This is a genomic window from Pseudomonas tehranensis, from assembly GCF_014268615.1.
GTDB classification, from domain to species: domain Bacteria; phylum Pseudomonadota; class Gammaproteobacteria; order Pseudomonadales; family Pseudomonadaceae; genus Aquipseudomonas; species Aquipseudomonas tehranensis.
Genome location: NZ_JABWQV010000012.1, coordinates 1 through 55,865 on the forward strand (window position 1 = coordinate 1; position 55,865 = coordinate 55,865).

A 55,865-nucleotide genomic window follows, 5' to 3' on the forward strand; every position below is an offset into this window, starting at 1 on the left:
GGGAGCGAGCCTGCTCGCGATAGCGGTGGTACATCCGCCGCCGATCTGACAAACAAACACCAAAAAGCCCAGGACGGCCCACACCGTCCCGGGCTTTTTCATGCTGGCGGGTTTAGAACGCGCCCATGTAGTCGCGTTTGCCCACTTCTACGCCATTGTGGCGCAGCAGCGCGTAGGTGGTGGTGACGTGGAAGAAGAACTGCGGCAGACCATAGGTCAGCAGGTAGTTCTGGCCGGTGAAGCGTTTTTCCTTCGGCGTGCCCGGACGGGTGACGATCTCGATGCCTTCCTTGCCATCGATCTGCTCGGGGCTGATACCGTCGATGAACGCCAATACCTTGGCGATCAAGGCTTGCAGTTCGGCAAAGGTGGTTTCGCTGTCGTCATATTTCGGCACTTCAAGCTCGGCCAGGCGCGCAGATACGCCTTTGGCAAAATCCACCGCGATCTGCACCTGGCGTACCAGCGGGAACATGTCCGGGTACAGGCGAGCTTGCAGGAACGCGTTCGGGTCGATGTTTTTCGCAGTGGCGTGGGCTTCAGCCTTGTTCAGGACATCACTCAGGGCGTTGAGCATCTGCTTGAAAACCGGGATGGAAGCGGCGTACAGGGAAATAGTCATGGCGATCTCATGCAGGTGGCAGGAAAGGACAAATCAAACGGGTGCGATTATAGCCACGCCTTATTGCACAGCTTGTCTTTTATTGCGCAAGGATTAGGCTAGGCGGCTTCCACAGCAGAGGGAACGCGCGATGAGTATCGAAGAACAAAGCCCGGCCGAAGAACCGCGGCTCAACAGCACGGAAATCCGCATTCTCGGCGCGCTGGTCGAAAAGCAGGCCACCAACCCTGAGACCTACCCGCTGACGCTCAACGCCCTGGTGCTGGCCTGCAACCAGAAGACCAGCCGTGAGCCGGTCATGAACCTCAACCCGGGCCAGGTCGGCCAGAGCCTGCGTGCACTGGAAGGTCGCGGCTTTACCAAACTGGTGATGGGCAGCCGCGCCGACCGCTGGGAGCATCGGGTCGACAAGGCCCTGGAGCTGGTGCCGGCCCAAGTGATTCTGATGGGGTTGCTGTTCTTGCGCGGCCCGCAGACAGTCAATGAACTGCTGACCCGTAGCGGTCGGATGCACGATTTCGAAGACACTGAACAGGTGGTGCATCAGCTTGAACGGCTGATTGCCCGTGGCTTGGCGCTGTTGGTGCCGCGCCAGCCCGGCCAGCGGGAAGACCGCTACATACACGCCATGGGCGACCCGGCGGATATCGAAGCGATCCTCGCCGCCCGCCAGCATCCCGTGGAGCGTGGTGCCGGCAGCGGCGTGTCACTGGAGCGCATCGAAGAGCTCGAAGCGCGGATCGCCGCACTGGAGGAGCGTCTGGCCAGGCTGGAATAGCCGTGTAGGAGCTGTCGAGTGCCGCGAGGCTGCGATCTTGTTCCAGACAATTGAGTCGAGAGCGAAAGATCAAACTCCAAAGATCGCTACGCAGCCCGGGCGAACGCCACGGCCTTCTTGAATTGTTCCGCGCTGGGCCGCACGCCGGTGTACAGGACAAACTGCTCCAGGGCCTGGATCGCAATCACTTCGAGCCCGGTGATGACCCGTTTGCCCTCAGCCTGGGCGCGCACGATCAGCGGTGTTTGCGACGGGATCGCCACCACATCGAACACCATCTCGGCGGCTGCGATGGTGTCGGGCTCGAACGCCAGTTGATCGGCTTCCGGGCCACCGGTCATGCCGATCGGCGTGACGTTGATCAGCATCTGCGGTCGTCGCTGCCCCAGTTCAGCCTGCCACTCGTACCCCAGGGAGCCGGCCAAGGCTCGCCCGGCGGTTTCGTTGCGGGCAACGATCAAACCGTTTTTATAGCCGCCGTCGCGCAAAGCGCTGGCCACCGCCTTGGCCATGCCGCCGCTGCCGCGCAAGGCAAAGGTCGAGTCCTTGGGCACAGCATGGGTTTTCAACAATTGGGCAATAGCAATGTAGTCGGTGTTGTAAGCCTTTAAATGACCATTGGTGTTGACGATGGTGTTGATGGACTGGATCGCCGCAGCAGAGGGATCCAGCTCATCGACCAGGGCAATGCAGGCCTCCTTGAATGGCATCGACACCCCGCACCCACGGATGCCCAAGGCCCGAATACCGCCGATGGCACCGGGCAGGTCCTGGCTGCTGAATGCCTTGTAGTAGAAATTCAGCCCCAGTTGCTCATACAAGTGATTGTGAAAGCGCAGGCCGAAATTCCCGGGGCGGCCCGATAGCGACATGCAAAGCTGGGTGTCTTTGTCGGGATTGATCTGCATGCGTGACTCCTTCTCGTAAATAAACCGCTACAGACCTTACACAATATTTACCCAACGGCGCGGCAAATTCTGGAAAAATCGCTGTCAGAGCAAGTATCCCCGCGGCCCTCATTCGGGTCTGTTGCAGACCACAGGCGCCGGGGCCAAAACGAGGAATCGTTATGAACCGTCAACTCCCCATCATCGCCCTGCTCGTGGGGGCACTCGCGGTCACCGGCCAGGCATCCGCCCATGGTCGAGGTGGTTGGGAGGGGCCCGCCGTGTTTGGTGCAATCGTTGGTTCGGCCATCGTCGGCTCAGCGATCATCAACCGTGATCGTCCGGTTTACGTGCAGCAACCGGTGTACGTCCAGCCACAGCCGGTTTATGTGCAGCAGCCACCACCGGTCTACTACCAGCCACAGCCGGTCTACATCGAGCGCCCTGTCTACTATCGCCCGGCGCCGGTGTATTACGGGCCACCACGGGGCTATTACTACGGCCCACCGCGCGGTCATTACGGGCGCTGGTAGTCAGTAAACGAAAGGCCTGTGATCGAGGATCACAGGCCTTTCTTTCAAGAGACATAAAGCCGAGCAAGCGCCGTCACCACGGGTTTTATCGGCTAGACGTGCTCGCTGCTTTTGAGTCGTACCGGGCCATGCTCTACCGGTGCATGGGCTGCCTCCGCCACCACCGGAATCTCGTTGCCATCGCAGTCGTGCAGCTTGCCGTCACTGAAGTAGTCGCCTTCGCGCAGCGCCGCCAGGTCCTGATAACGCAACACCCGCTCGGTACCGGCGGCGAATACGGACTGCTGATCCGAGTTGCCCCGGGTGAAGTGATTGAAGGCCAGGTTCAGCACGATGGCCATGATCGCCGAAGAGCTGATGCCCGAATGGAAGATCGTCGCAAACCAGCTCGGGAAATGATCGTAGAAATTCGGCGCGGCGATGGGAATCATGCCGAAACCGATAGAGGTGGCGACGATGATCAGGTTGACGTTGTTGCGGTAGTCGACTTTTGACAGCGTCCGGATGCCGCTGGCCGCCACGGTGCCGAACAGCACGATACCGGCACCGCCCAGCACCGAGGTCGGCACCGCCGCGATCACTCGGCCCATGAACGGCAGCAGGCCGAGTACCACCAGAAAGATCCCGCCAGTTGCCACCACGAAACGGCTCTTGATCCCCGTCACCGCCACCAGCCCGACATTCTGGGCAAAGGCGCTCTGGGTGAAGGAGCCAAAGATCGGCGCGATCATGCTCGACAGCATGTCGGCCCGCAGGCCATTGCCCAGACGCCTGGAGTCGACTTTGGTGTCGATGATCTCGCCGACCGCGAGGATATCGGCGGACGTTTCCACCAATGTCACCATGATCACGATGCACATTGACAGAATGGCCGCGACATGAAAAGTCGGCATGCCGAAGTGGAAGGGTGTGGGGAAGCCGAACATAGGGCCTTGGCTGACGGATGAGAAGTCCGCCATGCCCAGGAATACGGCAATGACTGTGCCAATGACCATTGCCAGCAGAATCGACAGCCGCGAGATCGTCGCGCTGCCCATTTTGCTCAGCAGCAGCACCAGAACCAGGGTGACGGCGGCCAAACCGATATTGGCCATACTGCCGAAATCGGCGGCGTGGCTATTGCCACCCATGGCCCAGCGCGCCGCGACCGGCATCAAGGTCAAGCCAATGGTGGTGATGACGATGCCGGTGACCAACGGTGGAAAGAACCGGGTGATTCGCGAGAATACCGGGGTAATCAGCAAGCCGATCAAGGACGCGGCGATCACCGCTCCGAGGATGGCCTGGAATCCCCCTTCTCCGCCGCTGCCGACGATCGCCACCATGGTCGCGACCCCGGAAAACGAAACGCCCTGCACGAGGGGTAACTGGCAGCCAAAAAATGGCAGGCCAAGGGTTTGCAACAATGTTGCCAGCCCTCCCGCAAACAATGACGCCGCGATCAACAGGCCGATGTCCGCCGGTGACAAGCCGGCGGCCTGACCGATGATCAATGGCACAGCGACGATGCCACCGTACATGGTCAACACATGTTGCAGGCCGTAAGCCATATTCGCGCCGACGCCAAGGTTTTCGTCCTCGGGCCGTGGGAGTGAAACATGGGGCGTTTTCATGGTTCGGGAGTTCCCTGTTTTTTGTTATGCGCACACTGTATTCAAAACTCAGGACATATGTCCATAGAGTTGTATACAACTTATTGCGCACACCCGTCCTCTCCCGCGCCGCTTTCCGCCCCCTGCTTCCTGGTTTCGTTACAGCAGCCCGACCACTGCGGGCCGTAAAAGCTCACGGGGCGGTACGCGCAGACCAAACTCGTTTTCCAGCAGGTCGATCAGTTCGTCGGCGTCGGTGATTGTCCGGCGCTCGCTCTGCTCGCCTATCCGGTGCAAGGCATAGCTGTTGCCGTTGAGGGTCTTGCGCAATCCATCGCCAGTGCGGGCCACCATCAACCGGCCCATGAACGGCGACTCGGGGTGGTTGCTGACATACCAATTGCCGACGGTGTAGTCGATGTCTTCCTGGCGCTGCAGATCGAACAGGTACATCGGCCGCCATTCGTCGGCCACGCAGGCACGGAGCAGATAACCGTCTGGGTGAGCCTCGATACGATAGGGTTCGTGGGGAGTGGCCTGGGTATCACGACTGTCCAGCAGCAGCGGCGCGGTCGGCACCATGCCGCCGAAGCCGACATCGGTGGTGTAACGCACCCCGTCAAGCGTCACCAGGCTGAGGCGGTGGGTGCGGGCCGGCCAGGCACCTTCAGGGGCATTCATCACCACCCGCCCGGTGATGCCTCGGGCTTCGAAGCCCAGTTCCAACAACAGCGCCAGGAACAACTGATTGAGCTCATAGCAGTAGCCGCCACGGCCTTGCTCGAAGACTTTTCGCTCCACTGATTCGAGGTCAATGGGCACGGGTTGGCCCAGCAGCGTCGAAAGGGTTTCAAAGGGGAACTCGGCGGTGTGGCGTCGTTGAAGCTGGCGCAAGGTTTCAAGCGTCGGGGCTGGCGGGGTGTCGAAGCCCAGGCGTTGCAGATAACGGCCCGAATCGTTCAGTCGGGTTTGGCTCATGAGGATGTCCTTTCCTGTCCAGTGCAGGGCTTACAAAAAGCACGCTGCTGGGATGCAGATATAAGGCATTCCCCTTTGCGAGACAATAACTGGCCAGGAGAACTCGCTCCCTCACCGACGTTTTCGCGAAGCGAGCCGGATCCAGGTGGGAGCATGGTCGCTGGGATGTGGTTGATTCCTGACCCATGCGTCCACGCCCGCCTCGCTCAGGTAAGGACTGGCCGCCGGGTTGAGCAGCAGGTGATCGATGCGCAGCCCGGAGTTCTTTTGCCAGTGCTGACGGAAATAATCCCAGAAGGTGTATACCCGCTCATCCGGGTACAGGTGGCGCAACGAATCGGTCCAACCCTGGTCGAGCAACCTTTGGTAGCACTCGCGGCTTTGCGGTTGCAGCAGTGCATCCTTGAGCCAGGAACGCGGGTTGTAGATGTCCAGGTCGGTGGGCACCACGTTGTAATCCCCCGCCAGCACCACCGGATGATCGCTGGTCTGCAGCCCTTGAGCATAGGCGATCAGCCGTTCGAACCAGGCCAGTTTGTAATCGAATTTGGGCCCTGGCTGCGGATTACCGTTAGGCAGATAAAGACAACCCACCAGCACGCCATGCACCGCTGCCTCCAGATAACGACTGTGGCTGTCATCGCCGCCGCCGGGCAAGCCACGCCGGCTCTCCAGCGGTTGCGCATCACGGGCCAGGATCGCAACGCCATTCCAGGACGCCTGGCCGTGCCAGAGCGATCCGTACCCCACCGACTCCAGCTGCGCTGCGGGGAAATCCTTGTCCGCTGCCTTGAGTTCCTGCAAGCAGACAATGTCGGGTTTCTCCCGCTCCAGCCACTCCAGCAGATTGGGCAGTCGGGCCCGGATGCCATTGATATTGAAGGTCGCTATGCGCAGTTTTTTCATCGGGCCAGAGCTCCAGTTCCAGAACACTAGCTGTGACCGATAAGCCACCGTGGTGGTTGCCACAAACGTTCACGAACCGGTTTTCGACAGCGGCCGGCCGCTCTCGAGCAAATGCGCAAACGCCTGCTTGTCGATCGGCCGACTGAGGAAATAGCCCTGCACTTCGTGGCATTGGTCCGAACCCAGCGAGCCCAGTTGCGCAAGGGTTTCCACACCTTCAGCCGTGACGGTCAAGCCCATGGCCTTGCCCAGGTTGATGATCGCCTGCACCACCGCGCGATCGTTGCTGCTGTTGCTCATGGACGCAATGAAGCGCTTGTCGATCTTGATGCCGTCGAAAGGATAGGTACGCAGATAGCCAAGTGAGGAATAGCCGGTACCAAAATCGTCCATGTTCAAGCGCACGCCCAGCTCCTTCAGTGCGTTCATGACCTGGAGGGCACCATCTACATCGTTGAGCATCACGTTTTCGGTGATCTCAAGCTCCAGGCGACTCGCCGGGAAACGGGTGTCGATCAGCACCTGACGCACATCTTGCACCACATCGCTGCGCTCAAATTGCGCCGGTGACAGGTTGACCGAAACCATCAGTTCCCCCGGCCAGGTCAACGCGGTTTCACAGGCCTCGCGCAACACCCAACGCGACAGCGGGACAATCAGCTCGGTCTGCTCAGCCAAGGGAATGAACGCATCGGGGCCCAGCAAGCCCTGGGTCGGATGCTGCCAGCGAACCAGCGCCTCGACGGCCACGATCTCCCGGCCATCGACTTTGTAGCGCGGCTGGAAATGCAGGACGAATTCGTTGTTCTTCACGGCCTGACGCAAGTCGCTTTCCAGTTGCCGTCGATGCTGGATTTGATCGTTCATCTGCGAAGCAAAATAGCACCAGGTTTTCTTACCCTCGGACTTGGCCTGGTACAAGGCGATATCGGCGCAACGGATCAACTCACCCGGTACATAACCCTGGCGGCGGCTGACGGCAATGCCGATGCTGGCGCCGATGTGCAACGCATGGGTCTCGTAATGGATCGGTTGCTGCAGGCTTTCGATCAGTCGCCCACAGAACCGGTCGATCTCGGTGGTGTTTTCCATCCCGCCGAGCACCACCACGAACTCATCGCCCCCCAACCGCGCCACGAGGTCCTGCTCGCGTGTACTGTCGCGCAGACGCTGGGCCACTTCCAGCAGCACCGCGTCGCCGGCCGGGTGACCGAGTGAATCGTTGATCGGTTTGAAATTGTCCAGATCCACCATCAGCAGCGTCAACGGTGCCGAATGCTCCTTGGCCACCAGCGCATCATCCAGGTGCCGGGCCAGCTTGTTGCGGTTTGGCAGGCCAGTCAGCGCATCGTGCAGCGACAGATGCTGTACCTGGGCATGGGCGGCCACTTCGTCAGTGATGTCGCTGGCAGTGCCGCGATAGCCCACCACCTGCGCCTTGTTGTAGATCGGCCGCGCCGACACTCGACAGAAGCGTAATTGCCCGGAATGATCGCGGTAGGAACAGCGCAGGTTGCTGGCGTTCTGTTCTTCGGTCAGCTTGCCCAGCCACAAGGCGATCGGGGTCGTATCGCAATACAACAGCTGTTCGATATCCTGACCCAGCCATTGCTGATCGGAGAACCCGGTGACCGTGTTGAAACGTCCCGACAGATAGGTGATGTGCTGCCGGTCGTCAATTTCCCAGATCCAGTCGGAAGCGGCCTCGGCCACCGCCCGAAAACGTTCTTCGCTGGCTTCAAGGGCCTGGGTCGACATTTCCAGGCTGTCGTAGCTGGCATCCACATGCCGCGCGGTGCGCATGGCGTATCGAAAAAAGTAAGCAGTCAACAGCGCCAGAATCAACAGCGCGCCGCCCAGTGGCGGTATCAGCGACCAGAGCAATTGCTGGCCCGGCCGCTCCAGCCGGGACACCAGGCTGTAACCGGTACTGTCCAGCGGCACGGCTGGCTGACCGGCTTGCAGCGCCGTGTCTTGCTTGAGCGTCAGGTCGGTCAGTCCGTAACTTTTACCCAGTTTGCGGAGCTTGACCGGCGTCAGTTGGTCGACGAACAGCAGGACCGATGTCCCCTTGGATTCGACCTGGGGGCGCTCGTCATTGGGCAGGATCACCGACGCGGTGACGATGGCGGGCCAGCCTTCGAACAGCGTGTAACGAACCGTGGACACGGTCAGATCGGGTTGCTTCTGAAGCTGCGCCACCAGATCGGCCAGGGGCAGATTCATGTAAGCCGCCGCATCCCTCTGGACATTCTGCCCGCGTACCACCGCGTACTTGGTGCGTTCCCGGTCAATGACAAACACGCCCTCGTATTCATCGTTGGTGAAGAGCGTCTTGCCCATATTCTGTTCGGTGTAGGCCCATTGCACATCGACCTCACCGTTGAGGTGCTCATAGGCCGTGGTCCAGTAGGTATAACTGGCAATGTAGTTCTTCGAGGCAGTGATACGGTTCTGGAGGGCCCGCTCCGTATAGAAATGGGTCTTGCGCGCATCCTGCGCGTCCAGTTCATGGGCGATATTGAACAGCGCGGCAACGGCCACCAGCACGCCCAGGACAAACAAGCCGGCGACGGCCAGCACCAGGCGACGGGTGATGGGGGTGTGACGCGTAGTATGTGCAGGGGTATCGGCAGCGGTATCCATTGACCTGCTCCTGTCCTATCGACGCTGGCTTCGACGTGTCAGAACAGGCAATCCCCGGTGTTCCGTCACGCCCTTGACCTTAGCACCCACTGCCTGAACGGTTGGCAAGCCTCCAAGATTTGAGACGAGGCCTGCACATCATTGCCATTTCGCTGGCCAAGTGCCTGAACAATTGACCGTGACAAGCCGCCGATGATTCCACGATTTCAACGATCCGAGCGCGCCAGCGTATCAAACCCGTCTTCCATCGATAGCGCCGCCACTCGGTTGCGTCCGCTGTGCTTGGCCTGATAAAGCGCCGCGTCGGCCCGCTGGAGGAACACCTCAATGCTGTCCAGACTGCTGGGCACGAACGCGTAGCAGCCCAGGCTCACCGTCAAGTAGCCGGTAGGAGAGCCGGCATGGGTGATGTGTTGGTCGATGACGCTGCGGCGGATCTGCTCGGCCAAGGCCAAGGCCCCTTGCAGGTTGGTATCGGGCAGCAGCACCGCGAACTCCTCGCCGCCATAGCGCACGGCAAGGTCAGCCTTGCGATGACAGCAACCCTTGAGCACCTTCGCCATTTCTGCCAGGCAATGATCCCCGGCCACGTGGCCATAGGTGTCGTTGTAACGCTTGAAGAAATCGATATCGAGCATGATCAGGCTCAAGGGGCTGCGCTGGCGGGCGCCCCGGCCAAACTCGATGTCCAGGGCCCGCTCGAACAGCCGACGGTTCGCAAGCCCGGTCAGGCTGTCATGGGTGGCAATCAGCTCCAACGCCTCCTGGGCCTTGCGCAGGTCCGCTTCGATCCGTTCGCTGTTGCGCAACTGGCGCACGAATACCCAGCCGAACAGGCAGATGCCCACCACCACCAACGCTACGATGAGACTGGATTTGAAGGCCCTGTCGTGCCACCCCGCCAGGATCGCCTGTTCGGACATCGCGGCGGTGACCACCAGTGGATAGGCCTGTAAATGCTGGTGGTCATAGAGCCTGAGGACGCCATCGGCAGCGGAACGGATGGTCGCGTTGCCGGCGCTGTCGCTGTACGGCTCATGCTGAAAGACGGGTTCCTCGGCCAGGGATCGACCGATTTTCGCCTCGTCGAAGGGCCGCCGGGCCAGCAAGGTCCCGTCGGACAAGGCCAGGACCATTTCGTCTTGGTCAGCGAGGCTGAAGCTTTCGAAGAATTGATCGAAGTACGACATCTTGATCCCGGCCAACAATACGCCCTGGAAGTTGCCGTCCTGATCATTCAAGCGCCGCGACACCGGGATGATCCAGTCACCATTTTGTCGACTGCGGATCGCCGGCCCGATATGAGCGGTCAGGGCGGTGTTCTGCTGATGGAAAGTAAAGTAGTCCCGATCTGCTACCCCTGGGCCCCTGTGCAGTTGTTCAAAGGAGGTAATGACCCAATGACCGTGCTTGTCGAACAGGAACAGGCCATGCAATTGCTCCAGTGCTTGCACGCGCCGGGCAAAGGTTTTCTGCAGACGTGGTTGCAGCGCCGGACCGAAACCGTCGCTTTCTATCCAGTCCGCGAGGGAGGTCAGGACCAGGTCCGTCTGCTGGAAGGTGTCCTGGGCCTGTTGGGCCATGGCCCGGGTGAGGTTGGCTGAGGCGGTGCGCGCCGACTCCAGGTCGTAGCGACGAGACTGTTCCAGTTGCAAAAAAAGCAGGCCACACAGGCACAGGCAGACCGCCGCGATAAACGCCACCGCTGCCTTGAGCAACGGCAGGCGCTTGAGGGCACCACCGGGGACATGGAACGGATCAAAATTGGGGATAGGCAAGCGAATTCCTGAGGGGGGCAAAGCATGAGCGAAACCCTCAAAGCCCCCAATAATCGTGAGCTTAGCCTACCGCCTGGGGGGGCGGCAATTTGCCGGTGTGGCGTAGCCGATGGGTGGCTCAATGGATCCAAAATCCTGCGCATCGCCCTGTCAAATTCGCCCATTCAGGCAGGGTCAATTCGAGTCCAGGAATTAGCCACACAGGCCACTAAACGAGGCGTTTGCTCAGGTAGGTCGCCGAGGCCGGGCACAATGACTTGAATTGGGCTGTTTGGCTGATCGACATTGGCGCCAGCGCACGGTCACGCGCCTGATATCCCTGGGCGACAAAAAACGCGGCGGCGCTGTCAGTGAGCAAGTGAAAGCGTTCCGCGCCCTGGTTTTTCGCAAAGTCTTCCAGAGCGACCAGCATCGCTGCACCTATGCCGCGCCCCCGCAGTCCCTCAGGGACCACCAAAGAGCGTAACAATCGGTCCGCGCCCTCCCCCTCGATCCCGCCAAACGCCGCCTGAGCGTCTGCTTGCCTGAAGCTGAAAAAACGTCGGCCCTGCTGGTTCAGGTCGTCCACTGGCAGACCCGCCAGGATCAGCGCCTGGCGCAACGGCTCCAACTCCTCATTACTCAGTTCGGTCATGTGCATGGCATTGCTCTGGCAGAGGTTCTGCATAGAAAACTACGCCGCCAGCACCCTCGTACGCAACTGCTCGCGGAGAACAAAATTGAACGGCCCGTGCTTTGCGCGAACTAACCAGGTTCATGCCCTGCCCAGGTTCTCACACCAAAGTCGGCAAGGGCCAAAACCTGAACAGCAATGGCACAGGTGACCGTTCACATGGACTCAAGCTCTCTCCAATTCCTTACCGACACCCAATTACTCGGCATCTCCATCGCCAACTGGCTCCTGGCCCTGGGTGTGATGGTGGTGAGTTTTATCATCGTCAGGGCCGGTATCGGCTTGCTGTTGAGAAAAGTGCAGGCCCGGGCACAGAAACCCGATGCGTATGTCAGCCACATCGCCGTCGAGGTACTGTCCAGCACCAGCAATACGCTGTTGTTACTGGCCTCCATCCTCATTGGTGTCGGCGTCCTGGACCTGCCGGAGCGTTGGCTTGACCGGGTCAGCAGCCTCTGGTTCGTGGTCGCAGCCTTGCAGGTGGGACTGTGGGCCAATCGGGCAATCGCCCTGGCGTTGCTGCACTACTTCGCCCGCCACAGCCACTCCGACATCCATCAGAAAAGCGCGTTGGCCACCCTGAGCCTGTGGGGCGCGAAGGTGTTTCTCTGGGCCGTGGTGCTCCTGACGATGCTCTCCAATCTGGGCGTGAACATCACCGCCTTTATCGCCAGCCTCGGGGTCGGTGGTATCGCCGTGGCGCTGGCGGTGCAGAACATCCTCGGTGATCTGTTCGCCTCGCTGTCCATCGCCGTGGACAAACCGTTCGAGGTCGGCGACTTCATTGTCGTGGGTTCCCTGGCCGGCACTGTGGAACATGTCGGCTTGAAAACCACGCGGATCCGTAGCCTGGGTGGCGAGCAAATCGTGATGGCCAATGCCGGAATGATCAGCACCACCATTCAGAACTACAAACGGCTTCAGGAGCGACGCATCGTCTTTGAATTCGCCCTGCCCCATGACTGCTCGACAGAACAGCTAAGGCAAGTGCCGGTCATCGTCGAAAACATCATCAAGGCTCAGGAAAAGACCCGCTTCGACCGCTCGCACTTTCGTGGTTTCGGCGAGAGCGCACTGGAATTCGAAACGGTGTACATCGTGCTGGACCCCAGCTACAACGTTTACATGGATGTCCAACAAGCGATCAACCTGGGCATGATGGAAGAATTCGCCAGAATCGGTGTGCGGTTTGCGATCCCGGCCCGTACCGTTCATGTCGCCTCGCTGCCCGATACGCAGGGGCAAACGTCCAAGGAAAATGCTCACAAGACCTCGCTGGAAGCCGCGCCTGAGTATCGATCGCAGCATTAATATCCAATCTCACAGTCAGCACTTGCCCTGTGGGAGCGAAGCTTGCTCGCGATGAGGGCGGACACGCAAATGGACGCCCACTCGTATCAAATAAACCTGACAGACCGCCGATTGGCTTGCCGATTGAGCAGCGCATTGGAGCCGGCCTCAATCGCCGACGACCGGTTCTCCACTGGGGGTTTCCCCACGAGCAGGCTCAACGCGTTGTCGATCTCGTCGGCCGCCCCTTGTGCGTATTGTGCGTTTGCCCAGCCCCAGTGGTGTTCAAACATCAACCCGCCCACCGCCTGAGCGCACAGTTCATCACTGCTTACACCCATCTTTCCCGCCGCAGCGATCACGGCCATAAGGGCTTGTTCCAACTGACAAATTCGCTCGGTAGACACACTGACCCACTCGATAGGTAACGAGCGCCTAGCCTACCAATATATCAATGTGCCACCAACCGCAGGCGCTCAACGGTCATTCCTCACATCGTCACAAGATTTCCAGGCTTGGAGGAGCATCAGCTTCCGCTGCCGTAATACTGCGCCATGTAATCCACAAACACTCGAACCTTGGCCGGCAAATTCCGCGCATGCGGGTAAAGCGCATAGTAGTGCCGCTCCCCAAGCGTGTACTGCGGCAGAATCCGCACCAGTCTTCCCGTCAGCAGGTCATCCTGCACCGTCGCCAGGGTAAACGCGGCAATGCCTCCGCCCGCCAGAGCGCAGGCGTGCAAGGCGGTGATGGTGTCCGTATGAAAGCTGCTGGCGCAATCCACCGTGCTCGACGCCCCTGCTTCCCCCACCAGCACCCACTGCGTGGCCGAGGCATACGTCAGCAGCCGATGGTCGTTGAGTTCAGCAACGTCGCGAGGCAGCCCGCGCTTGAAGACATAGGCCGGTGCCGCCACCAGTACCAGCGGCGAAACGCTGAGCAAGCGCGCGACAAGACTGCTGTCGGCCAGCGGCCCGCAAATCCGTAACGCTACATCGAACCCATCGGCCACCAGATCGACAAGCGGATCCGAGCAGGACAGATCGACCTGGATGTCCGGATAACGCGCCTCAAATGCCGGCAACCAACGGGCCAGCTCCAGCGTACCGATCACCAGCGGGGCACTGATGCGAAGCAACCCCGAGGGCCGTTCCTGTTCCAGGGTCACCGCCTGGGACGCGGCATCCACGCGATCCAGAATATCCACGCAAGCAGCGTAATAGCGTTCGCCTGCTGCGGTAAGGCTCATGCGCCGGGTATTGCGATGGATCAGACGCACGCCCAGCGCGGACTCCAATTGCTGCAAGTTGCGCGACACCGACGAGTGAGTGGTGTCCAGCCGCTCGGCCGCGGCTGAAAACCCCTGAGCCTCCACGATGCAGCGAAACACGCGCAGGGCGAGCATCTGATTCATATTTTCAGCGTACCGGCAGCTTGATGATTTGGGCGGTGGTCATCACATCACCGAAAGTATCCTCGACCTCGGCCAATGCGGCCTTGTGCAAGGCGTCCTTGTCGATCGCTTCGCCACTGACTCGGGTGATCGCACGGGTAGCCGATGCATCGGAGGCGACCAACACATTGTAGCCAAGCGGCGCCGCATCACGGGCAGCACCGGCCACGCAGGCGTGGGTCATGAGACCGGAGATGATCAGGTTTTCGATGCCCGCGCTCTTCAAACGCTTGTCCAGGTCGGTACTGCCGAAGACGCTGACCGTGGTCTTTTGCAAAACAACATCCTGAGCCCTGGGCTGCATGTCCGGGTGGAATTTCACCGTTTCGCCACCCTCGGCAAACACCGCCGAACCGGCCGGCGCAATGTGCTGGATATGGAACACCGGCATGTGGTGGTCATCGGCGAAGTCAATCAGTTCGCGGGTGTTGGCCAAGGCAGCGGCACCGTCAGGGATGGGCATTTTGCCGGTGAAATATTCGTTCTGAAAATCGATGACCAGTAACGCGGTTTTACCGGCCGGGAGTTGGCTGACCGGTGCCGCGCCGGCCATGGCGCGAATGGTGGGATGGGTATCAGCCAGTGCGCCGGCGCTGGCGACAATACCGGAGAACGCACAGGCGGCGAGCAAACGACGGGTGAAACGTTGCATAAGGGATTCCTTCATGGGTGGTTGAGTGAAGAAATCCTAGGGGGAGCGTTCAGGCGGGAACACAGTGCGGCTGGAACAGGACTTGTTTGTTTTTCGCACAAATCCACCGCTTCAGAGGGTGGGTCAGAAGGAAACGGCCGGTTCCCCCAATATCTGGCACTGCCGATGACACACAACCCGATTGCGTCCGCCGGTCTTGGCCTGGTAAAGCGCCTGGTCGGCGTCGTTGAGCCAGAAAGTCGCGTCGCCATAGGCCGGGTTGAAGGCCGCCAGGCCAATGCTCAGCGTGACTTTTAGCGCAGGGACCTGCTCGCACCCGAGCAGGGCGAATCGCTCACGCAGGCTCTCCATGGCGAGCACGGCATTGTGCAACGTCAGGTCCGGCAGAATCACGCCGAACTCGTCCCCTCCGTAACGCCCGACAACGTCGGCGGCCCGCAGGTTTTGCCTGAGCATCTTGCCAAGCTGACGCAACACCATGTCGCCGGCGCCATGGCCATAGGTGTCATTGATGGCTTTGAAGTGGTCGATGTCCAGCAGCGCAATCACGCCGTGACCTGTCCCATCGTGTGGCTGTCGCAGGCAGCGCTGGAATTCTTCATTGAGCCGGTCCTTCCAGGCCCCGTGATTAAGCAGACCGGTCAGGCTGTCGGTACGACTCAGGGCCAACAACTCGCGCTTTTGCCGGCCCAGGGCGTCTGTCTGGCGAAAACAGATCCAACCCAACGCCAGCGGATAGATGCACAACAACGGCAAACTGGCGTAGAGCTGCGCCGAGCTGGTCATGGGCACGCTGGTCAACGGGAAGATTGCGGCGCCCAAGGCGATGCCCGCCATTTGCACTGCCGCCCCGGCGAACATAAAACGCAAGCCCCCGATGGAGACGTTGTTCATCGCCATCATCGCCAGCGTAACGGCCGTGGGCAGTGGATTGAATTGCATCGCCGCGACCCAGAAACCGCCAAGAAAGGCGTCGATCAGCAAGTTGCGGCGTTCGGCCTGGAACGGCAGGGCCGCGCGACGGGCCCATTGATAGGCCACATGCGGCCATATCAGGCCGCTGAAAAGCATGGCTCCCCAGACCCAGGGTGCCGGGTCGAGGGGATAGACCGCGACACTCACCAGCAACAACCCCAGCGCCAGGCCCAGGATTCGTGAGGTGTAAAGCCTCCTGGCCAATGACAGTCCCTTTCGTCCCGTTTGGTGCATAGAGACCTCTGTACCGAGGGCTTCCCGGGTATGGGGAGGGGTTGATTGAAGTCTATCAGGGCGGCATCAAATAGCCACTACCAATAGAGGGATATTTATTCGCCTTCAAAACGCAGGGTTTTGTTCGGATTTTGGCTATACATGACAAAGGGAATCGGCAACCACCACCAGAAAGGAGGCCCATGCGCAGCTATCAGGTGTTGATCATCGGCAGCGGGTTCGGGGGCCAGTGCGCGGCAATCAATCTCCTCAAAGAGGGCATAAAGGATTTCCTGCTTTTGGAGCGACGGGATTTCTTCGGCGGCACCTGGTGCCAGAACACCTATCCCGGCGCGGCGGTAGACGTGCCGTCCCCGTTGTATTCGCTCTCATTTGCCGCTTACGACTGGAGCCGGATGTTTGCCGGCCAGGAGGAGCTGTACCGTTACACCCGGCACGTAGTCGAGCGCTTCGCCCTGCAGGACAAGGTGCAATTGGGCGCGAATGTGCAGCGGGTGGCATGGGACGACAATGCCCGACATTGGGTCGTCGATACTGCCAGCCAAGGGACCTTTCATGCGCAATTCTTGATCAATGCCACAGGCCCCCTCAGCCAACCGGTGATCCCACCGTTCGAAGGCAGGGATCGCTTCCAGGGCAAGACGTTTCACACCAATGATTGGGATCACGCCTACGACTATCGCCATAAACGCGTCGCCATCGTGGGCAGTGGCGCCAGCGCCGCCCAAGTCATCCCGACCATTGCGCCGCAGGTTGCCCATCTACACGTGTTCCAGCGCACGCCCCATTGGGTACTGCCACGTCGCGACCGCGCGTTCAACCGCCTCGAACGCTGGTTGCTGAGCCTGGCGCCGATGCGCACCCTGTTGCGCTGGTCGATCTACTGGCGATTCGAAACCCGGGTGATTGCTTTCAAATATTCACGACCGGTGGTGCGCATGGTCCAGCGCCAGGCCCTGAAAATGCTTGAGCGCCAGGTGCCGGATCCGGTCCTGCGTCGTCGCCTGACCCCTGACTACCTGATCGGCTGCAAGCGCGTCATCCTGTCCAATACGTTGTATCCGGCCCTGTGCCGAGCCAACGTCAGCGTGCATGGCCAGGAGCAAGGTATCGCCGCCCTCGATGAAACCGGTATCGTCACCCGGGACGGCCAGCACATCCCGCTGGACCTGATCGTCTGGTCGACAGGCTTTGACGCTACCGATGGGGTGATTTCCTATCCCGTCACCGGCCGCAACGGCACCCGACTGCACGACGTCTGGGCCCAGTACCCGCGAGCCTACCTGGGTACCAGCCTGCCAGACTTCCCCAACCTGTTCATCGTGACCGGGCCCAACACCGGCATTGGTCACACCTCGGCACTGTTCATCATCGAATCACAGATGAACTACATCCTGGGCTGCATCCGCACCTTGAACCGGCAAAACCTGCGCTGCATCGAAGTGCAGCCCGCGGCCGAACAGCGCTACACCGAAATGATTCACCGGGAAATGCAACGCACCGTATGGAAATCCGGTGGCTGTCACAGCTGGTATCAAAGCAAAAACGGCCACGTCGTCGCGATGTTCCCCGGTTTCAGCTTCACTTATCACTATCTGACTCGTCGGCTGCGGTTGGCCGATCACATTCTGTCCTGACCCTGGAGGGCAAAGCATGTTGGTGTTGTGGGTAGTCCTCGCCGTGTTCATCGCCTGGAGCTGGCTGACGTATCCAGGCATCGGCCATGTGCTGTACGACATGGGCATGGCCCTGGAGGCGCGTTTGTACCGACTGCACAAGATCACGGTGCCCATCAGCGAGATGACCGTGTCGACCTGGCAAGGCGGGCCCTACGAAGCGTCCGGGAGCATATTGATGCTGCACGGCTACAGCGCCGACAAAAACCTCTGGCTACGTTTTGCCCGGCATTTTGTCAGCGACTACCGGGTGGTGATTCCTGACCTGGCCGGTCATGGCGAAACCGGCTTCAAGGCCGGCGGCGGTTATGACATTCCGACCCAGGCCCGGCGGGTGATCGAACTGCTGGATGCCTGCGGCCTGGACAAGGTCCATGTGATCGGCAACTCCATGGGCGGTCATCTCGCCGCCTGGCTGGCGGCGACTTCCCCGGAACGGATACTCACCCTGGCACTGATCGATCCGGCCGGCGTCACCGCGCCCGAACCCAGCGACATGGAGCGGCACCTGGCAGCCGGCCACAACCCGTTCCTGGTGCGCTCGCGGGACGACTTCGCTCCTTTCTACGCGATGACGATGGCATCGCCGCCGTGGGTCCCGAGTGTGGTGCTGGCGGCGCTGGCCGAGCGTTATGAGCAACGCCGGGATGAACTGGAAGAGATCTTCGTGGATTTTCGCGCCAGCCCGCCGATGGAGCCGCGCCTGCCCGACATCCGCGCGCCTTCGCTGCTGCTCTGGGGTCGCAAGGACCGGCTGATCGACGTCAGCAGCGTGCCCGTGTGGAGCAAGGGCATCGCCGACTTGCGTGTGGAAATCTGGGATGGGGTCGGCCACATGCCCATGGTCGAACGCCCCGGGAGAACCGCCGCGCTGTATCGCGATTTTCTCAAGGGCCTGGGCCAATGACCTTGATGCCGCTGAGCCACGGTGAAGTGGGCGGATCAGTCCCTGACAGAATGAAGTCCTGAAGATTCTTCGTTTGTCGACGCTGGTGAAGGCTGCGATCTTTCCTCCCACTTTCCCACAGCTTGCGCCAGGAATTCTCACAATGAGCTTCGTCAGTCCCGACCTGATCCGCCAACGCTTCTCCAAGGCGATGTCCGACATGTACCGCGACGAGGTGCCGCTGTACGGGGCACTGATGAACCTGGTGGAACAGACCAATGCTCAGGTGCTGGTCAACGACCCGCACTTGGCCGAACACCTGCGCAGTACCGGCGAACTCCAGCGCCTGGACCTGGAGCGCCACGGCGCGATCCGTGTCGGCACCGCCGCAGAACTGGCAACCCTGGGGCGTCTGTTCGCGGTCATGGGCATGCACCCGGTGGGCTACTACGACCTCACACCCGCCGGGGTGCCTGTGCATTCTACGGCCTTTCGAGCCGTGCATGAAAGCGCCTTGCAGGTCAGCCCATTCCGGGTGTTTACCTCGTTGCTGCGTCTGGAGCTGATCGAAAACACCGAGCTGCGGGCCTTTGCCGAATCGGTACTGAACAAGCGCCAGATCTTCACCGCCACAGCGCTCCAGCTCATCGACCTCGCCGAACGCCAAGGTGGTCTGACCCAACCACAGGCTGATGACTTCGTCCTGCAGGCCCTGGAAACCTTTCGTTGGCACCACAGCGCCACCGTCACGGCCGAGCAATATCGGCAACTGAGCGCCCAGCATCGGCTGATCGCCGACGTGGTGGCTTTCAAGGGCCCGCACATCAATCACCTGACGCCACGCACCCTGGACATCGACATCGTTCAGGCCCAGATGCCCGTGCACGGCATCACCCCCAAGGCAGTCGTCGAAGGCCCGCCCCGTCGGCATTGCCCGATCCTGCTGCGCCAGACCAGCTTCAAAGCGCTCGACGAACCTGTAGCGTTCACCGACCAGCCCCAATCCCAAGGCAGCCACAGCGCCCGCTTCGGCGAAATCGAGCAACGGGGCGCCGCCCTGACCCCGAAAGGTCGTGCACTCTACGATCAGTTGCTGAACGCCGCTCGGGATGCGCTGGGGGAATTTCCCAACGAAGCCAACGCCGAACGCTATAACGCACTGATGACCGAACATTTTGCCCAGTTTCCTGACAACCACGATGAGCTGCGTCGGCAGGCACTGGCGTACTTTCGCTATTTCGTGACGCCAAAGGGCCTCGCTGCCAAAGGCACGATCAAGCAATCGGCCTCGCTGGAACACTTGCTGGAAGCGCAATACCTGCGCGCCGAACCCTTGGTGTACGAGGACTTCCTGCCAGTGAGCGCCGCCGGCATCTTCCAGTCGAACCTCGGCGATGCAGCCCAAATTCACTACGCCGGACAGTCCAATCGCCAGGCATTCGAGCAAGCGCTGGGACAACCGACCATCGATGAGCTGCGGCTGTATGCCGAAACGCAACAGCGCTCCATGGATGAGTGCATGTCCGCCTTGGGAATGTAGGAAAAAACCGAAAGCCGAATGCGTAAGAAATTGCGCGTCCGGCTTGCCAACTACGCAACTCCTCGCGCGCATACCTCTGTACCCGGAGCGCTCATGGACCGGTTATTGATCCCAACTTATTGATATAAATAATTTTTATAGAAGATGGCATGGCTCTTGATAACCGTCAGGCCACCTGGGGACGATTCCTTTCCCAGGTCCCTTTAGTTATCCCGCAAGGAGAGCATCCATTGGCTACCCCCGCTTACATGTCCATCGAAGGCACCAAACAAGGTCTGATCACTGCCGGCGCGTTTACGGCCGACTCGGTGGGCAATACCTACCAGGAAGGTCATGAAGATCAAGTCATGGTGCAAGGCTTCGAGCACCAGGTCATCATCCCCCGCGATCCTCAGTCGGGTCAGCCAACCGGCCAGCGCGTGCATAAACCCCTGGTCATCACCAAGGTGTTCGACAAGGCCTCGCCGCTGCTGCTGGCGGCCCTGACCTGTGGAGAACGCCTGACCAAAGTCGAGATCCAGTGGTACCGCACCTCGGCAGCCGGCACCCAGGAGCATTACTACACCACCACCCTGGAGGACGCGATCATCGTCGATATCAAGGACTACATGCTCAACTGCCAGGACCCGGCGAACGCGCACTTCACCCATCTGGAAGATGTGCACTTCACCTACCGCAAGATCACCTGGACCCACGAAGTCAGCGGCACGTCGGGCTCCGATGACTGGCGTTCACCAGTCGCCGGTTAATCGTCGATAGATATCGATTCAGGATGGTGTTCGCCCAGTGCGACGGCCTCGGCATTCCATGCACTGGTAAAGAGCCTGACACTGGGCGAACGGGCATAATAATAGTGGAACTTGCAAAATATGTGCGCGCGCTTGTTTAAATAATTATTTATCTTTAGTCGTAATTATTAATGCCCAATCAATCGCCGTGACGAGCCAGCCCGTTCTCCTTAGGCCGCCCAGCAACCGCTGTTTTTTGGGTCGTTTGGCAGCCGGCGCGAGCGGGCTCTCTTTCCACGAACTTCGCTAAACTCCAGTGCGCCTACAGAGCTATACAAACAGCTATACAAAATCCAACAGCAGTATAAAAAACATATCCGCTACGCCAAACAAGACCTGGCAAGTAAAGCAGCATTAACAAGTGCGTCTTCAAGACCGCGCGATCTATCAATCCTCAGCCCTGTCGCGCGGTCTTTTGTGCATCCGTCTCCCCCGCTTCAGTATCGCCTTCCTGCTGTTTGCGTTTAGTCGGATCGTTGGGGCGCAGGGCGTCGTTGTCACGCTCCACCTCACCCGGCATCGCCGGCTCGTCTGGATTGTGCGACGTTTGATCACTGGGTTTCATGGCGAACTCCTTGATTTTTCGGGCCTGCGCGTCAGGCGTCAGGATCAGCGACTTCTTCAGCGACATTGGCGTCGGGTGAACGATGGTGCAGTTGCTCGGCCTTGGCCTTGAGTTCCTGCCACTGTGCCAGGTCGATAGCGCCCTGGCCGAACAGGTCATCGGCCACCCGCATCAGCTCGGTGAAATGGACGTCGGGCGACTGCTGCCAGTAGGTCTTGTCGTCGAACAAGCGCTGCCAGTCGGCCAACGAGGGAAGTGTGAGGTCATCGCTCATGACGGACTCCTCAGAGACATTCATAAGGTATGAGGGTCGACGTTCCCGGGGAGTTCCAGCGATTCTCAGTAGCCGGTCATTTCCAGGTAACCGTTGCCGCTGTGGCTGCCGCTCAGGTGCACCGGTCCTTCCCAATAGGGAATGCGCAGGTTCATCCAGGCGTTGGGGTTCAAGGCATCGGTGGTGATGTCGAGTCGCTTGCCGGGGATCCTGATCGTCCAGCGCACCGGCATCGAGCGCCCGGCAACCTCGGCGGTGTCCAGTGGTTCAAGGCTGATCTGATCGGCGTGCAAGGTCTGCGCCTGGCCTTGGGCATCGATCCAGGTGCCCGTGAGGTATGGCGCCCCATCCTTGTGGCGCATGCGGTAGAGCATCACATGCTCGCCGCTGTCCAGGTGCAGGGAAAACCAGTCCCATCCCGTCTGGTTGGCAGTCAGTGGCTGGCTGCTCCATTCGCGGTCGAGCCAGGCCGGGCCGCTGACCGTATAACGCTGGCCATCGATTTCCACATGGCCGCTGGCCTGGAAGAACGGTTGGCTGTAGTAGTACGACGCCTGGCCCTGTTCGGATTTCTGACTGAACCCCTTATCGCCCTGCAGCACCAGCGGACGCGTCGACGTGAGGCGCAACTCATAACTGAAGTGTGGGCCACTGGCCTTGAGCTGCATGTCCGCCAATGGATCGGCCCCCAACGCTTGGGTAGCGAACCGCCAGTCATCGATCCAGGCGTCGAAAGGACTCGTCTGCACCCCCGCCTGGCCCACGCCGCCGCGGGCATAGCGCTCGGCGGCATGGTGGACGGCGCTGGAAGTGACCGCAGCATGACCGAGCCAGATCGTCTGGTTGCGCCAGCCGCTGGCCTGGGGCGCGGCGTTCAGGGCGCTGCGAAACAGCGTCCATTGCACACCGTAATCGCGGCCCTCGGCATCCTTGAGATTGGCAGTGACGTACCACCACTCGATGCGAAACCCCTCATGAACGCCATGATCGGCGGGAAAGCTGAAGGCCCGCCCCGGCACCACGGGCGTGAATGCGTCGGCCTGTTCACCCAGGCCGGCGAAGCCTTTTGGCGGCGGTTGCCGGTTGTCACAACCGCAGAGCAGCAGCGCCATCAGCATCAAGCCCAGTTTAATCTTCATGGGCAAAGGTCCTGAGCAAATCCGCCGGTTGCGTGCGGTACAACGCATACAGCGGCCAAGCCGACGCCAGCAGGGTGGCAAGCATCGCCAGACCCAGCAACTGCGCCAATTGCCACGGGAACACCCGCAACGGCAGGCGCCAGCCGAAGGCCTGCACATTGATCACCGCGTCCAGGCACCAGGCCAGGGCGATGCCCAGTGGCAAGGCCAGCACCAGGGTCAATAGCGCCAACAGCCAGGTCTGGCCCAGATTGAGCAACATCAACTGCCGGCGCGTTACCCCCAGCGCCCACAGCGGCGCCAACTGACCGAGGCGGCTTTGGCTCTGGGTCAGCAGGCTGATGAACAGCGCCACCCCCGCCACCGCCAGCGTCAGGCTATTGAGGGCAGCGGTGGCGGCGAAGGTGCGCTCGAATACTTGCGTCGACCAGCCCTTGAGCCGGGCCTGATCGACAATTCGGCTGTCATCCAGGCTGAACCGGGCCTGTAAGGCCGTCAGTAACGCCGGGATCGCGGAGGGTTCGATGCGCAGGTTGAAGCGGTTCGGCGTCAGTTGCGGCCAATGTCGCAGCAAGTGGTCGGCATTGACCAGCACATGGCCCTTGGGGTTGCCGTAGTCGGCATAGATGCCGACGAGGCGCGGCGTCCAGGGGCCCTGGGGCGTCGCAATAGTCAATTGATCGCCAATGTTCACGTTGAGACGCCGGGCCAGTTGTTCGCTGAGCATCAACGTGTCACCCGCGGCCAGTTGCTCCCAAGGCTTGTCGGAAACCGACTCCAGCAACGGCCAATGCTGGCGATAGGCGCTGTGATCGATGATGCCGTAGATGTCCGTCGGCCAGCCCTGCAAAGGGATAGAGACCTGCCAGTTGGGCAATATCGTGGTGATCGCCGACTGCTCCTTGAGCCAGGTTTGCAGCTCACCCGCCTGGGCCGGGGTTTGCGGACTGATGTACAGCTCGGCGGTCAACCGTTGCTCGAGCCAGTCACTGAAAGTCTGGCGAAAACCGGCGGTCATGCTGCCGGCACCGATATTCGCCGCCAGTGCCAGTAGCAACGCCATCAGTGCCAGGCTCAGCGTCGGCAATTGCTGACGGCAGTCGGCGAGAAACCATTGCCCAAGTACCGAACGACTGCGGCGCAACAGCAACTTCAGCGCGCCACTGAGCAACACCGGTAAAGCCAGGGCAGCGCCCAGCAACAACGCCGTCATCAAGACAAAACCGCTGCCCAGGCTGTCACCCCAGATCAACGCCGATACCGCGAGCAACCCCGCCAATGTCGCCACCCACCCCTGGCGCCGCAGCCAGCGGGCATGGGCCTGATGCCAGGCCTGGGGATTGGCCAGCGCCAACAGCGGCAGGCGCGCCGCCCGCAGCAAACTGTCGGCTCCGGCCAATAACGCACCGAGCAGGCTCAGGCCCACGCCGCTGAGCCACCACCACGGGCTGAGGTTCAGGTGGCCGGCCACTTCGGCGCCGTACAGGCCGCGCAGGCTCGCCGCGACATCGGGCAACAAGAGGCTGGCCAGCCAGTAGCCGCTGAGCACCCCGGCGATTCCGCCGAGCAAGGCCAGCGCGCCCAACTCAAGGGCCAGGCTGGCGACCAGCACCCGCGCACTGACGCCACAGGCCCGCAGGGTTCGCAGCAAACTACGGCGTTGTTCCAGCGCCAGGCCAATGGCGGCGTGAACGATGAACAACCCCACCACGAAGGACAGCACCCCCAAGGCGTCGAGGTTCAGGTGAAAGCTTTCGGTCAGGCGTGACAGATTGTTTTCTTCATCGGCGTGCTTGAACTGCAGCCGGCCGTGGAACGCCGTCGGCAAAGGCGCGGTGAACGTGGCAGGCAATAGCAAACGCGACAGCTGGTCCGGCCGTCCAAGTACCCGCTGGGCGAAGCCGATGTCCATCAGCAGCACGCCAGGCGCCATGTCCGCCTGGATAAGCAACGGTGGCAGGGATTGTCCATCGACCGTCCGGGGCCGATCACCCTCACTCAGTCCCAAGGCCTGCAAGGTCTGCGCATCGATCCAGGTGCGGCCAGGGTCAGTGAAAAACGCCACCACGTCGGCCATCTCCCGGACCTGCCCCGCCACTGCCGCTCCGGGGGGCAAAGACACCGGATCGATGCCCATTAACTGCAGGCGCTGATCCTCGTGCCCCTGCAGCGTCACCCGAGCCTGCAACACGGGGGACACCGGCCATCCCAGGCGACGCAGATCGACAAACCATTGTTGAGTGAAGGTGCCGCCGCCGGGCGCACTGAGGCTGGCCTGGGGTTCACCACCAATCAGCTGGCTGGCTCGAGCGTAACTGTCCCGAGCCTGACTGTTGAGCGCCTGCACGCCGGTGAGCAGGCTGGTGGCGAGCCAGAGACCGGTCAGGACGCTGAAAAACTGCACAGGGTGCTGACGCCAATGGCTGAGCAAGGCCTTGAGCGTCTGGCGAAGGATCATCACCCTTGGGCCACCTGCGCCAGACGTCCGCCCTGCAATACCACCCGACGGCTCAGACGGGCTGCCACCCGGGGGCTGTGGGTCACCATCAGCAGGCTCGTCGGGCTGCCGTCCAGCAACTCCAGCAACAGTTGCAACACCTCGTCGCTGGTGGTTTCGTCGAGGCTACCGGTGGGCTCGTCAGCCAGCAACAAGGGCGGCCGCGAGGCCAGTGCCCGCCCCAATGCCACCCGTTGCTGCTGGCCGCCGGACAGCTGTTCGGGATAGCGATGCAGCAGTTGCGAAAGGCCGAGCCGTTGCACCAGATGGGTCTGCCAGGCAGGGTCATAGCGACCGCACAGGCGAGCCTGGAACGCCAGGTTATCCTCCACCGGCAAACTGCTGATGAGGTTGAACTGCTGGAACACCAGGCCAATTTCGGTACGTCGCCAGCTCGCCAGTTGGCTTTCGCTCATGCCGTCAAGCCTGCGCTCGCCAAAGCGAATGCTGCCACGGTCGACCTTGTCCAGACCGGCAACCAGATGCAGCAAAGTGCTTTTCCCGCTGCCGGACTCACCCATCAGGGCCAGGCTTTCGCCAGGGGCCAACGTCAGGTCGATACCTTGCAGCACCGGCAATGGCCCTTGCGGCGTGGCATAGCTCTTATATACGTCGCGAACTTCAAGCATGAAAAGGCTCATGGTAAACGTGAGGCTCAGGATAGCGGAGTTGGGTGACGGGGACAGATCAAGGATGCGCTCAGGCGACGGGCAAACACCGCGGGTCGTCTGCCCCGCCTAGTTTTGCCCGGCGCCTTGCGTGGGCGCGAGCCTGCTTGCGATGACTGACTCACATTCAACATTTCTATCAGCCGATACACCGCTATCGCAAGCGGGCTCTCACAGCGATTGCGCCTGCCCCTGTGCTCTATCAAATGGCGGAAGGCAGCCGGAGTCGAACCTGCCCGGGAACGGATGCCGTCCCCAACCGGGTTTGAAGCCCGGCCGCGCCACCGGGCGCGATTGCCTTCCTTGAACTCAGTCTTCTTTTTGGGCCAGTGCATTGTCGAGCCGGATGTGGCGCCGGTCGCCAAAGCGTCGGGTCAGGCCGATTCGGTCGAAGTACTCCAGAATCTGAATACTGCGCTTGCGCCCCAGGCCCACGGCATCGCGAAACGCGGTGACCTGAATCACCGGATCATCGCTGGCCAGTTGCACCAGCATAGCCGCCAATCGGCGCACCAGGATCTCGGTATAAAACAAGTCACGGACCACTTGATGCATCAACCCCAAACGCGCCATCTTGCGCAGCAGCAGGCGTACGGTGGCCTCTTCATGGCTTGTCGCTTTAGCCAGATCACGCACCCACGGTGGATCGAAACCCGCCTGTTCGAACAACGGCTGTAATTGTTGCCACAGGGTTTCATCGTCTTCGCTCAATCGCACTTGGTGATCGGGCAAGTGCAGCCAAGGGCCGCTGGCGACGATCGAACCGCTGGCCAGTAATTCGTTGAGCAGGCTGATAAAGGTCGGCCGGTCCAGCGCGGTGCCGGCGAAGCGACGCAGGCGATCCCTGTCTGGCCCCATTTGATCCGGTTCGAGTTGATGAAAGCGTGCCAGGTGTTCCAGCAGTGGCGCTTTCAAGGCCTCCCAGCGGGCGGCGCTGAACAGCAACGGCCCTTGCCGCGTATCGATCAAGCGCACGTCATCGGGCAACACCCAGCTATCGCGCGGACGATTGAACTGGCGTTCCAGACGCTGCGGATCGAGCCCGGTGTCGCTGTTGGCCAGCAGCGCCGGCAGTGCGTCTTCAAGGCTGGTCGTGGTGGCCAGCGTCTTTAGCTGCGCCAATCTTTCGGGGCTACGGTGGTGTCGGGCCGGGGCGAACGGGTCAAGCACCCGGCCACCGCCGAGAGTGCGTTGAGCGCTTTGGTCGCGCAGGATCAAACGATCGCCCTTCACCGCCAGCACCGGCGCGTTCACCCGCAATTGCGCGAACATCTGCTCACCCGGTGCCAGGCTGACGCCCTCCAGCAAGACCACTCGCCCGGTCACGTCCTGAGTGCCGAGATGCACGTGCACTGGCTGAAAGTGCTCGAAGCTTCGCGCCTCGCTGACCAACAAGGTCATCTCGATATCCAGACGCTGGGGCGGCGCATGCAGCCATTCGGCCAACAACCATTGGCCCCGGTGAACCTGCTCCAGGGCCAAACGGTCGGCACTCAGGTTCAGCGCGACTCGCTGCCCGGCCGTTGCGCAGTCAGCCGCCTGATTCTGCGCATGCAGGCCTCGCACCCGCACCGGTTTGCCCAGCGGACTCAACATCAGCGTATCGCCCACGGCCACTTGGCCAGACAACGCGGTGCCGGTCACCACGATCCCGGCACCGGCCACACTGAAAGCCCGATCAATCGCCAGGCGAAAACCGCCGCTGGCGCTGCGTTGAAGCACCTCATGTTGCGCATCCAGCAAGGCGTTACGCAGTGCCTCGACGCCTTCGCCGGTCACACTCGACAGCGCGACTGTCGGCGCGCCGGCATAAGGTCCGGGTGCGAGCAATGCGTCGATCTGTTCTTGGACGGCTTGCACACGAACAGGGTCGACGCGGTCGCATTTGGTGATTGCAATCAGTGCCCGAGGGATACCCAGCAACTCGACAATCGCCAAATGTTCGCGGGTCTGAGGCATGACACCGTCATCGGCCGCCACCACCAACAACACCAAATCAATACCCTGAGCACCGGCGAGCATGTTGTGGGTAAAGCGCTCATGGCCGGGGACGTCGATAAAACCGGTCAGCGCCGCGCCCGGTTCCAGCGCCGCGTAGATGTAGCCGAGGTCGATGGTCATGCCGCGTTCGCGTTCTTCCCGGCGACGGTCGCCAGCCTGGCCGGTCAGTGCCTGGAGCAAGGAGGTTTTACCGTGATCGATGTGCCCCGCTGTGCCGACAATCACCCGTCCCGGCCCTCCTCCTGCAGTTGATTGAGTTGGGCCAACCACGCGGCTTCGTCGTCGAGTTGGCGCAGGTCCAGCCAAAGCGCATCGCCGTCGATGCGCCCGAGCACGGGAATCGGCAGCCGACGAAACGCGGCTTCCAGCCCCATCAATCGCCGCCCGCGCAGACGTTTGGATACGTTGGGCCGCAGGCATAACGCAGCACTCGGTAAGCGCGCCACCGGTTGGCTGCCGCTGCCGATCATGCCCAGCGCTGGTACCGCGCTGATGCTCCAGCCGTCACCCAATACCTGTGCCAGTGGCGGTTGCAGGCGTTCGGCCTGGGCGAAGATGTCGGTTTGGGGGCGGGTCAGCAGGCGCAGACTTGGCAGGCGTTCGGCCAACCGCTCAGGATCGCGGTACAGCGCCAATACGGCTTCGAGGGCTGCCAGGGTTAGCTTGTCGACCCGCAGTGCGCGCTTGAGCGGATTCTTCTTGATCTTCGCGATCAGGTCTTTGCGGCCGACTATCAACCCGGCCTGGGGACCGCCGAGCAGTTTGTCGCCGCTGAAGGTAACGATATCCGCGCCATCGATCAGGGCCTGGCGCACCGTCGGTTCGGCGGGCAGGCCCCAGCGAGTCAGGTCCAGCAGACTGCCGCTGCCCAAGTCTTCGAGCAGCGGCAGTCCGTGGCGGTGAGCCAACTCCGCCAGTTCAGCCGTCGGCACCCGGGCAGTGAAACCTTCGATTGAGTAATTGCTCGCATGTACGCGCATCACCAGGCCACTGCGCGGACCGATGGCCGCCTCGTAATCGCGGGCATGGGTGCGGTTGGTGGTACCCACTTCGTGCAGCCGCACTCCGGCGCGGGCCATGATGTCGGGAATGCGGAAGGCGCCGCCGATTTCGATCAGTTCACCACGGGAAATGATGCCCTCCTTGCGCGCGCCCAAGCTATTGAGGGCGAGCAACACGGCGGCGGCGTTGTTGTTGACCACGGTCACCGCTTCGGCGCCGGTCAGTTCGCGGATCAACCCTTCAATCAACTCATCGCGGTCGCCGCGCTTGCCGCTGTGCAGATCAAATTCCAGATTGAGCGGATAGCGGGCGGCGAGCTGAACGGCTTCGATAGCCGACTCCGGCAGCAACGCGCGCCCAAGGTTGGTGTGCAGCACCGTGCCGGTGAGGTTGAACACCCGCCGGACCTGGCTGCGATGCTGGATCGCCAGACGCTCACCCACCCTGCCCGCCAATACGTCGGGAGCTATTTCAACGGCAGCGAGTTCAACCTTGAGCATCGGCTCGCGCAGGTCCTCGAGCAGTTCCCGCAGGCCGGCCAGCAGCGCGTCACGCCCATAACGCTCAGCCAACACCTGGCAGGCGGGATGGCGCAGCAAGCTGTCAATCGAAGGCAGCCGCAAAACTGGGCTGGCGGAGGTTGCAGACATCAGAGGCTCCCGGAAGCGAATGACCGTCGCGTCTGAGTGTAGCCGCTGGGCTCATCGGGATAGGCTTAGGAGGACAGGCTCAGTCGCCTCCCGGTGCCAGCATCAGATTCGGCGATGGGCGCTGGTAGCCCTCCTGCTCCAGGCGCATGTCCAGCATCAGGCTGGACAGGTCCGCCGAGAGCGCTTCGGCTTCGGCGTCGTTTTCCAGGTAGCTCAGTTTCAGGTAGCTGTTGCAGCCGGGGCAGACTTCCGCCCGCAACGGCGCCTGATTGGCAGTATGACGGTCATCCTCGAAGCTGACGTACTGAAGTCCCTTGCTCTGTTCGCAATACACGCACTTGACCCGCACCGCATGCCATTCGCAAGCGCACAACGAGCACACCAGATAACGCAAACCGTTGTATTTGCCGCGATGACGAATCACTCCGGCCATCGCCGGTGAACCGCAGGCCGGGCATTGACTAAGACTGTCGCCGCGCTTGAGTTCAAGGTTCGGTGAGCTCAGCAGCCAACGGCTCCAGGCCGCTTGCAGCGCTGCACCGAGGAACGGCACCAGCTCTGCCGGCAGCATTGAATACTGTCCGCTGACCAAGGCAATCGCCCACGCCTTGAGCATCCCCGGGTTGGCACTACGCAAAGTCGCCACGGCGTTTTCTACCGCCGTTTGTGGCGGTGGCTGATAGCGCTGCAACAACGCTTCGAGATACGGCAACCAAACGTTTTCGCGCACCAGACTGTCGGCGGCGAACGGTGGCAAACCATGTTCCACGCACACCCGAAGACGTTCGGGATCGGGCATGGCGGCCACGGGCGGCTCGTCCATCAATTTCTGCTGAGCGTGACACAGCCCCGCGATCAAGCGCAGATAGTCCGCCATGGGATGCCCGTCGGCCAGGTGCTCCAGACGCAGCGCGCGCAAGGTGAACAGGTTATTCGGTGGCAGGTACAGAAACGGCGGTGAGCTCGCCGCCGCTTCTATCTGCCCAGGCTCAAGGATCGTGGCCACGGGGTCATCCTTTTTTGCTGATCGGTCGCTCAGGCGTCTCGTCTCGGGTCACTTCCCGGTACCAGAGTTCATGGTGTTTTTTCGCCCAGGCACGACTGACTCTGCCACGCACCATGGCATGGACCGAACCACGAATCCAGATACCCGCATAGATGTGAATGATGATGCTCAGCACCAGGATGAACCCTGCCAGCGCATGCAGCAGCATCGCCCAGCGAATACTGGTGATGCCGAAGTACGCGCTGAACCAGGCACGCCAGATCACCAACCCGCTGAACAGCAGCACCAGCATGCAGATCAGCAAGACCCAGAACAGCACTTTCTGCGCCGGGTTGTATTTGCCGATTGGCGGTACGCCCTCCTCCTCGTTACGCATGACCGTCCCGACGCGCGTGAGCCACAACCGGTCGTTGGCGCTGAAGTAATTCGCCCGCCAAAAACTGAACACCAGGCCGAGGAACAGCACAAACATCGCCACGCCCATATACGGATGCAGAATGCGCGTCCACGAACCGCCGCCAAACAGGTTGCTGAGCCAGAACAATCCCGGATGGAACAAGGCCAGCCCCGACAGCGCGGCCATGAGAAACAGAATCGCCACCAGCCAGTGATTGGTGCGCTGGTTGGAGGTGTAGCGCAGGATCGTTTTGTCGTTCATGGCCTGTCCTCCCCGCCGGGTTTCGTCGGATCAAAGGTGTGCACCGATGGATCGAATTCATGCACCGCCGGGTCGAGGGTGACTGGATGTTCGTCTTCCTCGACCCGTTGTGGCCCGACACGCACGTAATGGAAGAACCCAGCCAGCACCGCCGCGCCCATGGCCAGCAACGCCAGGGGTTTGCTCAGGCCTTTCCACAGGTCCACCAACGGACTGATCACCGGGTGATCCGGCAACCCGGCATACAACCTGGGTGTGTCGGCATGGTGCAGCACATACATGACGTGAGTGCCGCCGACGCCTTCGGGGTCATACAAACCGGCGTTTTCGAAACCGCGGCTCTTGAGGTCGACGATACGTTCGGCGGCGTGTTCTTTCATGTCTTCCTTGCTGCCGAAAACGATGGCGCCGGTCGGGCAGGTTTTCACGCAGGCCGGCTCCAGCCCCACCGCCACCCGGTCCGAACACAGCGTGCATTTATAAGCCTTGTGGTCCTTTTGCGAGATGCGCGGAATGTTGAACGGGCAACCGGTGATGCAATACCCGCAGCCAATGCAATGGTCCTGATCAAAGTCGACGATGCCGTTGACGTGCTTGATGATCGCGCCGGGGCTCGGGCACGCCGCCAGGCAGCCGGGCTCGGCGCAGTGCATGCAGCCGTCCTTGCGGATCAGCCATTGGAGGTTACCGGCGTCGGTTTCATGCTCGGTGAAGCGCATCAAGGTCCAGGTGTCTGCGCTGAGGTCTTGAGGGTTGTCGTAAGTGCCGAGGTTGTGACCGACATCGTCGCGCAGCTCGTTCCATTCCGAGCAGGCGACCTGGCAGGCCTTGCAGCCGATGCACTTGGTGGTGTCGATCAGCTTGGCCACTTCCTCTTGCGTGCGCACCGAGGGCGGCATGGTGGTGGTGGCCGAACGGGCGATGATGTCTTGGCTGGCCATTTAGACTTTCTCCACGTTGACCAGGAACGACTTGGATTCCGGGGTCTGTGTGTTGCCATCGCCGAGGAATGGCACCAGGGTGTTGGTCAGGTAACCGTGACGGGTGGCGCCGGTGAAACCCCAGTGCAACGGGATACCGATCTGGTGCACCACTTGATTGTTGACCTGCAGCGGACGAATCCGCTTGGTCACCACCGCCACCGCTTCGATGTGCCCGCGCTTGGAACTGACCCGCACCCGGTCACCGGCAGCAATGCCTTTCTCCTTGGCCAGGACTTCGCCGATTTCGACAAACTGTTCGGGCTGGGTAATAGCGTTGATCGGGCAATGCTTGGACCAGAAATGGAAATGTTCGGTCAGCCGGTAGCTGGTCGCCGCATAAGGAAAGTCCTTGGCCTGCCCGAGAGTTTCCCAGACTGAATCGAAGATCCGCCCGGCCGGGTTGCTGGTGGCCTGCTTGTTGTTGGGGTGCATTGGGTTGATGCCAATGGGCGTCTCGAACGGTTCATAGTGTTCCGGGAATGGCCCTTCGTTCATCTTGTCGAGGGCGAAGAAACGCGCCACGCCTTCGGGGTTCATGATGAACGGGTTGATGCCCGCTTCCGGTGCGGCGTCGGCCTTGTAATCGGGCACGTCGGTGCCGGTCCAGACCTTGCCGTTCCACCACACCAGCCGTTTTTTCGGGTCCCATGGTTTGCCTTGAGGGTCGCAAGAGGCGCGGTTATAGAGAATCCGCCGGTTCATCGGCCAGGCCCAGGCCCACCCCGGGTTCTGCTTCATGCCGAAAGGATCGCTGTTGTCACGCCGGGCCATCAGGTTGCCCTGCTCGGTCCAGCTGCCGCAGAAAATCCAGCACCCGGACGCCGTGCTGCCATCGTCCTTGAGTTGGCCGAAACCGGACAGTTGCTGACCCGTCTTGATCACCGCGCCTGAAGCGTCGGTGACATCGGATACGGCGTAGCCGTTGAACTCCCGGGCCAGCTCTTCCGGCGCCGGGTCATCCGGCACTTTGTAGGGCCAGTCGAGCTTGAGGATCGGCTCGGCCCCGGCACCACCATTAGCCTGGTAACGCTTGCGCAGGCGCAAGAACAGCTCGGCCATGATCTTCACGTCCGTGCGCGCCTGCCCCGGGCCATCGGCACCCTTCCAGTGCCATTGCAGCCAACGACCGCTGTTGACCAGCGAACCGTTTTCTTCGGCGAAACAGGTGGTGGGCAGACGGATGACTTCGGTCTGGATCTCGGCCGTTTGCACATCGTTGTAAGGTCCGGCGTTGCGCCAGAACTCCGAGGTTTCGGTGGCCAGTGGGTCCATCACCACCAGCCACTTGAGTTTGGCCAGCGCCTTCATTACCCGGTTCTTGTCCGGCAAGGCTGCGATCGGGTTGAAGCCCTGACACATGTAGCCATTGACTTCGCCCTTGCCCATCATGTCGAACATTTTCAGGATGTCGTAGCCGGGAATGTCCAGTTTGGGCAGCCAGTCATAGCCCCAGTTATTCTCGGCAGTGGCATTGGCGCCGTACCAGGCTTTCATCAGGCTGACGTGAAACTTGCCGTAGTTCTGCCAATAAGACATCTGCCCGGGACGCAGCGGCTTGAGTGCGCGCTTGGCGATGTAGGCGTTGTAATCCTGTTCGGCCTCGGCCGGCAGGGTCAGGTAACCGGGCAGCAGGTTGGACAGCAAGCCCAAGTCGGTCAGGCCCTGGATGTTGGAGTGCCCGCGCAGCGCATTGACGCCCCCGCCCGGCATGCCGACGTTGCCCAGCAGCAGTTGCACCATGGCCGCGCTGCGGATCATCTGCGAGCCGGTCGAATGCTGAGTCCAGCCCAGCGCGTAGAGAATCGTCATGGTTTTGCCCGGTTGCGAGCAGGTGGCGATCTCTTCCCAGATTTTCTGCATTGCATCCACGGGCATGCCGCAGACCTGACTGGTCAGCTCCAGGGTGTAGCGGCTGTAATGCTGCTTCATTAATTGATAGACGCAGCGTGGGTCTTGCAAGGTCGGGTCGACTTTGGCGAAACCGTCCTCGCCGATTTCGTAGCCCCAGCCGGACTTGTCGGTATAGATGCGCTTGCTCGCGTCGTAACCGCTGAACAGCCCATCCTCGAAGCCGTAGTTGGCCTTGACGATGAATGACAGGTCCGTATAGGCGCGTACGTATTCGTGCTGGATCTTGTCTTCGGTCAGCAGGTAATTGATCAGCCCGCCCATGAAGGCAATGTCGGTGCCGGTGCGGATCGGCGCGTAATAGTCGGCCACCGAGGCCGTACGGGTGAAACGCGGGTCGACCACAATCAGCCGCGCCTTGTTGTGGGCTTTGGCTTCGGTCACCCATTTGAAACCGCAAGGGTGCGCTTCGGCGGCGTTGCCACCCATCACCAGAACCAGATTCGCGTTGGCGATATCGGTCCAGTGGTTGGTCATGGCACCACGGCCATACGTCGGGGCAAGACTTGCCACCGTCGGGCCATGTCAGACACGTGCCTGGTTATCAAACCCCAGCATGCCGAGACTGCGAATCACCTTGTGGGTGATGTACCCCGCTTCGTTGGACGATGCCGACGCCGCAAGGAAACCGGTGGTCAGCCAGCGATTCACCGTTTGCCCCTGGGCGTTGTTCTCGATGAAATTGGCGTCGCGGTCGGCCTTCATCAGGTCGGCGATGCGATCCAGCGCTTCATCCCAGGAGATTCGCGTCCATTGCGTGGTGCCGGGCTTGCGCACCTGCGGGTACTGGAGACGAGTGGGGCTATGAATGAAATCGAGCAGCCCTGCGCCTTTGGGGCAGAGGGTGCCACGATTGACGGGATGGTCGGCATCGCCTTCGATGTGGATGATGCTCTGGGCGACATTCTTCGCATTGTCACCCAGGCTGTACATGATCAAACCGCAACCGACCGAGCAGTACGGGCAGGTGTTGCGGGTTTCATGGGTATGGGCGAGCTTGAAATGACGCACTTGTTCGGCGAAAGCTGGCGTCGGGGCCATGCCCAGCGCGCCGAGGCTTGAGCCCGCAAGGCCGAGACCAGCGACCTTGAAGAACTGACGACGGTTGAGGTCCATCGTGCACTCCTGATCAGGTGGAAACCCGGTGCATTGGCCGGATTTTTCTGGACGATCACGGTGACGGCAACGGAACTACCGTCACTTCAAACTGTAGACAATGCTGTTTTTTGTGGTGGAAAAACCGACCGTCGGGTAATGCTGCCAGCCAGCCAGACACATAATTAACGAAGATCTACTGTGGGAGCGAACCTGCTCGCGATGACGGCGGCACATTCAACAGCGGTGCCGACTGCCCCGCCGCCATCTCGGCTTGAACCGGACCCGGTGTGACAATCTGCTTGAGATCGATATGTTTCCATTCAGGCGTCGCCCCCAGCCGCGCATTGAAGCGGTAGTTGAAGGTAAAGGCGTCTTCGGTCGGCTGGCTCAGGGATTTTCCATAAGTCGCTTCAACACCGGCCGGGTCGTACCCCATCAACTGCAACAGCGTCGGGAAGATGTTGTAGTGGCTGGAGCGGTCCTTGTTCTGTGCCCACGCCCGCTGCCAATCCAGGGTCTGCAACCGCGCGCCTTCTATGACCACCAGCGGCACCAGCCCTTCCTCCGCCACCGGGTCACCGCCGCAGTGGGTATTGAGCCCGGGGTTGCCGCGCTCGTGAAGGTCCTGACCGTGGTCGGAGGTGTAGATGAGCACGGCGTTGCCTAAATCGGCCTGCTGGAAGATCCGCCTGAAGAACTCTCCGACATTCCACAGCAAAGTGTTCTGGTAAGCGTTGCGGTATAGCTCCCAGTCACGGGTCCGGCCATCAAAACCGTCACGCTGGCCGGTATCGGCGACTTCGAGAAAGCGCCCACGCGGCAGTGCGGGACGATAGCTCATGAACTCATCCGGGTATTTGTCGTGCACGGGAAAATGCGCACCGAGCTTGTTCACCACCACCAGTTCGGCCCGGTCATTGCCCAGTCGCTCGATCAGTTGCGCTGCAACCGCCATGTCTCGCTCGAATACCGGGGTGCGGTCGAACTGCACGAAGTCGTCGATATCGTTTTTTTCGGTGTCGGTCATCAGGTTCTGAAGGTGACCACCGGTACGCTGGGCGTCGATATAGACCGTGCGCAACCCGGCGTTTTTAGCGTATTGCCAGATCGACGGCAACGTGCTGTTGATGCGCACGTAATCGGCCCGGGTGCCGCCGTAACGCAAGGTGACGTTGGTGTCGGCGCTGCAGTTGGCAATGGAAGCGGCGTAACCGAAATTGAACACCTGCACCCCATCGGGTGGCGTCTTGAGGCCCGTGTGCACGCCGAACGGCGTATTAATATCCAGATAATTACCAGCGACGCTTTCATCGATGATCAGCACAATATCATGCTCAATCGGCGATGTTGGCCGCGTCAGGCGGATCGGCTCCCGAGGACCGACGGTGTTGTGCAGGGCTTCGTAAACGAACAGATTCAGATAGGCCAGCGGTGTGTACATCACCGGCAGCCCCCGCGCGCCCTCGCCCGCCCGGACGAACAGGACACCACTGAGCAACAACACGCCCAACACAGGCGCGGCGATGGGCAAATAACCGGGCAATGACACCGACCGCCGAGGCTTGAGACCCAGTCCCAACAGCAGCAACAGGCCACCGGTGGCGGCGCTGACAATCACTTCGCGGTACTGCGAAGCCGCCTCCCCGATAAAACCACCCGAATACACCAGCGACACAAACTGGCTGTACGTCAGGTAGCTGTCGGTCACCCGCGTGTAAACCTCGAAGAACACCGCCGAACCAAACATTACCAGTGCGAACAGATGACGCACGAAGGTCTGGCGAATGTACGCACTCATCCACAGCGCCACCACCAGTACCACGAACATCGCGCCGAACAGCAACGTGGCGAAACCCAAACCCAAGGCATTCAGACGGTCAAGGTAATAGTCATATCCCCTGATCAGGTAGAGCACCAGCAACAGTTCCTTGAGGTATCGGAGCATGTGTTTCTCGGCGATAGGGCGGCGTTGGAGAGAGGGTCGTTTTCTGCACGTTAGCAGCGGCTTTGCAAAGCGCAAGAAAAGGGATGAACGGCCAAGGCGTCAAAAAAAAGTTAGCCCAAAAATGACACGCTTTAAGCCAGTCAAACGTAAAAATCTATGGATAAATACCGTTCATCGCCTAGTTAAACGCCGTTAAAGCCCTTTAAAAACGGCACTTTTCTAAACCAGTCAATGACTTGATATCAAAAGGCCAAGCTCCGTCGAGTTTGCCAACACTGACAACTGTCATTTTGCTGACACGCTTTTCTGAAGCTGCGCTATACCCCTCTAAACAGTTTCATCCGAGTTACATCAACCGTCTTGCGAGGCGCGCCAAAAATGGACGTGAGCGTATTTGGTACGGGGTACGTGGGATTGATTCAAGCGGCTGCGTTGGCTGACGTCGGCCACCGCGTTTTGTGCATCGACATTGACCCCAACAAGATTCGTCAGCTGCAGCAAGCGGTGCCACCGATCAGCGAGCCTGGGTTGTCCGAACTGCTCGAAGAGAACATCAAGAGTGGCCGGCTGCTGTTCAGTGATCAGGCCAGCGATGCGGTCAATCACGGCGAACTGATCTTCATCGCGGTAGGCACGCCAGCCGATGAAGACGGTTCGGCAGACCTGAGCCATGTACTGGCGGTCACCCGCCAGATCGCTGACTTCATGGACAGCGACCGCACCTTGATCATCAAGTCCACGGTGCCGGTCGGCACCGCCGACAAGGTCGCCGAATGTGCCCATCAGGCATTGGCTCGCCGGGGCCTGCAACAGCTGAACGTGCGAGTGGTGTCCAACCCCGAGTTTCTCAAGGAAGGCAGCGCCCTGGCCGACTGCATGCGCCCGGACCGGATCATCATCGGCACCGCCGACCCGCTAGCCCGCGATCAGATGAGCGAGCTGTATGCGCCCTTTTGCCGTAACCGCGAAAAACTGATGTTCATGGACAACCGCAGCGCCGAACTGACCAAGTACGCGGCCAACGCCATGCTCGCCACCCGCATCAGCTTCATGAACGAACTGGCCAATCTCACCGAAAGGCTGGGCGCCGACATCGAAGCGGTACGCAAGGGCATCGGTTCGGACCCTCGCATCGGTTATCACTTCATCTACCCCGGATGCGGCTTCGGCGGTTCATGCTTTCCCAAGGACCTGCGCGCCCTGCTGCATACCGCCGAACAGAGCGGCATGCCCCTGCGCCTGCTGCGCAGCGTCACCGACGTCAACGACAGCCAGCGGCACATTCTCTTCGAGAAACTGACGCAACAGTTCTCCGGTGGCCTGGCCGGCAAGTCGATTGCGATTTGGGGCCTGGCTTTCAAACCCAATACCGATGACATGCGCGAAGCCCCCAGCCGCTACCTGATGGAGGCGCTGTGGCGCGAAGGCGCTCGGGTCCATGCCTACGACCCGGAGGCTATGTCCGAATGCCGCCGCCTCTATGGCTACCGCAAAGACCTGAACCTGTGCGCCACCCGCGACGACACCCTGGAGGATGCAGACGCCCTGGTGATCTGCACCGAGTGGAAGAACTTCCGGGTCGTGGATTTCGCTCTGTTGGCCAACAAGTTGCGCGCCCGGGTCATCATCGATGGCCGCAACCTGTACAACCCCGAACACCTGGCCGCCGCCGGCCTCTTGTATCGCGGCATAGGGTTACGTCACACCGTGCCCAGCACTCTGCCCCAGGGGCCACGGGCGTGAACATTCTGGTGACCGGCGCAGCCGGTTTCATCGGCGCCCATTGCGTGCTGCGGCTGCTGCGCGACGGCCATCAGGTGTGGGGGCTGGACAACTTCAACGACTACTACGACCCGCAGCTCAAGCACGATCGCGTGGCATGGGTGAAGGACCAGGCTGGGGACTTTACGTTGGCACGGGTAGACCTGACCGACGCCTCGGCCATCGATGAGTTGTTCCAGTCACACCGCCCCGACGTGGTGATTCATCTCGCCGCCCAAGCCGGCGTGCGTTATTCCCTGGAGAATCCCCGGGCCTACGTCGACAGCAATCTCACCGGGTTCCTGAACATTCTGGAGAGCTGCCGTCGCCATCCGGTCAAGCACCTGATCTACGCCTCCTCAAGCTCGGTGTATGGCGCCAACCAGCGCACACCTTACTCAGTACAGGACGGCGTGGACCATCCGCTGTCGCTGTATGCGGCCAGCAAGAAAGCCAACGAGTTGATGGCCCACAGTTACAGCCATCTGTTTGGCATCCCATGCACCGGCCTGCGGTTTTTCACGGTGTACGGCCCCTGGGGCCGGCCGGACATGTCGCCGATCCAGTTCGCCCGCGCCATCGCCGAAGGCCGCGTGTTGCAGTTGTTCAACCATGGCGAGCACCAGCGCGATTTCACCTACATCGACGACATCGTCGAAAGCATCGCCCGGCTGATCGAACGCCCGCCCCATGCCACGCCACAGTGGGATCGCGATCAACCGGACCCGGCCACCAGCGCGGCGCCCTGGCGGATCTACAACATCGGAGGGCAGCACCCGGTGGCGCTGCGCACCTATGTAGCGCTGCTGGAAAAGCACTTGGGGCAAACCGCCCGGATCGAACTGCTGCCCCTGCAACCGGGGGATGTGTTGAACACCTGCGCCGATGCCAGCGACCTGGCACGGGCCACCGGTTTTCAGCCGCGCATCGAGCTGGACGAGGGCCTCGGCCGCTTCATCGACTGGTTCCTCGATTACTACGCCCTGCCTATCGCCGACACCGCTTGCAGCCAAACGCTTGCGACCAACCTTCAGCGGAGGAGTCTATGACCCGACATGAACAAAGCATCCCTATCACCGCCCGCGGGGGCGACAAGCGTGTCGATCCCGAGCACCGCCGACGCCTGGATGCGGCCATCCATCGTCAGGGCCGTGGCTGGCTGACCGGTCGCGACGGCGGTCGACCCTGGACGGTCTCACGCACCAATCGGGTGGTGGCCTGTCTCGGCGCGCTGTCAATCCTGGTGCTGCTCAGCCCGCTGCTGCTGGGCCTGGCACTGCTGATCAAGCTCTCAAGCCCCGGTCCCGTGCTGTTCGTGCAGAAACGCACCGGATACCGCGGCCGGGTCTTTGGCATGTACAAGTTTCGCACCATGGTGGCTGATGCCGAGGCGCTCAAGGAGTCACTGCGCCACCTCAACAAGCACGGCGCCGATGCCATCGACTTCAAGATCGACAACGACCCGCGCATCACCCCCGTCGGCCGGTTCCTGCGACGCAGCAGCCTCGACGAGTTACCCAACCTGATCAATGTGGTGACCGGCGACATGCGCCTGGTCGGCCCGCGGCCGACCTCGTTCAATGCCTACCGCTACAAGGACAACCATCTTGTCCGCCTGAGCATCTACCCCGGCCTGACCGGCCTGTGGCAGATCTCCGGGCGCAGCAACATCGACTTCGACCAGCGCGTGGAACTGGACCTCAGCTACATCGCCGAACAAAGCCTGTTGCTGGACTTGAAGATCCTGATGATCACCCCTTTCAAAGTTTTCAGCGGCCACGGAGCGAGTTAAATGGACGGTTCAACCAATATCCTGAGCATCGCAAGCCCGAGCGAGACCAACCTGACCTCAACCGTGCTTGACCCATCCATACGGATTCTGCTTCTGACGGCCGCTAACACCGGCACCGGAACCAGTACCAGTGCCATGGCCCTGGCCGCTCAACTGGCGCAGATGAGCAGCGGCCGCGTACTGCTGGTGGACGCCAGCCAGTCGCCGCGCAACCTCAGCCAGCAATTGTCGCTGCACAAGGAGCGCGGCTTCAGCGACCTGCTGTTCAACAGCCTCGCACCGCCCTTGTTGCAGGACTGCGTGGTGCAGACCTCCAGCCTGCCCTTCGACGTGCTGCCCAACGGTCGTCTGGGGCGCAATGCCGAGCGCCTGAACCCCGAGCAGCTTCGCCCGTTGTTCAAGCAACTGGCCGGGCAGTACCGCTTTGTGGTGATCGACGCTGACGCGGTGTACTCGGCCTCCGACACCCTGGTCATGAGCACCCAGGTGGACGGCGTGGTGCTGGTGGTACGCGGTGAAGACACCCGCTGGGAGGTGGCCCAGGCCGCTCGCCTGCGTCTGACCCAGGCCGGTGCCAAGGTGGTGGGCAGCGTGTTCAACCGCCGCAAGTACTACATGCCCAAGTGGCTCTACAACAACCTGTAAGCCTGCAAAAAGGATGACGAGATGAACGCCAGATTGCTTGTCCTGCTGCTGTTGCCGCTTGCCGGTTGCACCAGCCACACCGAAACCCGCTCCATGCCGGTGCAGATCCTCACGGCCGCACCGGCCAACGCCCAGGCCACCGACATGCCCCGGGTCGAACAGACCTTGCGTCCCCAGGATGTGCTGGATGTGATCTTTCACATCAGCACCAGCGGGTCGGATGCCTACCGGGTCCAGCCAGGTGACCAGGTGGCCTTGAACTTCACCGCCGCCAGCCAGCTCAACGGCGCACAACAGGTCATGCCCGACGGCACTATCGAACTGCCGGGGGCCAACACCTCGGTAAAAATCGCCGGCCTGACCACGGACGAAGCACGCCTTGAGGTACAGCGTGCCTATGACCGCAAAATGTTGTTCCAGCCCAACCGCAATCAATTGACGGTGCAGGTCACCAGCCCGTTGAGCAACGAGACAAAACTGCGCAACACCCTGACCCACCCGGGCACCGGCATGAGTCGGGAGATCACCGTGGGCACCGACGGCTACGCCAGTTTTCCGGAAATCGGCTCCGTGCCGCTGCAAGGCATGACCGTCAACCAGCTGGAAACCTTCCTCAATGAACGCTACGCCAAACTGCCAGGACGCATGTCCGTCAATGTGCTGCTCAAGTCCACCGCTGGTAACGAAATCTATGTTCTGGGCGAAGTCGCCCAACCCGGTTCCTATCCGATCCGTCGGCCAGTCTCGGTCCTTGAGGCGCTGACCATGGCCCGGGGCTCGAACATCAAGGCGCGGCTCGATTCGGTGGTGATCATGCGCCGCAACGGTAATCAGGTCGAAGCGCGCAGCTACGACGTGGAGAAGGCACTGGACGGTGACGCGTCGCAAATTGCCTACCTGCAACCGGACGACATGCTCTACGTGCCCAAGACCAAGCTGGCCAGCGCCGGCGAACTGGCCCGGCAACTGGCCGACGTGGTGCTGTTTCAGGGCGTGGGGTTCAGCTTCGGCTACCGCGTCGACAACAAAGGCAGCGACAACTGAAACTCAGGTGATTGATCATGAACCCCAAGGAAAACTATCTGCATGAGTTCTTCAGGATTTTCTTCGCCAACAAGCAATGGGTGAAGCGCATCTTCCTGATCTTCGCCGTGATCGCCCTGGCGCTGCCGTTGATGCTCAAACAGAGCTTCGACATCACCGCCCAGGTCATCGTCCAGTCGAAAAAACTCTCCCAGGGCGACGCCACCACGTCGCTGAACCAGGAAGACGCCACCTTCATTCCACCGTCCCTGGCGGACATGGAAACCGAGAGCAATATCCTGCGCTCGCCGGCCCTGATCCGGCAGACCATCAGCACCCTGCGCGACCAGGGCGAGTACAGCCCCAGCCCCGGCATCTTCAACAAATGGGTGAGCGAGCCGCTCAAGCACTATGTCACCACGCCGCTGCGCGAGTATGTCGTCAACCCGCTGCGCGACGGCCTGGGACTGGAAGTCGATCCAGTGCGAGATACCACGCTCGACATGCTGACCGACGAAGCCATCGCCAACCTGAAAATCGAAACCCTGCCAGGCTCCAACGTCATCTCCATCGTCTACAGCTTCGGCGACCCGGCCCAGGGCACTCGGTTCGTGGCGCAACTGCTGGAGAACTACCTCTCCAGTCGCCAGGACCTGCAATCGATCGAGCTGCCGCAAGCCTTCTATGAGCAAAAGAAAACCCAGTACCAAACTCGCCTAGACGGACTGGAAGGCACTCGCCTGGCGCTGCTTGAAGACGTCAGTTCCTCCGATCCCAAGGAGGAGATCACCTTCCGCCTGAACGCCATCAACACCGAAGAACAGGCCTTGAACCTGTACCGCGATCGTCTGCTGCAAAGCCAGCGCTGGCTCGATTACCTCAAGACCAGCCTGACAGCGGCGAACAGCTCGCGGTTCAACGACTACACCTTCCCCTTCACCTTCACCACCACCGTGGACAACATCGCTTTCGAAGACAGGGAGATCAAACAACTGGGTGAGCAACTGACCACCCAGGTCAGCCGCTACATGAATGACCTGGCGATCTTCCAGCCCGGCAGCGAACCGATGCTGTTGACCCGCGAACAGATCGCGCGCACTCGCCAGCAGTTTCTCAAAGTGGTGAGCAACCGGATCCAGGAGCGCACCAACGACCTGGCAGTCGTCAGCTCGGTGATCGACCAGAAAACCGCGCGCATCGCCGAGTTCAAGGAGCGCATCCATCAGTTGCAGCAAACCCAGAGCAAGCTGCGGCAGATGGACACCGAGATCAATGCCCTGCATGCGGCATTTTCCACCTACGCCCAACGGTTCGCCGAGAGCAGCACCGCTCGGGCGCTGGACAACGACCTGTCCAACGCTCGCGTCCTGAGCCCGCCGTTCGAACCGACCGCCGCGGCGTTTCCCAAGCCAATGCTGATTATTGCGTTCGGTCTGTTCAGCGGCTTGCTCCTGGCGATCGCCCTGGTCTATGTGCGTGAGTTCTTCGACCATCGCTTCAAGCACCCTGCCCAGATTACCCAGCAACTGGATGTACCGGTGCTGCTGGTGATCAACGAGCAGACCCCCGACCAGGTCAACCCGCACCGCAACTGGAGCCTGCCCAGCCTTGTCCATTGGGTGCGCAATTGAACGCGCCGGTGGGCCCGACTTGCCGCAGCAGCGCCCTGCCGATCATTCATTTGCTCGACAGCGGCGGCTTCTACGGGGCCGAACGGATGTTGCTCGATCATTGCCTGGCCACGCCGGGGCAGCACCAAGTGCTGTTCCTGGCGGCGCCGCCGACGTTGATCACGCGCTTTCGCCAAGCCGGAGTCGATTGCCGCCACTGCGCCAGTTGGGCCGAGCTGGTGCAGCACCTGCGCCAGCGACGGGAGGAGCAGCCGCTGATCAACACCCATAACTTCAAGGGTCTGCTGTTCGGCTGGGCCGCGGCCACGCTGCTGCGCTTGCCCCTGGTCATCACCCAGCACGGCTTCACCCCGCGCAGCACCAAGCAACGGTTCTACACCTGGCTGAGCCTGCAACTGTGCCGGACCGCCTCGGTCAAGCGCGTGGTCTGCGTGGCCGAAAGCATTGCCGTGCTGCACCGCCAGGCCAGCGTGCGCGCGGAAAAACTCGACGTGATCCCCAACGGCCTGCCGTCGGTCACAGCACCGCTGCCTCATCGTGACGACAGGCTGCGCTGGCGGGTCGGCTACGTCGGTCGCTTGAGCCACGAGAAAGGCCCGGACCTGTTCCTCGACGCCATGATCCCGCTGTGCCAGCGGCATGCATCGCTGCACGCGGTGATGCTCGGCGACGGCCCGGAACGTCAGGCCTTGCTCAAGCGCATTGCCGACGCAGGCCTGCCGACTCGCATCGAGCTGCCCGGTTATCAGACCGACATGAACCCCTGGTGGAGTCAGCTCGACGCGCTGGTGATCAGTTCGCGTACCGAAGGCACACCGATGATTCTGCTCGAAGCGATGCAGGCCGGAGTGCCGGTGGTGGCGTTCGGCGTGGGGGGCATTCCCGATGTGCTGCAGGACCGTCACAACGGCCTGCTCGCGACGCCGGCCGACAGCGCCGAACTGGCCCGGCAGATCGAAACACTGTTTGGCGAACCGCCCCTGGCGCGGATCCTGGCCGACAACGCGCGCCGCACCCAACGGGACCGCTATGACCTGCGCGCCCTGGCCGAACGCTGGTCGCAGCTCTATATCCGCACGGCACGGGAGGCTCGTCCATGATTGTCCCGCTCTCAATCGTCAGCCTGCTGGGCGTGGTTTGCCTGGTGTTGCTGGCCAGCCCCTATCCCTTCCTGGCGCCGGGAGCGGTGCTCGGCCTGGTGGGCGTCGCCGTGCTGTACCGCAAACCCGGCTGGGGCTTGTTGGGCATTGCCGCGCTGGTACCGTTCGAAGGTCTGTTCAAGGAGAATGCTTTTTCAGGCAGCAAATTCTTCGGCGTGGCGCTGATTCTGATCCTGATGCTGCAACTGGCCCTGCGTCAGATCCCTTCGTCACGCTTGCGCAGCAATATCTGGCGGCCACTGATCGCCTTCATGATGCTCTATGGCCTGAGCCTGTTGCTGTCGCAGAACCTGGGCCTGTCCATGACCCATTTGCGCGAACTGATGGTGGGGCTGATTCTGTTCGTGATCACCCTGCTGATCGGTCGCGAGCTGAACCTGGACCTGTTCTGCCGGCTGATGACCCTGAGCGTGAGCACCACCTGTGTGCTGGCCATGTTCTCGGCCAAATACCAGGACCAGGGCCGCGCATCTGGCCTGTTGGAAGACCCGAACACCTTTGCCCTGTTGATCGCCTTTACCGTGCCGCTGGCATTGTTGCTGGTATTACGCAGCCCGAACCTGTTGCACCGGTTATTCTGGGGTGGCTGTTTCATCCTGCTGCTGGGCGGCATGACCAAGACCGAATCGCGCTCAGGGCTGGTGGTGCTATTGCTGAGCCTGGTGATTGGCCTCTATCACTATCGTGCACAACTGCCGCGCATCCGCCCGCGACACCTGGGCTTCGCCATGTTCGGGCTGGCCATCCTGACTCCCTTGGGGATCGCGGTGATGCCGGCCGGCTACGTGGCGCGCATCCAGTCGCTGAGCATCCTCAGCGCTGGCGCCAGTGCCCACAAAGACGAATCCCTGGGCCGACGCGCCTCGTACATCGTGGTCGGCAGCCAAATGATCCGCGAGAACCCAGTGCTGGGCAGCGGTCCGGGCACCTTCCCGCTGCACTACGCGCCCACCGGCTACGCCAAGGCGTTCTCGGCCAATCGCAAGCTGGGGGATCTGTATCGCCGGGCCCATAACACCTATCTGGAAATCTTCAGCGAGATCGGCATCCCGGGCGGGCTGATGTTCGTCGGCATGCTCGGCCTGGGCCTGTACAACCTGCTGCGCGCCCGCCAGCTCTGGTTGCAGCGGCGGGACTGGACGCAGGCAGACTTGGTGACGCACCTGGGCATGAGCTTCCTGTCGCTGACGCTGTTTTTGATGTTCCTCAGCGCCCCCAACCATAAGTTGCTGTGGATCATGCTCGCCCTCACCAGCGTGTTGCGCTACGACGCCGAACAGGCAACACCGCAGGAGGCCCGGCCATGACCTGCATCAGCATTGTGATCCCGATGTTCAACGAGGCCCGACACATTGGCCGTACGTTGCAGGCGGCGCAGGAAGCCGCCCGCCAGGCGCAGATGGACTGCGAGCTGATCGTGGTGGACAACGGCTCCGACGATCATGGCCCGCGCATCGCCAACGAACTGGGCGCGCGCGTGCTGATCGTGCCTGGCGTGCACATCGGCGCCCTGCGCAACCGCGGTGCGGCCGTCGCTCACGGGGAATGGCTGGCGTTCATCGACGCCGACATCGAGATGCCGGCCAACTGGCTCACGCTGTTACTGGAACTCCAAGGCCAGGGCGATGTGCTGGGCCTGGACTTGGACACCCCCGCTCAGGCGCCTTGGTTCGCTCAAGCCTGGCAACGCCGAAGCCAACGCCCAGGCTCGCGTCCATTGCACCGGGTGCAGTGGCTGCCCAGCGCCAACCTGTTGTTGCGTCGCCAGTGGTTTGAGCAGGTCAGGGGGTTCGACGAAACCCTGCGCACGGGCGAAGACAAGGATTTTTCCCTACGCCTGCGCGACGCCGGGGCGCAATTGCTGCTGGTCAATGAAAGCGTGGCCCTGCATTGGGGCTACGAAGGCAGTTGGCGGGAGTGGATGAGCAAGGAACTGTGGCGCCAGGGCAGCCATTGGCAATTGTTGCGCAGCCATGGTCCGAGCCTGCGTCTGCTGCGCTTTCCCGCGCTGTCCATCGGTGCCTGGGGCCTGGACTTTCTGGCGTTGGTCGCCCTGTTCCAGGGCCAGCCACGCATTGCCCTGATGCTGCTGTTGCTGACCTCCCTGCCCGCTTTGTTCCTCAGTCTGCGTCAAAGCGGGCGTAACGTGCGCCTGACGCTGCAACTGTGGGCCTTGCACGGGGTGCGCTTGCACCTGACCGGCGCCGCGCTGCTTCTCAACCTTTGTCATTGGAACGTCAGGAGACCTGCCCGTGGCTGAATTTCTTTACTGGTCGTGCCTGTTGCTGCCGGTGTACGCCTACCTCGGTTATCCGCTGATGCTGAGCCTGCTGGCGCCGCTGTTTCCGCTCCGGCGCTACGGGCCGGCGTTGCCGATGAACGTCAGCATTGTCATCGCCGCCCATAACGAGGCACGGCACATCGAAGAGAAGCTGCGCACGTTGCTGGCCCAGGACTACCCGGCGCGCTCGCTGCAAATCATCCTGGCCAGCGACGGTTCCACCGACGACACGGTGGCCTGCGCTCGGCAGGTCATCGACCCGCGTATCACCGTGCTCGACCTGCCGCGCCAGGGCAAGGCCGCTGCCCTGAATACCGGCGTGGCCCACAGCACCGGAGAGATTCTGGTGTTCACCGACGCCGACAACCAATGGGCCGACGATACCCTCGGGCACCTGCTGGCCCCGCTGGACGATCCGGAAGTCGGCGCCTGTGCCGGGCACATGGAAATCCCCGTGCCGGGCAAGGGCCTGAGCCTGGGCGATAGCTTGTATCGGCATTACGAAGGCTGGCTGCGTCAGGTGGAGAGCCGCACAGGCTGCATGGTCTCGGCCGATGGCGCCTTGCTGGCCTTGCGGCGCGAGCTATTTGAACCCATACCGGCGCAGGTCAACGACGACTTCTTCCTGAGCACCTGTGCGCCGGCGGCGGGTAAATCCATCGTGTATGCGCCACTGGCCCGGGTCACCGACCAGGGTGTAGACGAAGCCGACAAACAGTTTCGCCGTCGCCAGCGGGTCACCGTGGGCGGCCTGCAAAGCCTGGCCCAGCGCCGGCAGTTGCTCAACCCCCTGCGTCACGGGCTCTACGCCATCGGCCTGATCAGCCACAAACTGATCCGTCGTCTGGCGCCAGTGTTGCTATTGCCGCTGCTGCTGAGCAACGCCTGGCTGTGGAATGAACATCTGTTCTATCGCCTGAGCCTGGTGGCGCAACTGCTCGGCTACGCCATCGCAATGATCGGCTTACTGGACGTAAGCCACCGCTTGCCCAGGCCCTTTCGCCTGGCCGCGTTCGTGCTGGTGACGCTGGCGGGCATGAGCATCGGGCTGTGGCAGTTTCTGCGAGGTCATCGTTATAGCCAATGGAACCCCGAGCAGAACCGCTAAGGAGACGGCCCATGTCCATCAAACAAGTCTTCAAGCGCACCGGCGGCTGGCTGTACCTGAACACCTCCCTGGGTCGTGGTCCGTTGCGTGGTGCCGGCGTGATTCTGATGCTGCACCGGGTCCTTAACAATGACCGCGCCGCCGAGCTGCCCCATCGCAACGAATTGTGCGTGGGGCCAGAAGCCTTCGAGCATTTGCTGATCTGGCTGCAACGCTATTTCGAATGCGTGCCCTTGATGAGCCTGCTGTTGGCGGACCCTGAAAGCGTCCCGAATCGCCCGCGAGTGGCGCTGACCTTCGACGACGGCTGGCGCGACAACGCGATGAATGCCTTTCCTTTGCTGCGCCAATACCAGGTGCCGGCGAGTATTTTCCTGTCCACCGATTTCATCGGCAGCCGCCAGCACTTCTGGTGGGAAAGCATTGGCGAAACCCTGTGGGGCAGCCATGGACAAGTGGCGCGACATTCATTGATCGAGCATTTGCAGCACGCCGGCCGACCGTTGCCGGTGATGCTCGACGACCTGGATGACCAGCGCCGCAGCCTGTCGCTGATGCACTATCTGCAGAGCCTCAAGAGCCTTGACCCGCAGGTTTTGAACGATCTCACCGACGCCTGCCCCACGGGCGCCCAACCCCAGGCCCTGGACTGGTTCCAGGTACGGATGCTGGAAGATTCCGGGCTCATCCGCTTCGGCCCCCATGGTGCCAGCCACGCGATTCTCACCGCGCTGGATGATCAGCGCCTGCACGAAGAGCTGAGCCGCAGTCGGGCGGCCCTGGAGAACGGATGCGCCCAGCCGCTGCCGGTGTATTGCTACCCCAATGGCGATCACGATGAGCGCGTGCGTCAACAGGTGGCGGCCCACGGCTTTCCATTTGCCCTGGGCACCGAAACCGGCTTGTATCGCACCGACGGCGACCCGTTGAACCTGCCGCGCTTCGGCGTCAGCCAACGCAACGCCCAGCACCCTGAATTGCTGGCTTGGCGCATTCGCCGGGGGACACGCCCATGAGCCGCGGCCACTACCTCAAGCATCTGGCCCTGAGCATGGGTACACGCCTGGCGATGATTGGCCTGCGCCTGCTGCGCAATGTGCTGCTGGCGCGGATCCTTGGGCCCAGTGAACGCGGGCTGTTCGCACTGCTGAGCACGCTGCCGGACCTGATCAGCGCCGTCACCAGTGGCGGCTTGAATTCGGCCGTGGGCTATCAAGCGGCTCAACAACGCTCGATGGGCCTGCTGCTCAGCCAGGTGCTGGTCTTCGGCTGCCTGTTGGCCGGGTTGTTGACGGTACTGGTCGTGGCGCTGGTGCGCGAATTCGGCGGCGAACTGGACATCACCACGCAGTTGGGGCTGTTGGCGTGGCTGCTGCTGTTGGCGGTGCCGTTGACCGTGCTCAAGAGCGGCCTGCTGACCCTGCACAATGCCTCCGGCGGCGTTGGCGCCTTCAATGCCCTGCGACTGATGGAGTCCCTGGCACCGCTGTTGCTGTTCCTGGCGCTGTTCTGGATGTGGAAAGACACTGCCCTGGAAGCGGCGCTGATCAGTTGGTTGGCAGGTCTGAGCCTGGTGGTGTTGGCCGGTTGGGTCTGGCTGCGGCGGGACCACCCGTTCACCTTGCAATGGGATCGCTCCCACCAGAAGGAGCTGTTGCGCTACGGCGCCCGCAGCCACCCCGATTTGATGTTCCAGCAAGTGGTACTGCGCTCGGATTACCTGTTCATCGGCGCCCTGCTGGGCAGCACTGCCCTGGGCCATTACGCCATGGCCAGCGCCGCCGCCGAACTGCTGCTGATCGTGCCGGAGGCGGTTACCACACCGCTGATGAAGCGCCTGCTGCAGCAGGACTCCGACATGAAACGCCTGACGCCTCTGGCCCTGCGCCTGACCGCCACGGTCATGCTCGGCGCCTGCCTGGGCATGGCACTGATTGGTGAATGGCTGATCGTCACGCTGTTCGGCGCGGCCTACCAACCGGCGTATCCCGCCTTGCTGGCGCTGCTGCCGGGGCTGTTCGGGCTGTGTTACGCGAGCATTTTGCGCCTGGACCTGCTGGGCAAGAACCGCCCTGGTACGGTTTCGCTGCTGATGGGGGTTGGGGCGTTATTAAACCTGGCGTTGAACCTGATCCTGATTCCGCGTTACGGCATCGTCGGGGCCGCCGCGGCTTCTTCGGTCGCCTATATGACCGTGACCATCGCGCTACTGGCGATGTACTGCCGCCTCAGTGGCGTGGCGTTGTGGCAGACGCTGATCATCCTGCCCAGTGACCTGCTGCCGATGCGGCAGATGCTGATGGGGAAATCCGCATGAACGCCGTCGTCAGGCAGACCGCCATCGCGCGCAGGCTCGCTCCCACAGGGCCCGGCGCCGGGCACAAAAACTGCGGTCGCTACACCTCCACTGTGGGAGCGAGCCTGCTCGCGATGGCGGTCTGCCCGGTGCCTATGCAAACCCGTCAGATCGGGTTTCTCCTGCCCGCAGACACCCTGTTTTGCCATGGATTGGAGCACACCCCTTTTCTCCCAACATACCACCCGTCAGGAGGCACCATGAAGTCCCTGCAAAAATTGCGTGATCGCATCCAGAAGAAAGGCCTGCGCGCCGTGTTCAAACAGCTGTGCAGGCGCTACGTGTATTTCCACTCCCGACTGGTGTGGCTGGAGCACGATGTGCGGATCCCGCTTCCCCCGCATAACCTCAAGCCCTATCCACCAATGCGCCTGGAGTTCATCACGGTCAGCAATGCCGACGCGTTTGCCCGGCACTTTGGCGACCGCGTCGAAACCATGCGCGAGCTCGCGGCCGAAGGCTACACAGGCTTGATGTACCTGGATAGTGAGGGCGACACCGTGGGTTTCGCCTGGGGTAGTACGCGAGACTATTTCGACCGCCATTTCTATCGCTGCAACTTCCCGATCCAGCCTGGCGAGTACTTTCAGTTCGGTGGCGAGATGATCCGTGCCTACTGGGGTTCCAGGATGTCGGCGGACATGCAGTTGGAAATCTGGAAGATCATGGCAGACAAAGGTTGCGACACCATGGTCGATGTCTGCGACTTGCAAAACATCCCGGCGATCAAGATGCATCTGCGCATGGGCTTCCAGGAACGCGGCAAGATCACCCATGTGTATCGCCTGTTCGGTCACTGGCGGTTTTTCCGTGACACGTTTTACCGCGGCTCGGTTCTGGGCGCTTTTCAGAAACCGGCCCAGTCGGTTGCATCGGCTGCGGCGGCCTGATGGCCATGGCGATACGGCTCCAATGGTGTCGTTCCTTGCCGCCTCAGCGGCGTGGCGCCGTGGCAGACACAGATCATCCTGCCCAGCGACTTGCTACCGATACGCCGCAGGCTGATGGGGACATCAGCATGAACGCGTTCGTCAGCCAAACCACCATCGCGAGCCAGCTCGCGATGGTGGCCACTCCCCAACCCGCCACCCGTCAGGAGGCACCATGAACGTTCTGCAAAAACTGCTTGATCGCATCCAGAAGAAAGGCCTGCGCACCGTCCTCAAAAAACTGTGCCGACGCTACGTGTTTTTCCATTCGCAACTGATATGGATGGAACGTGACCTGGTGAGCCCGATTCGCCCCTGCAAACTCAAGCCTTACTCACCGTTGCGCCGGGAAGTCATCACTACCAGCAATGCCGATGCTTTCGCCACCCACTTCGGCGACCGCGTCGAGACCATGCGTGAGCTGGCAGCCGAAGGCCACACCGGCTTGATGTACTTGGACGACAAGGGCGACACCGTGAGTTTTATCTGGGGCAGTCAACGCGACTATTTCGACCGCCACTTCTATGGTTGCTGGTTCCCGGTCAAACCGGGCGAGTTCTTCGAGTTCGGCGGTGAAATGATCCGCGCCTATTGGGGCAGTCAGTTGTCGGTGGACGTGCAACTGGATCTCTGGAAGACCATGGCCGACAAAGGCAGCGACAAAGTAGTCGATGTCTGCGATCTGGAGAATATTCCAGCCGTCAAACTGCACTTGCGCATGGACTATCAAGAGCGCGGCCAAATCACCCATGTGTATTGCCTGTTTGGCCGCTGGCGCTTTTTCCGCGACACATTCTATAGCGGCTCGCTACTGGAGGCGTTTCGCAAACCCGCGCGGCCGACCGCCACCACGGCGACGGCCTGATGTCCATGGCGATCAGGTTCCAATGGTGCCGTTCCCTGGGTGCGGACTTCCCCGCAACAGCTTATGAACAGCTGCGAACCCAGGTGGCCGACACTACACCGTTCAACACGTTGGCCTGGCTGCAAGCTGCGGAATTTGCGCTGCTGCCCGATCAGCAGCTCAATGTACTGCTTGGCTGGCAGGATCAGACACTGTGCCTGTGTCTACCGCTGATAGCGGGGCGCGAGCGCATCGGCGGGCTGCGGTTTCGGGTGTTGCGTCACTTGGGCTATCCATTGGCTGACCGCATCGCACCGCTGATACGCCTGGACGCCGAGGGGATGGCAGCAGCGCTGATGCAGATCCGCCAACATCTGCCCCATGCGCTGCTGCAGTTGAATGAAGTCACCGAGCCGGTGGGTGAAGGCAGCGTCCTCAGCGCCTGGATGGCCCTGAGCTCCACCGGGGAACGGCGGCTTAGTTGTCGGGTGCCGGTGCATTTGATCAGCGACAGCGACCGCCAGGAAATTTCCGGTGATCCGCGCTACAAGTTACGCCGGGCGCGCAAGCGGATCGCCGCCTGCGGCGCCCAGATCCGCCGGGTGACGCCGGACGCCATCAGCATGGGCCTGCTGCTGCACGACCTTGCCGAAGTGGAGGCAGCCAGTTGGAAGGGCGAAGAAGGTGTCGGTATTTTTGCCGACCCCGGGCGTCGGCAGTGGATGAATCACGCCTTCACGGCGCTCGCCGCTGAGGGCATGGTGCGGGTGGTGATGTTGGAGCTGGACGGCCGCTGCATCAGCTATCGCCTTGGCCTGCTGGACCAGGGACGGCTGTACGATTACAACCTGGCGTTCCTGCCGCAGCATGCCGATCTGGGCAGCGGCCGGGTTCTGCTTGAGGAGTGGATTCGCTGGGGGCTGGATGACAACTGGCGCTGGATCGATGCGTCGCGGGTCAGCCTGGAGAACTCCAGCCATCAACTGCATGAACGCATGACCGGACAACTGGAGCACTGGCGTTGGAGTTTTTATTCATGGCAGCCCGACGGCCTGGTATTAGGGCTGGCCTTACGGTTATGGAAAAGCCTCAAGCCGCTATTGCACAAGCGCCCCGCCGGGCAAACCGCAACAGCCGCTTCGCCATCGCCCCCCAAGCACAAGGATAATGTGAATGCCCCGCCAAGTGATCGTCAACGCTGACGACTTCGGACTCGACCTGAACGAAAACGCGCTCATCCTGCGAGCCTTCGAAGCGGGCGTGATCAGCTCGGCCACGGCCATGGCCAATATGCCGGCTTTCGAGCAAGCCTGTGAAATGGCCCGACAACCACTGCTCGACGGCCGAATCGGCTTGCATTTCAACCTCAGCTACGGCCGCCCACTGAGCCAGACCATTGCTCGGCGACCGGCGTTTTGCGACGCCAACGGCGAGTTCGACCTGGATCTCTCGCGCTACTGCCTGCGTCTCGGTTCAAAGGACCTCACCGCGGTGCAGGAAGAACTCGATGCCCAGTGGCAACGCTGCCTGGACTGCGGCCTGCGGCCCAGCCACCTCGACTCCCATCAACACGTGCATAACATCTGGCCCATTGGGGAGCTGGTGGCCCGCTTCGCCGCCCGACAGGGCGTGCCGATTCGACTGGCGCGTAACCTGGGGGCGAACCTTAACCTGCCCAAGCGCCTGTTCAAAACGCTGCTCAACCGCCGCCTGCGCAGTCTGTGCGGCGCAACGGCCGACTACGTCTGCACACCGGCCGACCTGCACCATACGGCGCCGCCGGGCCACGGTTCGCTTGAGGTGATCGTTCATCCATTGCATCTGGATGAAGATTTTGGCGACGCGAGCCTGGCGCCAGGGGACTCATTGACCCAAGTGCTGCATAGGCGCCTGGCGGGCGTGCCGAGGGTGGCGTACGGCGCGGCGGTAAAGGTTTTGAGGCTGAGCGAATATGGGGATGTGCAGTGATTCAAGAGACGCGACCAAACAGGCCATCCGAAATCCCTCCATCCTTCAGACGAATCTGATAAAAAAGCACCTTCATGTCTTGAGCAGCGAATCGCATCGATGTCTTCGACTCTTCTCTCCCGCCTTGGGCGACGCTGGCTGGCTTTGCTGTGCATGAGCGCGATGGTGGTCGGGCTGCCGGTGGGCTGTGGCGTGTTGCAGCACAAGGAGCGCGAGCTGGTATTTCGCATCGAGCCGGGTACGGCGACCTGGTTCAGCGGCTTGCCGGGCGGCGTGCAGGAGTTCGACCTCAAGCCCAAAAGCTTTAAGGCCGGGGAAAGTATCCACGGCTGGTGGTGGCCGGCTGAACGCAAGAACGCGCCGGCGATTCTGTACCTGCACGGGGTGCGCTGGAACCTGACCGGTCAGTTGTTTCGTATTCGGCAGTTAAGGGCCCTGGGCTTTTCGGTGCTGGCCATCGATTACCGTGGTTTTGGCAAAAGCCAGGGCGATCTGCCGTCGGAAGCCAGCGTCTATGAAGATGCGCGCATTGCCTGGGAGCGTCTTGAAGTGCTGCAACCGGATCCGGCCCTGCGGCTGATCTACGGCCACTCACTGGGGGGCGCCGTCGCCGTCGACCTCGCCGCGGAGCTTGGCCAGAAGGCGGCGAAAGCCGGCAGCCGCGTGCCCGCCCGAGGTCTGGTCATCGAATCCACTTTCACCTCCCTGGGCGATGTCGCCACCGCCATGGCCAACACTTCCCTGCCGGTGCGCTGGTTGCTGTCGCAGAAGTTCGACTCCATCGACAAGATTCGCGAGATCAACATGCCGTTGCTGGTGGTGCACGGCGCTGCTGACCGCTACGTCCCGCCGCGTTTCAGTGAGCAATTGTTCAATGCCGCCCAGGAGCCAAAGCGCCTGCTGCTGGTGCCAGGCGCGACGCACAACAACAGCATGAACCTGGCGGGCAGCACCTATCGGCAGGCGCTGGATGCCCTGATGAAAGCCGGGTCATCGCCAGTGGCCGGGCAACCTCATACCAGAGCGGCCAAGGCTGGCTGATCATCTTTGCCGCCAATCCCCCTGTGGGAGCGAGCCTGCTCGCGA

At 61.4% G+C, this 55,865-nt stretch carries 48 protein-coding genes and 1 tRNA gene; 24 read left to right on the top strand and 25 right to left on the bottom strand.

What is annotated here, in order from left to right:
- Positions 1-112: 112 nt before the first annotated feature.
- Positions 113-622: a DUF1993 domain-containing protein gene (locus tag HU811_RS04605; protein WP_092400556.1), complete on the bottom strand. Its 510-nt coding sequence runs from the start codon at positions 620-622 to the stop codon at positions 113-115.
- A gap of 130 nt (positions 623-752) precedes the next feature.
- Here HU811_RS04605 and HU811_RS04610 point away from each other — a divergent pair, with 130 nt between their 5' ends.
- Positions 753-1,400, top strand: coding sequence for a YceH family protein (locus HU811_RS04610; protein ID WP_092400554.1), 648 nt, complete (start codon positions 753-755; stop codon positions 1,398-1,400).
- A gap of 86 nt (positions 1,401-1,486) precedes the next feature.
- Here HU811_RS04610 and HU811_RS04615 read toward each other — a convergent pair whose 3' ends face one another.
- On the bottom strand, positions 1,487-2,308 hold the full coding sequence (locus tag HU811_RS04615; RefSeq protein ID WP_186654302.1) for a shikimate 5-dehydrogenase: 822 nt from the start codon (positions 2,306-2,308) through the stop codon (positions 1,487-1,489).
- A gap of 161 nt (positions 2,309-2,469) precedes the next feature.
- Here HU811_RS04615 and HU811_RS04620 point away from each other — a divergent pair, with 161 nt between their 5' ends.
- The gene (locus HU811_RS04620) at positions 2,470-2,820 is read left to right on the top strand and encodes a hypothetical protein (RefSeq protein ID WP_092400550.1); all 351 of its coding nucleotides are present in this window, start codon (positions 2,470-2,472) and stop codon (positions 2,818-2,820) included.
- A gap of 92 nt (positions 2,821-2,912) precedes the next feature.
- Here HU811_RS04620 and HU811_RS04625 read toward each other — a convergent pair whose 3' ends face one another.
- The 6 genes from HU811_RS04625 to arsN2 all read right to left on the bottom strand — a co-directional run bounded on the left by HU811_RS04625 (position 2,913) and on the right by arsN2 (position 11,387).
- The gene (locus HU811_RS04625; RefSeq protein ID WP_186654305.1) at positions 2,913-4,433 is read right to left on the bottom strand and encodes a nucleobase:cation symporter-2 family protein; all 1,521 of its coding nucleotides are present in this window, start codon (positions 4,431-4,433) and stop codon (positions 2,913-2,915) included.
- Between the two features lie 138 nt (positions 4,434-4,571).
- Positions 4,572-5,390 carry an arylamine N-acetyltransferase family protein gene (locus HU811_RS04630; protein WP_186654308.1) on the bottom strand — a complete coding sequence of 273 codons (819 nt, stop codon included), beginning with the start codon at positions 5,388-5,390 and terminating at the stop codon, positions 4,572-4,574.
- A 111-nt stretch (positions 5,391-5,501) separates the two neighbouring features.
- Positions 5,502-6,296 (bottom strand): exodeoxyribonuclease III, encoded by a 795-nt coding sequence (xth, locus tag HU811_RS04635; protein WP_186654312.1) that lies wholly within the window; start codon positions 6,294-6,296, stop codon positions 5,502-5,504.
- A 69-nt stretch (positions 6,297-6,365) separates the two neighbouring features.
- Positions 6,366-8,942, bottom strand: a complete 2,577-nt coding sequence (locus tag HU811_RS04640) for a bifunctional diguanylate cyclase/phosphodiesterase (protein WP_186654315.1) — start codon at positions 8,940-8,942, stop codon at positions 6,366-6,368.
- Between the two features lie 206 nt (positions 8,943-9,148).
- Complete coding sequence (locus tag HU811_RS04645) at positions 9,149-10,720, bottom strand: sensor domain-containing diguanylate cyclase (protein ID WP_186654317.1); 1,572 nt, start codon at positions 10,718-10,720, stop codon at positions 9,149-9,151.
- A gap of 208 nt (positions 10,721-10,928) precedes the next feature.
- Positions 10,929-11,387, bottom strand: a complete 459-nt coding sequence (gene arsN2 / locus HU811_RS04650; protein WP_225248383.1) for an arsenic resistance N-acetyltransferase ArsN2 — start codon at positions 11,385-11,387, stop codon at positions 10,929-10,931.
- Positions 11,388-11,552: 165 nt separating this feature from the next.
- Between arsN2 and HU811_RS04655 the strand changes: the two genes are divergently transcribed.
- The gene (locus HU811_RS04655; protein ID WP_186654319.1) at positions 11,553-12,704 is read left to right on the top strand and encodes a mechanosensitive ion channel family protein; all 1,152 of its coding nucleotides are present in this window, start codon (positions 11,553-11,555) and stop codon (positions 12,702-12,704) included.
- Between the two features lie 86 nt (positions 12,705-12,790).
- On the opposite strand, the gene HU811_RS04660 is transcribed toward HU811_RS04655, so the two are convergent.
- From HU811_RS04660 to HU811_RS04675, 4 genes are all read right to left on the bottom strand, one after another.
- Positions 12,791-13,051: a hypothetical protein gene (locus HU811_RS04660; RefSeq protein ID WP_186654322.1), complete on the bottom strand. Its 261-nt coding sequence runs from the start codon at positions 13,049-13,051 to the stop codon at positions 12,791-12,793.
- 158 nt (positions 13,052-13,209) lie between these two features.
- Positions 13,210-14,097, bottom strand: a complete 888-nt coding sequence (locus HU811_RS04665; protein WP_186654324.1) for a LysR family transcriptional regulator — start codon at positions 14,095-14,097, stop codon at positions 13,210-13,212.
- Between the two features lie 4 nt (positions 14,098-14,101).
- Positions 14,102-14,788: a cysteine hydrolase family protein gene (locus HU811_RS04670; RefSeq protein WP_186654326.1), complete on the bottom strand. Its 687-nt coding sequence runs from the start codon at positions 14,786-14,788 to the stop codon at positions 14,102-14,104.
- 123 nt (positions 14,789-14,911) lie between these two features.
- Positions 14,912-15,997: a diguanylate cyclase gene (locus HU811_RS04675; protein WP_186654328.1), complete on the bottom strand. Its 1,086-nt coding sequence runs from the start codon at positions 15,995-15,997 to the stop codon at positions 14,912-14,914.
- A gap of 182 nt (positions 15,998-16,179) precedes the next feature.
- Between HU811_RS04675 and HU811_RS04680 the strand changes: the two genes are divergently transcribed.
- The 4 genes from HU811_RS04680 (at position 16,180) to HU811_RS04695 (ending at position 20,848) form a co-directional block, all read left to right on the top strand.
- The gene (locus HU811_RS04680; protein WP_186654329.1) at positions 16,180-17,634 is read left to right on the top strand and encodes a flavin-containing monooxygenase; all 1,455 of its coding nucleotides are present in this window, start codon (positions 16,180-16,182) and stop codon (positions 17,632-17,634) included.
- 16 nt (positions 17,635-17,650) lie between these two features.
- Positions 17,651-18,580: an alpha/beta fold hydrolase gene (locus tag HU811_RS04685; protein WP_092400530.1), complete on the top strand. Its 930-nt coding sequence runs from the start codon at positions 17,651-17,653 to the stop codon at positions 18,578-18,580.
- A gap of 142 nt (positions 18,581-18,722) precedes the next feature.
- Positions 18,723-20,099 carry a 2-oxoadipate dioxygenase/decarboxylase HglS gene (gene hglS, locus HU811_RS04690; protein ID WP_186654330.1) on the top strand — a complete coding sequence of 459 codons (1,377 nt, stop codon included), beginning with the start codon at positions 18,723-18,725 and terminating at the stop codon, positions 20,097-20,099.
- 230 nt (positions 20,100-20,329) lie between these two features.
- The gene (locus HU811_RS04695) at positions 20,330-20,848 is read left to right on the top strand and encodes an Hcp family type VI secretion system effector (RefSeq protein WP_047228526.1); all 519 of its coding nucleotides are present in this window, start codon (positions 20,330-20,332) and stop codon (positions 20,846-20,848) included.
- 433 nt (positions 20,849-21,281) lie between these two features.
- Here the strand turns inward: HU811_RS04695 and HU811_RS04700 are convergent, their stop codons facing one another.
- The 13 genes from HU811_RS04700 to HU811_RS04760 form a co-directional block, all read right to left on the bottom strand.
- Positions 21,282-21,452, bottom strand: a complete 171-nt coding sequence (locus HU811_RS04700; RefSeq protein WP_177193372.1) for a hypothetical protein — start codon at positions 21,450-21,452, stop codon at positions 21,282-21,284.
- Positions 21,453-21,483: 31 nt separating this feature from the next.
- Positions 21,484-21,726, bottom strand: coding sequence for a hypothetical protein (locus HU811_RS04705; protein ID WP_047228527.1), 243 nt, complete (start codon positions 21,724-21,726; stop codon positions 21,484-21,486).
- Between the two features lie 65 nt (positions 21,727-21,791).
- Positions 21,792-22,865: a lipocalin-like domain-containing protein gene (locus HU811_RS04710; RefSeq protein ID WP_186654331.1), complete on the bottom strand. Its 1,074-nt coding sequence runs from the start codon at positions 22,863-22,865 to the stop codon at positions 21,792-21,794.
- Positions 22,855-25,323, bottom strand: coding sequence for an ABC transporter permease (locus HU811_RS04715; protein WP_186654368.1), 2,469 nt, complete (start codon positions 25,321-25,323; stop codon positions 22,855-22,857). The genes HU811_RS04710 and HU811_RS04715 overlap by 11 nt, the downstream gene beginning before the upstream one ends.
- Positions 25,323-25,991 carry an ABC transporter ATP-binding protein gene (locus HU811_RS04720; protein WP_186654332.1) on the bottom strand — a complete coding sequence of 223 codons (669 nt, stop codon included), beginning with the start codon at positions 25,989-25,991 and terminating at the stop codon, positions 25,323-25,325. Before HU811_RS04720 ends, HU811_RS04715 begins: the two co-directional genes overlap by 1 nt.
- Positions 25,992-26,237: 246 nt before the next feature.
- Positions 26,238-26,333: transfer RNA gene (locus HU811_RS04725), tRNA-Sec, on the bottom strand.
- 6 nt (positions 26,334-26,339) lie between these two features.
- Complete coding sequence (gene selB / locus HU811_RS04730) at positions 26,340-28,256, bottom strand: selenocysteine-specific translation elongation factor (protein ID WP_186654333.1); 1,917 nt, start codon at positions 28,254-28,256, stop codon at positions 26,340-26,342.
- Complete coding sequence (gene selA, locus HU811_RS04735; RefSeq protein WP_186654334.1) at positions 28,253-29,683, bottom strand: L-seryl-tRNA(Sec) selenium transferase; 1,431 nt, start codon at positions 29,681-29,683, stop codon at positions 28,253-28,255. Before selA ends, selB begins: the two co-directional genes overlap by 4 nt.
- Before the next feature lie 79 nt (positions 29,684-29,762).
- Positions 29,763-30,689 (bottom strand): formate dehydrogenase accessory protein FdhE, encoded by a 927-nt coding sequence (fdhE, locus tag HU811_RS04740; RefSeq protein ID WP_186654335.1) that lies wholly within the window; start codon positions 30,687-30,689, stop codon positions 29,763-29,765.
- Positions 30,690-30,693: 4 nt separating this feature from the next.
- Positions 30,694-31,347: a formate dehydrogenase subunit gamma gene (locus tag HU811_RS04745; protein ID WP_186654337.1), complete on the bottom strand. Its 654-nt coding sequence runs from the start codon at positions 31,345-31,347 to the stop codon at positions 30,694-30,696.
- The gene (gene fdxH / locus HU811_RS04750) at positions 31,344-32,288 is read right to left on the bottom strand and encodes a formate dehydrogenase subunit beta (RefSeq protein WP_186654338.1); all 945 of its coding nucleotides are present in this window, start codon (positions 32,286-32,288) and stop codon (positions 31,344-31,346) included. The genes HU811_RS04745 and fdxH overlap by 4 nt, the downstream gene beginning before the upstream one ends.
- Entirely contained in the window at positions 32,289-35,354 is a 3,066-nt protein-coding gene (fdnG, locus tag HU811_RS04755; RefSeq protein WP_186654341.1) for a formate dehydrogenase-N subunit alpha, read from the bottom strand. It abuts the gene before it with no gap.
- 175 nt (positions 35,355-35,529) lie between these two features.
- Positions 35,530-37,281 (bottom strand): sulfatase-like hydrolase/transferase, encoded by a 1,752-nt coding sequence (locus tag HU811_RS04760; protein WP_186654344.1) that lies wholly within the window; start codon positions 37,279-37,281, stop codon positions 35,530-35,532.
- A gap of 378 nt (positions 37,282-37,659) precedes the next feature.
- On the opposite strand from HU811_RS04760, the gene HU811_RS04765 reads away from it, so the two are divergent.
- The 17 genes from HU811_RS04765 to HU811_RS04845 all read left to right on the top strand — a co-directional run bounded on the left by HU811_RS04765 (position 37,660) and on the right by HU811_RS04845 (position 55,820).
- Positions 37,660-39,024: a UDP-glucose dehydrogenase family protein gene (locus HU811_RS04765; protein WP_186654346.1), complete on the top strand. Its 1,365-nt coding sequence runs from the start codon at positions 37,660-37,662 to the stop codon at positions 39,022-39,024.
- Positions 39,021-40,091: an NAD-dependent epimerase gene (locus HU811_RS04770; RefSeq protein ID WP_092400499.1), complete on the top strand. Its 1,071-nt coding sequence runs from the start codon at positions 39,021-39,023 to the stop codon at positions 40,089-40,091. The genes HU811_RS04765 and HU811_RS04770 overlap by 4 nt, the downstream gene beginning before the upstream one ends.
- The gene (locus tag HU811_RS04775; protein WP_186654349.1) at positions 40,088-40,834 is read left to right on the top strand and encodes a sugar transferase; all 747 of its coding nucleotides are present in this window, start codon (positions 40,088-40,090) and stop codon (positions 40,832-40,834) included. Before HU811_RS04770 ends, HU811_RS04775 begins: the two co-directional genes overlap by 4 nt.
- The gene (locus HU811_RS04780) at positions 40,835-41,479 is read left to right on the top strand and encodes a CpsD/CapB family tyrosine-protein kinase (RefSeq protein WP_092400495.1); all 645 of its coding nucleotides are present in this window, start codon (positions 40,835-40,837) and stop codon (positions 41,477-41,479) included.
- A 21-nt stretch (positions 41,480-41,500) separates the two neighbouring features.
- On the top strand, positions 41,501-42,523 hold the full coding sequence (locus HU811_RS04785; RefSeq protein WP_092400493.1) for a polysaccharide biosynthesis/export family protein: 1,023 nt from the start codon (positions 41,501-41,503) through the stop codon (positions 42,521-42,523).
- A 17-nt stretch (positions 42,524-42,540) separates the two neighbouring features.
- Positions 42,541-44,133 carry a GumC family protein gene (locus HU811_RS04790; RefSeq protein ID WP_186654351.1) on the top strand — a complete coding sequence of 531 codons (1,593 nt, stop codon included), beginning with the start codon at positions 42,541-42,543 and terminating at the stop codon, positions 44,131-44,133.
- Positions 44,130-45,233, top strand: coding sequence for a glycosyltransferase family 4 protein (locus HU811_RS04795; protein ID WP_092456921.1), 1,104 nt, complete (start codon positions 44,130-44,132; stop codon positions 45,231-45,233). Before HU811_RS04790 ends, HU811_RS04795 begins: the two co-directional genes overlap by 4 nt.
- Positions 45,230-46,600 carry an O-antigen ligase family protein gene (locus tag HU811_RS04800; protein ID WP_186654354.1) on the top strand — a complete coding sequence of 457 codons (1,371 nt, stop codon included), beginning with the start codon at positions 45,230-45,232 and terminating at the stop codon, positions 46,598-46,600. Before HU811_RS04795 ends, HU811_RS04800 begins: the two co-directional genes overlap by 4 nt.
- Entirely contained in the window at positions 46,597-47,553 is a 957-nt protein-coding gene (locus HU811_RS04805; RefSeq protein ID WP_186654356.1) for a glycosyltransferase family 2 protein, read from the top strand. Before HU811_RS04800 ends, HU811_RS04805 begins: the two co-directional genes overlap by 4 nt.
- Complete coding sequence (locus HU811_RS04810) at positions 47,546-48,682, top strand: glycosyltransferase family 2 protein (protein ID WP_092456912.1); 1,137 nt, start codon at positions 47,546-47,548, stop codon at positions 48,680-48,682. Before HU811_RS04805 ends, HU811_RS04810 begins: the two co-directional genes overlap by 8 nt.
- A gap of 11 nt (positions 48,683-48,693) precedes the next feature.
- Positions 48,694-49,698: a polysaccharide deacetylase family protein gene (locus tag HU811_RS04815; protein ID WP_092400481.1), complete on the top strand. Its 1,005-nt coding sequence runs from the start codon at positions 48,694-48,696 to the stop codon at positions 49,696-49,698.
- Entirely contained in the window at positions 49,695-50,999 is a 1,305-nt protein-coding gene (locus tag HU811_RS04820; RefSeq protein ID WP_092456906.1) for a lipopolysaccharide biosynthesis protein, read from the top strand. The genes HU811_RS04815 and HU811_RS04820 overlap by 4 nt, the downstream gene beginning before the upstream one ends.
- A gap of 239 nt (positions 51,000-51,238) precedes the next feature.
- A complete protein-coding gene (locus HU811_RS04825) occupies positions 51,239-51,928 on the top strand; it encodes a GNAT family N-acetyltransferase (protein WP_186654357.1) in 690 nt (229 codons plus the stop codon).
- A gap of 214 nt (positions 51,929-52,142) precedes the next feature.
- Entirely contained in the window at positions 52,143-52,832 is a 690-nt protein-coding gene (locus tag HU811_RS04830; RefSeq protein WP_186654360.1) for an N-acetyltransferase, read from the top strand.
- Between the two features lie 5 nt (positions 52,833-52,837).
- Positions 52,838-54,013: a GNAT family N-acetyltransferase gene (locus tag HU811_RS04835; RefSeq protein ID WP_186654362.1), complete on the top strand. Its 1,176-nt coding sequence runs from the start codon at positions 52,838-52,840 to the stop codon at positions 54,011-54,013.
- A complete protein-coding gene (locus HU811_RS04840; protein ID WP_186654364.1) occupies positions 53,985-54,779 on the top strand; it encodes a ChbG/HpnK family deacetylase in 795 nt (264 codons plus the stop codon). Before HU811_RS04835 ends, HU811_RS04840 begins: the two co-directional genes overlap by 29 nt.
- Before the next feature lie 99 nt (positions 54,780-54,878).
- Positions 54,879-55,820: an alpha/beta hydrolase gene (locus tag HU811_RS04845; protein ID WP_186654366.1), complete on the top strand. Its 942-nt coding sequence runs from the start codon at positions 54,879-54,881 to the stop codon at positions 55,818-55,820.
- Positions 55,821-55,865 lie beyond the last annotated feature (45 nt).

Bases quoted from the DNA above. Each gene is read 5' to 3' on its own strand.
- HU811_RS04765 (WP_186654346.1), top strand. From the start codon at position 37,660: ATGGACGTGAGCGTATTTGGTACGGGGTACGTGGGATTGATTCAAGCG.
- HU811_RS04815 (WP_092400481.1), top strand. From the start codon at position 48,694: ATGTCCATCAAACAAGTCTTCAAGCGCACCGGCGGCTGGCTGTACCTG.
- HU811_RS04760 (WP_186654344.1), bottom strand. From the start codon at position 37,281: ATGCTCCGATACCTCAAGGAACTGTTGCTGGTGCTCTACCTGATCAGG.
- HU811_RS04615 (WP_186654302.1), bottom strand. From the start codon at position 2,308: ATGCAGATCAATCCCGACAAAGACACCCAGCTTTGCATGTCGCTATCG.
- HU811_RS04625 (WP_186654305.1), bottom strand. From the start codon at position 4,433: ATGAAAACGCCCCATGTTTCACTCCCACGGCCCGAGGACGAAAACCTT.
- HU811_RS04675 (WP_186654328.1), bottom strand. From the start codon at position 15,997: ATGCACCAAACGGGACGAAAGGGACTGTCATTGGCCAGGAGGCTTTAC.
- HU811_RS04820 (WP_092456906.1), top strand. From the start codon at position 49,695: ATGAGCCGCGGCCACTACCTCAAGCATCTGGCCCTGAGCATGGGTACA.
- HU811_RS04680 (WP_186654329.1), top strand. From the start codon at position 16,180: ATGCGCAGCTATCAGGTGTTGATCATCGGCAGCGGGTTCGGGGGCCAG.
- hglS (WP_186654330.1), top strand. From the start codon at position 18,723: ATGAGCTTCGTCAGTCCCGACCTGATCCGCCAACGCTTCTCCAAGGCG.
- HU811_RS04630 (WP_186654308.1), bottom strand. From the start codon at position 5,390: ATGAGCCAAACCCGACTGAACGATTCGGGCCGTTATCTGCAACGCCTG.
- HU811_RS04830 (WP_186654360.1), top strand. From the start codon at position 52,143: ATGAACGTTCTGCAAAAACTGCTTGATCGCATCCAGAAGAAAGGCCTG.
- HU811_RS04705 (WP_047228527.1), bottom strand. From the start codon at position 21,726: ATGAGCGATGACCTCACACTTCCCTCGTTGGCCGACTGGCAGCGCTTG.
- HU811_RS04670 (WP_186654326.1), bottom strand. From the start codon at position 14,788: ATGCAACGTTTCACCCGTCGTTTGCTCGCCGCCTGTGCGTTCTCCGGT.
- HU811_RS04775 (WP_186654349.1), top strand. From the start codon at position 40,088: ATGACCCGACATGAACAAAGCATCCCTATCACCGCCCGCGGGGGCGAC.
- HU811_RS04835 (WP_186654362.1), top strand. From the start codon at position 52,838: ATGGCGATCAGGTTCCAATGGTGCCGTTCCCTGGGTGCGGACTTCCCC.
- HU811_RS04845 (WP_186654366.1), top strand. From the start codon at position 54,879: ATGTCTTCGACTCTTCTCTCCCGCCTTGGGCGACGCTGGCTGGCTTTG.
- HU811_RS04720 (WP_186654332.1), bottom strand. From the start codon at position 25,991: ATGCTTGAAGTTCGCGACGTATATAAGAGCTATGCCACGCCGCAAGGG.
- HU811_RS04700 (WP_177193372.1), bottom strand. From the start codon at position 21,452: ATGAAACCCAGTGATCAAACGTCGCACAATCCAGACGAGCCGGCGATG.
- HU811_RS04660 (WP_186654322.1), bottom strand. From the start codon at position 13,051: ATGGCCGTGATCGCTGCGGCGGGAAAGATGGGTGTAAGCAGTGATGAA.
- HU811_RS04800 (WP_186654354.1), top strand. From the start codon at position 45,230: ATGATTGTCCCGCTCTCAATCGTCAGCCTGCTGGGCGTGGTTTGCCTG.
- HU811_RS04715 (WP_186654368.1), bottom strand. From the start codon at position 25,323: ATGATCCTTCGCCAGACGCTCAAGGCCTTGCTCAGCCATTGGCGTCAG.
- HU811_RS04605 (WP_092400556.1), bottom strand. From the start codon at position 622: ATGACTATTTCCCTGTACGCCGCTTCCATCCCGGTTTTCAAGCAGATG.
- HU811_RS04745 (WP_186654337.1), bottom strand. From the start codon at position 31,347: ATGAACGACAAAACGATCCTGCGCTACACCTCCAACCAGCGCACCAAT.
- HU811_RS04620 (WP_092400550.1), top strand. From the start codon at position 2,470: ATGAACCGTCAACTCCCCATCATCGCCCTGCTCGTGGGGGCACTCGCG.
- xth (WP_186654312.1), bottom strand. From the start codon at position 6,296: ATGAAAAAACTGCGCATAGCGACCTTCAATATCAATGGCATCCGGGCC.
- HU811_RS04665 (WP_186654324.1), bottom strand. From the start codon at position 14,097: ATGAATCAGATGCTCGCCCTGCGCGTGTTTCGCTGCATCGTGGAGGCT.
- HU811_RS04825 (WP_186654357.1), top strand. From the start codon at position 51,239: ATGAAGTCCCTGCAAAAATTGCGTGATCGCATCCAGAAGAAAGGCCTG.
- HU811_RS04785 (WP_092400493.1), top strand. From the start codon at position 41,501: ATGAACGCCAGATTGCTTGTCCTGCTGCTGTTGCCGCTTGCCGGTTGC.
- HU811_RS04610 (WP_092400554.1), top strand. From the start codon at position 753: ATGAGTATCGAAGAACAAAGCCCGGCCGAAGAACCGCGGCTCAACAGC.
- HU811_RS04840 (WP_186654364.1), top strand. From the start codon at position 53,985: ATGCCCCGCCAAGTGATCGTCAACGCTGACGACTTCGGACTCGACCTG.
- arsN2 (WP_225248383.1), bottom strand. From the start codon at position 11,387: ATGCAGAACCTCTGCCAGAGCAATGCCATGCACATGACCGAACTGAGT.
- HU811_RS04710 (WP_186654331.1), bottom strand. From the start codon at position 22,865: ATGAAGATTAAACTGGGCTTGATGCTGATGGCGCTGCTGCTCTGCGGT.
- HU811_RS04805 (WP_186654356.1), top strand. From the start codon at position 46,597: ATGACCTGCATCAGCATTGTGATCCCGATGTTCAACGAGGCCCGACAC.
- HU811_RS04780 (WP_092400495.1), top strand. From the start codon at position 40,835: ATGGACGGTTCAACCAATATCCTGAGCATCGCAAGCCCGAGCGAGACC.
- HU811_RS04640 (WP_186654315.1), bottom strand. From the start codon at position 8,942: ATGGATACCGCTGCCGATACCCCTGCACATACTACGCGTCACACCCCC.
- HU811_RS04685 (WP_092400530.1), top strand. From the start codon at position 17,651: ATGTTGGTGTTGTGGGTAGTCCTCGCCGTGTTCATCGCCTGGAGCTGG.
- fdxH (WP_186654338.1), bottom strand. From the start codon at position 32,288: ATGGCCAGCCAAGACATCATCGCCCGTTCGGCCACCACCACCATGCCG.
- selA (WP_186654334.1), bottom strand. From the start codon at position 29,683: ATGTCTGCAACCTCCGCCAGCCCAGTTTTGCGGCTGCCTTCGATTGAC.
- HU811_RS04655 (WP_186654319.1), top strand. From the start codon at position 11,553: ATGGACTCAAGCTCTCTCCAATTCCTTACCGACACCCAATTACTCGGC.
- HU811_RS04790 (WP_186654351.1), top strand. From the start codon at position 42,541: ATGAACCCCAAGGAAAACTATCTGCATGAGTTCTTCAGGATTTTCTTC.